Here is a 41,208-nt window from a genome sequence, read left to right as displayed (position 1 = left end):
GATTTGGAATAATAGTTGTATTTATTTTGACAATATTATCTATATTATACTACTTTTATAAATTAAAAATAAACTAATTATGAATAAAAAGAAAACCACCTAATTTATAGGTGGCAATTAATTAATTTTCTATCAAAAGTATTTATGTTATTAATTATTTCAACAAGTTCAGAAGGGGATTGAGGTAAGTCATTTTCCAGCCAAGCTTGAATAATAGAAATACATCCACCTACCGAATATCTTATAAAGTAGTCTATATTAGATTTAATGAATTCACTTGAATTACTACATAGTTTTTCAAAGTCAGCTTTACTAGCAACAGATAGGATTCTTTCTAAGATTCTATTATCTTTTTGTTTACAAAATAATATCTGGCTTTAGGATATAAGGACTTAGAAATATCTTGGAAGTATATAATATATGCTTCAATAGCAAGTATTTCAGGCTGTATTCTAGGAATATTAATTGGAAGCACAGCATTGCCAAGCGTAATTAGTAATGCTTATGGAAGTATATATAATGTACCTAAAATAATATTATACTATTATCCATCATATATTATTCAATCAGTAGTTATATCAATTTTATGTACTGTTGGAGCTGCATTATTTGTTATTAAGGTTGAATTAAAAGATAAGCCGGCCAATTTAATGAGACCTAAAGCACCAAAGATAGGAAAGAAAATATTATTAGAGAGAATTACACCATTATGGAGAAGATTAAGTTTTAATCATAAGGTAACTTTAAGAAATATTTTTAGATATAAACAACGTATGATAATGACTGTATTAGGAATAGCTGGTTGTATGGCATTGCTTGTAACTGGGTTTGGATTAAAGGATTCTAATGCAGGAATGGTAGATAAAGAGTTTAATAAAGTATGGAAATATGAAGCTATGGTAATACTTAATGAAAACTCAAGTGATGAAGATGATAAAAAATATAAGGATACTCTAGAACAGATAAATGGATATGAGAATAGTATAAATCTTCATCAAGAATCAATAACATTTAGCAGAGAGGGAATGAATAAACAAACTGCATCTTTATATGTACCGGAAAATGTTGATAAATTTGATGATTTTATATTATTAGATGATAGACCTTCAGGGGAAAAGTATACAATTAATGATAGTGGAGTTATTATTAGTGAAAAATTAGCAAAACTTTTAGGGGTATCAGTTAATGATACAATAATATTGAAGGATGAAGATAATAATAGTCACCAGGTTAAAGTATATAATATAACTGAAAATTATGTTAGTCATTATGTATATATGTCACCAGCATACTATAAAGAGATATTTGGAAAAGAGCCTATATATAATACTCAACTTATAAACTTCAATACTGATAAAGAAGATGATAATGAAATTTCTTCAAAGCTTTTAGAATGTAATAAAGTAACTAATGTTACTTTAAAGTCGCAAATTCAAAAAACTACTGAAGATTCAAATGATAGCATGAACTTAGTTATGATAGTAATAATAGTAGCAGCTGGATCTCTTGCATTTGTTGTTTTATATAATTTAAACAATATAAATGTATCAGAACGTATAAGAGAACTTTCTACTATTAAGGTACTTGGATTCTTTAATAATGAAGTAACTATGTATATATCACGAGAAAATATAATTTTAACATTAATTGGAGTTATTACAGGATCAGTATTGGGTAAGATACTGCATATATTTATAATTAATACAGCAGAAACAGATACTATGATGATGTATCCTAATATTTCAGTTAGTAGTTATATAATCTCTGCACTATTAACTATATTATTTTCAGTTATTGTTATGATTTTGATGCATATTAAATTAAAGAAAGTTAATATGATTGATGCATTAAAATCCAATGAATAGAGAAAATAAATTAAGTATATAAATAATTTAAGCTAGATAATCAAAACGATTATCTAGCTTTTTGACTATGCAATATATAATATACTTAAGGCTATGAGTATTTGTCCAAGGTAATAAGTAATTAAATTTAGTCTACTAATAAATTTTGGACAGTTTTTATTAAGAAGAAATAATGATAAAAGATAATCAGAAATTACAAATAGTGTTGCACCAATAATAACTAAAGATTTTGCAATTAAATTTAATGAATTTACAGTTATTAAAGAAATAGCTTTACAAAGCATGAAGCTTATAATTAAACAATATATAATACCAGGTAAATGATATTTATTAATAGTTAGTTTTTTATTGCATATTAAAGTTGATAATAAAATAAATGATATAAATATTGCATAAATAAAATCTCTAATATGAATTCCGACTAAGGTTATAAAACATATTGAGTAAAAGATATGAGTAATGGAGAATGCAAAGCCGCCGCTTAAAAATAAATTAGTTTTTATATTATGATTTTTAGTATTAATTCCAAGTAATACATCTCCTATAAATGAAAAAATTAATCCAATAAAAATTAGAAAGAAGTATTTTGGATTAATAGGATTACTTAGATAGGAAAATAAAGATACTAGTAAAAAGCATAAGCTGGTAAATATCTTAGCAATTAGCCTAAATTTATAATCAGATTTAAAAGTTGAGTAAATTAATATACTTAAGCAAATAAGTGACAATAATATACATATATAAATACCCACATATAACTCCAGTAATAAAATTATTTTTATATAATATATTAAGCTTTAAGTGAGTAAATTGCTACAAGTAAACAATGATAATGTAGGTTACTTTGTAAATATGTAATTTATAAAAATAAAGAGCTATTTATATAATAGATTTTAAAATAAATTTATGTAGTTAACTCTTATATATTATTTATAAAAATATTTGAAAATAAGAGTAAAGGTTTAACTTACATAATATAACATAAAAAAATATATATTTCCGAGGAAATATATATAATCAGGAAGCTTATTATCAAATTATGTAACAATATCATGTTTGACATAGAGTGCACTCTAGCATTTATAATGAAGTTACAGGAGGGATAAAATGGAATGTTTAATAAAGGATGCATCTAAAAAACTTAATATTTCAGTATATACTCTTAGATATTATGATAAGGAAGGGTTAACTCCATTTGTTAAAAAGGATGAAAATGGTGTAAGAAGATATACAGAAGAAGATTTAGAATGGATAAAAATGCTTATAAATCTTAGAGATATTGATATGCCTATTTCCAATATAAAAGAATATATTACTTTATATTTAAAAGGTGATGAGACTATTGAGGAAAGAAGAGAGTTAATGTGCAAATATAGAGAGTATATCAAAAAGAAGATTAAGGATACAATAAGTAATTTAGAAATGGCAACAGAAAAATTAAGGCAATATGACTATGCAGTATCAGATATATTAGATGATGAAAATATGTTTCAAATTAATAAAAAATATAAGTAAATTTTGGCCAAAATTTCACTAGTTGAGAGGTGTAAATTGAGTAAAAAATTAATAATTAGTGGAATATTATGTTTTGCAGCAACAGAAGTGACAATAGCATCATATTTGTTAAAAAGAACTTTAGTAAGGAATAAAGCTGATGTAGAAAGAACTAAAAGGATGTCTGGCACAGAGTGGGTTAAATATATTCCTGAAATTAAGAAGAAGAAGGATTGGCTTATAAAGCAAGAACATGAGGATGTTTATATAAAATCTGATGATAATTTAAAACTACATGGTATATTATTTCCTAAGAAAAATTCTAAAAAGATAGTTATTTGTTTACATGGATATTCAAGTACAGCTGGGATAAGTGATTATACTGCAATATCTAGATTTTATTTAGAGAGAAATTTTAATATTCTCATGATAGATGCTAGGGCCCATGGAGCAAGCGAAGGAAAATATATTGGATTTGGATGCTTAGATAGAAATGATCTAGTTAGGTGGATTGAATATGTAATTTCTTTATTAGGTGAAGATTGTGAAATATTACTACATGGAACATCTATGGGAGGTGCTACAGCATTAATGGCATCAGGATTAGAACTTCCTAATAATGTAAAAGGAATAATTTCAGATTCTGCATTTACTTCACCAGCAGAGGTATTTAGTGAAGTATTAAAAAATATGTATCATATACCACCATATCCTATTATAAAAATAGCAAGTATAATGAGTAAAAAGTTAGCTGGATATAGATTAGATCAGTGTAATGCAGCAGAAGAAGTAAAAAAGGCAACGGTTCCAATGTTATTAATACATGGAGATAGTGACTCATTTGTTCCTTGTAGTATGACTGAGGAGATATATAAAAATTGTTCTTCTCCAAAAGCTCTTTTTATAGTAAAAGGAGCAGGACATGCAGAGTCATATTATAAAGAAACAGAAGAATATGAAAGGAAAGTAGACGATTTTATAAAAAGATATTTATCAGATAGGGAAGTGAAAATTAATGCTTAATGAAATTGATTATAAGAGCTTATATCCATTAACGGCAGCTCAAAAACTTCATTTTTATACTTTAAAATATTGTCCTAAAAAGCAAGTATTAAATATAGGAACTAGTTTAACTATAAAGGAAGATATTAGTTTTGACATATTAAAAGAGTCAATATACGAAGCGTATTCTAGATGCGAAGCAATGAGACTTAGATTTGTTACTGACTTAGATGGAAATGTAATGCAATATGTTGCAGATAAAGAAGAGCGTGATATAGAACTATATGATTTTTCAGGATATACAATGAAAGAGGCTGAATTAAAAATGAGGGAATGGACAGAGACCCCATTTGAAAGAGAAAATTCTCCTTTAAATAAAGTAGTAATGATAATAACTCCAGATAATTATAAGGGAATATATTTACTAGTTGATCATATGACTATGGATGCACAAAGCTTAATAGTATTTTTAAGAGATATAATTGAAATATATTGTTATAAAAGATATGAAGGAATAGAATATCCTAAGGAAATGTATTCTTATATAAAACAAATAGAAAAAGATTTAGAGTATGAATCAGGATCAAAGGCTCAATATAAGGATAGGGAATATTTTAAAAAGTTAATTGAAGAATCAGAACCTATATATAATGATATAGATGGAATAGAGAGATTATTAGAAGAAAGACATAGAAGAGGTAATGATAACATAAGAAATGTAACTAATGTTAGCAATAATGTTGATGCTAACATTACAGTATTTAGTTTAGAGGAGTACCCTTCACATTTATTATTAAAGTTTTGTGAAGAAAATAAGATTCCAATGGTATGTTTATTAATGATGGCACTTAGAACATATTTGCAAAAGTTTAATAATCAAGATGATGTTTCTATAATGAGTACAGTTGCAAGAAGAGCAACGTTATCAGAAAAGAAAAGTGGAGGTACAAGAATACATTGTTTTCCTTGTAGAACTATAGTTAGTAAAAGAGAAACATTTATGGATGGAATAAAGAAAATAAGGTATGCTCAAAATTCATTATTTCGTCATGCTAATTTTAATCCTGTTGAGTATCTAAATTATAGAACTAATTTTTATAATAATGAACCAGGGCAGACTTATGAGCCACTTAGTTTAACATATCAGCCGTTAACTATGAAAGAAACTAATAAAAAAAATAGACATGCTGTAAGTTTTGATAATATAGACTATAAAACGAATTGGTATTCTAATGGTGTTTGTGCACATGCATTATATTTAACAGTAATGCATAGATCAAATGATAATGGATTAGATTTTAATTTTGAATATCAAACAGGACGAGTTACACCTGAAAAACTACAATATATGTATTATTATATTTGTAGAATTTTATTTGAAGGTATTAATAATCCATATAAAACAATAGAAGAAATAATAGAAAGTGTTTAAGGGAGAGGTTAATAGTGGTATTTGAGAAGGTAAAGGAAATTTTAAATGAATATATAGATTTAAATATAGATGATATAACTTTACAAACAAGGTTAATAGAAGATTTAGGAATTAATTCTTATGAGTTTATGGGAATAATAGGTGAGATTGAGGATGCATTTGATTTTGAAGTAGATGAAAAGGCTGTACTTAATATAATTACAATTGAAGATTTATTAGATTATATAAGTAATTTTACAACAGAAAATGTATTGGTATAAATACATTAATATAGATATAAATCTTTCAAGGGTAGAGAGAAATAATAAGCTTCACAAGGAAGCATTTAGTTTATTAGAAAAAAATTTAATAGAAAAGTTTCATTTTAAGAAAGAGGACTTAAAGTATAAGTACGGTAGAAAAGGTAAGCCATATTTAGAAAAAAGTCCTCTTAATTTTAGCATAAGTCATTGTAATGAGGTTGTTGTATGTTCAGTAAATAAAATGAAAATAGGAATTGATATAGAGGATATAAAAAATATTAATAAATATGTTATTAGTAAGACATTAACAGAAGTAGAGAGAAAAAATATGGAATTTAGTAATAGAAGAGATGAGTATTTCTTTAGACTTTGGACTTTGAAGGAAGCGTTTATAAAATGTATTGGACAAGGCTTATCTTATGGAATGAGGAATGTTGAGTTTAAAATAAGTGATAATGATACTAATATTTTATGTAATATAAATGGATTTAATTTTAAGCAGGAAAAGGTAGTTATAAAGGATAAGGAGTATATAATATCAATAGCTTGGGGGGCATGTAATGAGTAGTATTAAAAATATGAGAGATATAATAAATTATGCTGCTAATGAGTATGGTGATAACATTGCTTTTAAATATAAGATTAGTAAAAATGAAATAAATAGTAAAACTTATAATGATATAAAATATGATAGTGAAACAGTAAGTAATGTGTTAATGAAATTAGGAGTTTTAGGAAAGCATGTAGCAATAATAGGTTCAACATCTTATCCATGGATTATAAGTTATTTTGGTGTAGTAAATTCAGGAGGAGTAATTGTTCCAATAGATGATAAGCTTTCTGTAAATGATGTATGTGAATTGGTAGAGAGAGCAGATATAGAAGTATTAATATATGATAATGATAGAATTGATGTAGCTAAAGCAGTTAAGGACATGTGTCCTAAGGTAAAGTATATAATTTCAATGACAGAAAAAAATGATAATGATTTTTCTTTATCTTTAAATGAATTAATGGAAAAGAATAAGGGGAATTTTTTTACAGAGCTTAATAATGAAAAATTATGTGCTATATTATTTACATCAGGAACTACAGGAAAAAGTAAGGGGGTAATGCTTAACCATAGGAATCTTGCTGATAATGCTACTGCATGCGATATGGAGCTTAAAGTGGGTACAGTTTCTATGACTGTACTACCTATAAATCATGTTTTTTGTTTTACTATGGATATATTAAAAGGAATATATTCTGGACTTTGTATTTGTATAAATGATTCAATAATAAGATTTTCAAAAAATTTAAAATTATTTAAACCTGAAGTTATGTGTCTTGTACCTATGGTAATAGAGGGATTATACAATAAACTAATAGATGGAAGTGCAATATTACCTAAAAAGCTTGTTGCAAAAGAGGTCTTAGGAGGAAATTTAAGAACTATTTATAGTGGAGGAGCATATTTAAATCCAAAGTATATTGATGGATTTAAGGAATTTGGAATTGAGATAATACAAGGATATGGTATGACAGAATGTTCTCCTGCAATAAGTACCAATCTACCTGGAAAGGTAAAAAAGGAATCAGTAGGAAAGTTACTTCCTAATTGTGAAGCTAAGATTATAGATGAAGAAATATATGTTAGAGGTTCTAGTGTTATGATGGGATATTATAAAATGTCTAAGGAAACAGAAGAAACCTTAGTTGATGGATATCTTAAAACCGGGGATTTAGGATATATAGATGAAGATAATTATATTTATATAACTGGAAGAAGAAAAAACCTTATAATTTTAGCTAATGGAGAGAATGTATCGCCAGAGGAATTAGAAAATGATCTATTAGTTAATAGAATAATTAAAGAAATAGTAGTTAGTGAAGAGAAGGATGTAATTAAGGCTGAAATATATCCAGATTATGATTACTTATCTAAAAACAGAATTAGAAATATTGAATATGAAATAAAAAAGGTTGTTGATGAATATAATTTAAAACTTCCTACTTATAAAAGAGTTAATAAGGTAATCATAAGAGAAACAGAATTTGATAAGACAACATCAAAAAAGATAAAAAGAGAATATGTTAATAAATAAATTATAAAATAAAGATAGCTAGGTAAATAATCACCTAGCTATCTTTATTTTAAATACAATTTGATTAATATTTTAATATATTATATTTATATCATTTACATTGAAATAAGGTGACTATATAATTAGGATATTAATTAATAAAATATATTATAAATATATTTTATTAATTATGTAAATTATAAAAATATAGACTAAAAAGATAGGGGGAAAAGGCATGAAATCATTAAAGATTGCTTGTACTGAAAGAACTAGAAATTACTTTTTCACAGATAGGGAAACTATAGAAGTTGGTACAACAGATTATACTGATGTAGCAGCTGCTGTAGTTAATGAATGTGATATAGAAAGTATAAATGACATATATGATACAAGGTTTGGGATAGAAATATTTGTTTTAGCAGAAACTGATGAAATTAATGATGAAATAAAAAATAAGGTACATAAGATAATACATATTAATGAATTAAATGAAGAGGAATTTAGTAAAGAGTTAAATAAGGCTGCTGATAAATATGAAGAAGAAATGTTACCACCATTCTTTGATGTTTTAAGTGAATATTCAAGAAGAGGTAATTTGCAATTCGCATGTCCAGGGCATCAAGGTGGGCAATATTTTGTTAAGCATCCAGCTGGAAGGGCTATGTATGAATTCTTTGGAGAAAATATATTTAAGTCAGATATATGTAATGCAGATGTTGATTTAGGGGATTTATTAATACATGAAGGTCCAGCAATGTCAGCACAAACTTATGCAGCGAAGGTATATAATGCTGATAAAACATATTTTGTAATGAATGGAACAAGTACATCTAATTCTGTAGTTATAAATGCTATAGTTTCTCCTGGAGATTTAGTTTTATTTGATAGAAATAATCATAAATCAATATATAATTCAGCTTTAGTTTCATCAGCAGGAAAACCTGTATATTTAGAGACTTCACGTAATCCATTTGGATTTATCGGTGGAATAGATGCTCATTGTTTTAACGAAGAGTATTTAAGAAGTGAAGCAGCTAAAGTTGATAGTGAAAAGGCAAAAGAGAAGAGACCATTTAGATTAGCTGTTATTCAACTTGGAACTTATGATGGAACTATATATAATGCAAGACAGGTAGTTGATAAAATAGGACATCTTTGCGATTATATTTTATTTGATTCAGCATGGGTTGGATATGAGCAATTTATACCTATGATGAGAGATTGTTCTCCATTATTATTAGATTTAAAACCAGATGATCCTGGAATATTAGTTACGCAATCTATACATAAGCAACAGGCAGGATTTTCACAAACATCTCAAATTCACAAGAAGGATAGTCACCTTAAAGGGCAAAAGCGTTATGTAGATCATAAGAGATTTAATAATGCTTATATGTTATATGCATCAACAAGTCCATTTTATCCTTTATTTGCAGCTTTAGATGTTAATGCAAGAATGCAAGATGGGGAAGCAGGAAGAAAGCTTTGGGCAGATTGTATAAAAGTTGGAGTTGAAGCTAGAAAAGACGTTTTAGAAAGATGTGAATTATTAAAACCGTTTATTCCTCCTGTAGTTAATGGAAAACTATGGCAAGATTATCCTACAGAAGAAATAGCAAATAATATTGAATTCTTTAAATTCTATCCAGGAGAAAAGTGGCATTCATTTGAAGGCTACGGAGAAAATCAATACTTTGTAGATCCTAATAAATTTATGTTAACAACTCCAGGTATAGATATAGAAACTGGTAAGTATGAGGATTTTGGTATACCAGCCACTATTTTAGCAAACTATTTAAGAGATCATAGAGTTGTACCAGAGAAGAATGATTTAAATTCAATATTATTTTTATTAACACCAGCAGAAAGTACTTCAAAAATGAAAGGTCTTGTAGACCATTTAGTAAGATTTGAAAATCTTATAAAGGAAGATGCACCATTAAGTGAAGTTCTACCTAAGTTATATGCTAAATATGAAGAACGTTATAAGGGATATACAATAAGAAGATTATGCCAAGAAATGCATGATTTTTATAAGAAAAATGATGCAAAGACTTATCAAAAGCTACTATTTAGAAGAGATTCTCTTCCAGAGTATGTTATGAATCCTAATGAAGCTAATGTTGAGCTTAAGAGAAATAATGCTAAGTTAGTTCCACTAAGTGATATAGTTGGAGAAATTGCATTAGAAGGAGCGCTTCCTTATCCACCAGGAGTATTTTGTGTAGTACCGGGTGAGAGATGGAATACTGTAGCTCAAAAGTATTTCTCTATTTTAGAAGAGGGAATTAATAAATTCCCAGGGTTTGCTCCAGAAATTCAAGGTGTTTATCTTGAAAAGGAAGATGGTAAAGTAAGAGCTTATGGATATGTTTTAGATAAATAAATTTATAATAAAGATATATAACTATTTATAGATATACTTCGTCCTATATTTTAGGACGAAGTTTTTTGATTATTGGGAACTATACAAAAATATTAGCATAAAATGATATTAAATGTAATATTTCTAATGAGTAAAAATAAGGAGTAGATATGGCAATACAATTATTTGTTCCTACCTTTAGAATAGATGAATGTTTAGATGAAATTAAAGAATGTCTTGAAAAGGGATGGACAGGAATAGGATATAAAACAGTTGAATTTGAAGAGAAGTGGAAGGCATATACAGGGCTAAACAATGCTCATTTTCTAAATTCTGATACAGCAGCTCTTCATTTGGCAGTTAAGGTTTTTAAAATACAAAATAAATGGAATGATGGAGATGAAATTATTTCTACACCATTAACATTTGTATCAACTAATCATGCTATTATGTATGAAAACTTGAAGGTAGTATTTGCTGATGTAGACGAATATCTATGTTTAGATCCAAGGGATGTTGAGAAAAAAATTACCGAGAAAACAAGAGCTATTATGTTTGTAGGATTAGGCGGAAATGTAGGAAGATATAAAGAAATAGTAAAACTTTGTGAAAAGTACAATTTAAAGCTTATATTAGATGCAGCACATATGGCTGGTACAAGATTAGATGGAGAAATAGTAGGAAAAGAAGCTGATGCAGTATGTTATTCTTTTCAAGCAGTAAAAAATTTACCTACTGCAGATTCAGGAATAATTTGTTTTAAGAAAAAGGAAGATGATGAACTAGTAAGGAAGCTTAGTTGGTTAGGTATTGATAAAGATACTTATACAAGGGATAAGGGAAATTATAAGTGGAAATATGAAGTGAATTATTTAGGATATAAATATAATGGTAATTCTATTATGGCAGCGATTGCTCTTGTTCAATTGAAGTATTTAGATGAAGATAATAGATATCGTAGACAAGTAGCAATGTGGTATGATGAATACTTTGATAAAAGTGAAAAGAAAATAGAAAGAGTACCTATTACAAAGGGATGTGAAAGTAGTAGACATCTTTATATTATAGCAGTTAATAATAGAGATGAATTAATTACTAAATTAAATGAAAATGAAATTTTTCCAGGGGTTCATTATAGGGATAATACAGAGTATAATATATATCCTTGTGAAAATGGATGTTGCCCATATTCAAAATATATGAGTGAAAGAATAATTTCATTGCCACTTCATTTAAGACTAACTAAAGATGATGTTAAATATATTTGTGAAAAAGTAATATTATATAGTAAATAAAACTAAAAAAAATCTCTAAATATAGAGATTTTTTTTATACCAATTTAAAGTTAATTTAATACCATCTTCAAAGGAGTAACTAGGGGAATAACCTAAAAGTTTTTTTGCCTTACTAATATCAGCATTACTATGAGGAATATCTCCAGGCCTAGTAGGTCCATATATAGGTGGTAAATTAAAGTTTAATGAAGAAGCTAATATAGAATAAAGTTTATTTAAAGTTATAGTATCACCACAACCTATATTAAAAACTTCTCCAGATAAGCTTTCATCTGAAATACAAGCTTTAAGATTAGCTTCTATTATATTTTCAACATAGGTAAAATCCCGTGAATAATGTCCATCTCCATTTATTGTTGGTGTAACCCCATTAAGAAATGATTTAATGAATTTAGGGATTACAGCAGAATATTGGGAATCTGGATCTTGATTTTTACCAAATACATTAAAATATCTTAGTCCGATAGTTTGTAAATTATAAATTGAGCTAAAGAGAGAAGAATATAATTCATTAACTCTTTTAGTTAGAGCATATGGTGAAAGAGGCATACCTATAAAATCTTCTTTTTTAGGTAGTGAGTAGTTATCACCATAAACTGAAGATGATGAAGCATATACTACTTTTTTTACATTATTATCACGAGCTGCTACAAAGATATTAAGAGTTCCATTTATATTAACATCTTCGTAAAGTTGTGGAAATTTAATAGACTTTGGAACAGAGCCAAGGGCTGCTTCATGAAGAATATAATCTATATTGTAACAAGCAGTATTGCATACATTAAAATCTCTTATATCACCTTTAATAAATTGAAAGTTTTTGTTTTTTAAAAATGGTTCTATATTTTTTTGCTTACCAGTTGAAAAGTTGTCTAAGACTCGTACAAAACAATTTTTATTTAGAAGTGCTTCTACTAAATTAGAGCCTATGAAACCTGCTCCGCCTGTGACTAAAAATCTTGTGTTAGGTGGGAACTTTATATTTTCATATCCCATTTTATAACCTCCAATATAAATAACCTAAATCTTTAGCTTTATTTTTATTTAAAATACCTTTTACGTCAATTAGTACGTGAGTTGTGTTAGGATTAAAAATATTATTAAAAAAATCAAACGATAGGGTTTTGTAAAAATCGTGAGAAACTGCAATTATTACAGCATCTACGTTTTTAATATTTTTTATATCAATAAGATTTAAGTTGTATTCTTTTAGTACATCATCTTTAGAAGCTATTGGATCTGTAATTAATATATTAATACCATATTCTTTAAGTTCTTTAATAATATCAAAAACTTTTGAATTACGGATATCGGGACAATTTTCTTTAAAGGTAATCCCAAATATAGCTACATTACTATTTTTGATTGAGGCACCAGCTTCTATTAAATATTTTATTGTTTTTTCGGCAATATATTTTCCCATACTGTCATTTATAGTTCTTCCAGCTAAAATTACTTGTGAATTATATTCAAGCAGTTTTGCTTTATAAGTTAGATAATAAGGGTCAACACCAATGCAATGACCACCAACAAGACCGGGAGAAAAATTTAAAAAATTCCACTTAGTTGATGCGGCTTTTAATACATCTAAGGTATCTAAATTCATTTTATCAAAAATTAAAGATAATTCATTTATAAAAGCAATGTTAATATCTCTCTGTGAATTTTCAATAACTTTTGCTGCTTCAGCAATTTTAATACTTTCAGCTTTATAGACACCAGCCTCTATTATTAATTCATATACTTTAGCTATTATATCTAAGGTTTGAGAATCAATTCCAGAAACTATTTTTACTGTTTTTTGTAAGGTATGAACTTTATCGCCAGGATTAATACGTTCAGGAGAATATCCTACCTTAAAATCTTTTCCACAAGTTAATCCGGACATTTTTTCTAAAATTGGAATACATATTTCCTCAGTTAATCCTGGATATACAGTAGATTCATACACTACTATTGAATTAGGTGTTAAAAATCTACCTACTGTTTCAGAAGCTTTTATAATAGGTGTAATATCAGGGGTACAATCCTTATTTATAGGCGTTGGAACAGCTATTATATGGAATTTTGCATCTTTAAGTGAAGATGGATCACTAGAAAATTTGAGAGTTGTTTTTTTTAACTCATCACTTCCAACTTCATTTGTAGGGTCAATTCCATTTAAATATTTATCTATTTTATTTTTATTTATATCAAAGCCAATAGTATCTAATTTTTTAGAAAAGGCAATAGCAAGACCTATTCCAACGTATCCAAGTCCTATGACTGATAACTTTTCTTTTTTCAATTTTAATAATTCATATAAATCCATAAAAAGGTCCTCCTTATATTCATTATTATAATATTCATAATAATTTATCTTTGTTATATAAATTGTAAATTTATCGAAAAAATTGCATAAAAAAATATAACTAGAAATATATTTTCTAGTTATATTTTTTGATTAATATTTTAGAGTTAAGTTATTTAAAATTCTTACTATTTATTATTAAATTTATTAAAATATTTTTTTACGTTATTAATAAATTTATCTATTATAATATCTTCATTATAGTCAGTGTTCATTTTTAAGTTTGCTAATTTAGAAAAGTTAAATCTTAAATTTTTATCTAAAATAAGGGCTTCTATTTTATTATACCATTCAGTTTCAGATGAAGCTAAAAAGCCATCTATTCCATCATTAATAATGCTTTTATTATGATCAGTGCATGAAGCAACTACAGGAATTCCTAAAAGCATAATTCTTTTAAGTGAAAAACCACTTTTACCAATACGGTCAGGAATATTGATATAAGGTAATATAAAAATATCAGACTTACTGATTTTAGGCACAATATTTATCAAATATTTCTCCATTGGTTCATATGGAATTAAATTTGCCCATGGAAAGGTTTCTCTTACTGGTTTGCTTAAATCAGGATAATCAATTCCCATATGCCAACCGTATAAATTTAAAGTATAATTATATTTTTCATGTAATTTAATTAGAGAAGAGGAAATTGATAATAAATCATTTACGTAAGCATCAGCACAACTTTGTTGCCAACTTATTATTGGCACGGGAGTTAAGTTTTCTCTTGGTGAAGTATAAGGATAATTTTTATCATCTAATAAACAAGAAATAGTTTCAATAGGAGTAGAAACATAGCTTTGAAGTGATTTTTTGTGCAATTCTGTTCCAACTAAGATTAAGTCTGAAATTTTTAAGGTATTAATGTGTTCAATGCTTTTCATATCTTGAAAATCATCATCTATATGACATAGAAATACTTTGTTTTTTAATTTAGAAATATATTTTGATGTATGAGCAGGACATTGAATAGTTTTTTGAAAAAATATTATATCTGCATCGCAGTTATTCAAAATAGATAACTTCTCATCTAAATTATAAACTATATCAATATTATATCCTAATTTAATAAGCGATTTAGCAAAGAGCAAATCTGAAAAGGTAGTTGTAGAATTTTTTTTATCAAGTAAAAAAAAATAACCTTTCATAAGTTAAACCTCCTTTTAACTTTGAATACTCAAGTTTATAAGTTTTTCTAAATATAATTTATAAGTTAAGTCATAAGAAAAACTTTTAGATTCATTTAAAACTTTATTTGAATAATAGTCTAAATTATCAAGGGTTTTATCTATTTTACATATTAAATCATTCAAATCTACTTTAGGAAAATGTTCAAGTGTGCTATCACATTTGGCTAATAGAGCACTATCTTTAACAAGTTCTGGTATACTTCCTGAATTAATGCCAACAAGAGGAGTACCAGACAACATTGTTTCTATTACCATATTAGAACACCCTTCATGAGCCTTAAGATGTAGTACCATATCTACAGTACGTAATAAGTTAGGCATTTCACTATGAGATATTGGATTTAATAAATCGAGTTTGGAAACATTTCTAAAGTTAAAATTAGATAATGTTCTTTGATTGTTCTCAAAGGCTCTACCTAGAACCCAAAATTCAATATCATCTCTAGACACATAATGATTAATTACATCACATAGGAGCTTTAATGATTGAGTTGCAGTATGAGGGGTTCCCCAATATGCAGCTGCTAGAATTATTTTTTTGTCTTTTGAACGGGGAAGTTTAGGTCCTATAGGATTAAATAGATTAGAATCAGCAGAGTTATAAATAATGTCACCATCTGGCTCAACTCCATCGTAAATACTTCTAAATAAAGTTTCTTTCGAAAAATGACTTTGATACACTATTGTATTAGAAAAAGAAGTAATGTTTTTAAGTTCTGTATTTTTATTTTTTATTAGTATGGGATTTGGATGATTATAAGGAAGATATATAGCACCCAATCTTTGAAGTATTTTTATATTTTTTTCTTTTAATAACTTAAGCTGTTTAATTGTAGAAAGATTAGCTACAGAGCAAAATACATCTACTGTATCATCAAATCCATAACTTACAGTATGCCCATTATTAATGCAATATTTACTAAAAGACTTAATCCAACTACGGGCACCACCAGGGCCATCATAATTTTGAGAAAACCCGATTTTCATAAAAATTCACCATCCTATTTGTGAAAAATAATAACTACCATAATAGATTATGAAATTATACTTAAAATAATGAATATTCTACAAGTATTAACATGTTTATATATATTGTTTAGGATTGGAACATAAAAGGTATATATGAATATGAATATATTATATAAGTTTAAGGGAAGTGTTTATATGGTTCCAATAGTTAGTTTTGTTACATTTAATCATGCGGGATTAAATGCTAGAAATTTGACTGCTTTACTAAACACTAATGATGATTTTGAGTTATATATAATTGATAACAACTCTGTAGATGATACGTGGAAATTTATACAAGATCTTAATGATGAAAGAATAGTATGTAAAAAAAGATTTAATGTTAATAGAGGACTTGTATATGCATTAAATTATGTTCTTAGTAACAGAAAAAAAGACCAATATTTTATAACTATGGACAGTGATGTATATATTGAAAGTAAAGATTGGATATCAAAGTTTATGAGAAGCTTTCAATTATTTGATGAATTAGGAATAGCTGCAGCAGAAAGGAAAACTTACTTTCAAGAAAAAAAAGTAGCATACAAACCAGAAGTTAGAGAGGGATTTGAAGTTGTAAAAACAAATTTTGCAATAGGGTGCTGTATGTGTATTAGTCCTAAGCTTTTAGATTTGTTAGGATATTTTAATGAAGAAACATACGGAGCGGATTTAGATATATGTGCTAGAACAGTAACATATACACCTTTTAAAATTGCAATTATACCAGAAATAGCTATAAATCAGCAACAAAGGATTACATGTGATGAATGCCTAATAAAGGATAAATGTACAATTACTGATGGCACCTGTTATGGTGTATATAAAAAAAGATATGCTCACAGAGAATTTGCTAAAGGTTATATGAATAAGCATACTAAATATTTACATGAGATACAATCTGGAAAAAGGGGAATTTATTGTGCTTCAATCCATGATAAGGAGTCATTAAAAAATAATTATTATGATATGAAAGCAGCAGAGGAGAATTTTAAATTTTTTGAGGAGAATTCTAATTAATTTTATTTATATATATAGAATGTGAAAATTAATATTTATATATTTAGATAATTATAAAAGATAGTGTTAGAGGTGATTATGAGTAAGGATATAGAAGATCTAAATCCACAAGATATACATGATGATTATATAATTAAAAATGATGTAAATTTAAATCCTATAAAGAAAACTGATATTGAAAGAATTCGATTATGGAGAAATTCAGCAAGTACCCTGGGAGTTTTTATTGATAATAGAATTATCACAAGGGAAGATCAGATAAGATGGTATGATAAATATAAAAGCAATATAAATGATAAAATGTTTATAATAAATTATAAGAATAATCCAGTAGGAACTGTAGCATTATACAATATCGATTATAGTAACAGTACTGCGGAATTTGGTAGACTTTTAATAGGCGATTTAAATAGTAGATGTAAGGGGATTGCTTTTATAGCAACTAAACTTTTATGTGAATATGGATTTAATAAATTAGGGTTAAATAAGATTATACTTGAAGTTTATAAGGATAATATAAAAGCAATGAATTTATATAAAAAGATAGGATTTAAGATAATAAAGGAAAAGAATCTAAATAATAGAGAAATTGTTTTAATGGAACTTTATAATGAAAATAAAGGAGAAGTATAAATTTAAAAAAACAGCTGAAATTAAGATTTAGCTGTTTTTGCTTTATATTATAAAATGTATATTTACAAAATAAATTAATTATAGATAAATATACTTTATGAGTTTTATAGGAGGATTTTTCTGTGAATAAACCTATTGTAAGTTTTATTTGTTGGAACAGAGCAGGTCTAACGGCTAGAAATTTAACGGCGTTATTAAAAACAACAGATGACTTTGAGTTATATATTGTAGATAGTAACTCAGCTGATGACACATGGGAGTTTATAAAAACATTAAAGGATGAAAGAATTAAAGAAAAGAAGAAATTAAATTTAAATAGGGGGTGTGCATATGCAATAAATTATGTTATGTCAAAGAGGAAAAAAGAACAATTCTTTTTTCATTTAGATAGTGATACTTGTATGATGACATCGGATTGGATAACAAAGTTTATGGAGGTTATGAATGAATATCCAGAGATTGGGGCTGCATCTACTGTTAAACCAAGTATACTTAGATATTATTCTATATATTCTAAGAAGTTAAATAAACATGGGGTAGAAGTAGGAGTGATTGATGCCTTAATAGGAAATTGCTTATGTATTAGACCAGAAGTAATAGATATATTGGGATATTTTAATGAGGAAACTGGGAGATGTGATTCAGATTATTCTATTAGAATAAATAAATTTACAAATTACAAAATGGCACTTGTAAAAAGCATAGTAATAGATCAAAAGCAAAAAATAGAGTGTAGTGAATGTATTATGAGTAATATGTGTAAAGTGAAAAATAATAATATAACTTGTTTTAAAATTAGAGATAATAAATATCAAAATGAAATATTTGAAAAAAAATCAAAGGAATTAGTTATAAAATACTATCAAGAAATAGAGGAAGGTAAGAGAACTCCATATTGTGCATCAATTCATGATGAGAAATCTATGAAAGATAATTATTATGATAGAAATAGGGCAGAACAAATATTTAACTATTATATTAAGAATAGTAATTAAAATATATAATATAAAAGAAGTTTCCCCAACATACTTTTGGGGAAACTTCTATTTTATCTAAATAAATTTACACCTCTTGAACGACAGATTGCATTAGGATTTGGGGTTGATATTCCAATTGCAAAACCTTGAATTGGATTAGTTGTAGTAGCTATAAAATGTGATTGAATAAAGCTAGGTGACTCAGTTGATAAAATAGGTGTTCTAGTATCGGCAGTAGGATATGTGATATCAGCTACACTTATGGAATCTTCAACAGCTAATGGAGTTATTCCATTTGTAAGGGTTGATATTGTTATTGGGGTTGAGCTTTCGTTAGTAATATCAATAATTGGTGCAGGACCTCTACCTATTAGTTCTACTAAATTCCATTGTGTACCATTAGTAATATATTGTTGGAAGTCCCCGCTTGGATCCTCAGATGAATTTAAATTATATAAATCTACAACATTTAATGTAAACCTAGAGATAGGAGTACCGGAAGAACTTAAATATGATATATTTGATAATGTAAATAAAGCGGAGTCTTCACCTTCTACACTAGTAGGTAAAGGTGTTTTTATTAGTGCAATATTTCCAGAAATATTTGTATAACCCAATACTCCAAAATTACTATCTGATGTTACTGGAACTGAAGTAGATCTTAAGGCAAATCCAGTATCAGTATTAGAATCATTTTTCAAATCAAATGATAAGATAGACCCATCAAAAAGTCTTACATACAATCCTGTCAAGATTTCACCAGGATTTAAAAAAATATTACCAAAATTAATCCAACCTATAGTACTAGCATTATTGCCAGAGTTGGCATCTGCATATGATAATGACAATTCTCTCATAGTAAACCTCCCTTGAAATAATATATAAAGTTTCATACATTTTAATTTATGAATATGTTTGTTTAAAGGTGAATAATTGATATAAGCTATATTATTATATGACTAATTTAAATAACAAGTTACTTATAGTTAGAGAAATGGGAAGTTAATTTAGCAAAAAATCAATATACTATTTTTTATAGAAATAAATTGAAATTTATATAAAATATAAATATATACAAAATTTACAAGAGGTGAAAATATGAATAGGGAATTTTATAAAAGGGTAAAAGAAGAGTTAGATAATAATAAAAATATCTATATAGCAACTATTGTTAAAGATAAAAAGGACAAGCATCTGGGAAAAAAGATATTAAAAGTTGATAACGAAATAATAATTGAAGAACAAGAAAATATGGAGTTTTACAAAGCAGTTATAGATAAAATTAATTTTAATGAGTTTGGGAAAATAGTAAAAATAAATGATGATATTGAGATTAGTATAGAGCAACTTATATCAAAACCTAGCCTTATAATTTGTGGAGGGGGACATATAGCTTTATCATTAGCAAGTATGGCTAAAATGTTAGATTTTAATACAACTGTTATAGATGATAGGGAAGAGTTTGCAAATAAAGAAAGATTTCCAGCGGTTGATAATATAATATGTGACAGTTTTACTAATGCATTAGAAAATATAGATTTTAATAAGAATTCGTATTTTGTTGTTGTTACACGAGGTCATAGAGCCGATCAAGAATGTGTTGAAAAAATATTAAAAAATGAATTTAGATATTTAGGAATGATAGGGAGTAAAGCAAAAGTGGCCAATTCTATAAGACAATTATTGGAGAAGGGATATAATACAGAGGATATAAATAAGGTTAATGCTCCAATTGGTATTAATATAGGTGCTAAGACTCCTGCTGAAATAGCAGTAAGTATTATGGCACAAATTATTCAAGAAAAGAATAATGATAATGTATTAAGTATTGATGAAGAAATATTAAAAGAGATTGTTTGTGATAAAGATGGCAAGGTTTTAGTTAGTATTTTAGATAAGAGAGGATCGTCACCAAGAGGTATTGATGCAAAAATGCTTGTAATGGAGGATGGAACATTCACTGGAACTATTGGTGGAGGTAGTGTAGAAAATGCAGTATATGAAAAAGCAATAGAATTAATAAAAGAAAAAAGTTCACATATTGAAACTTATGATTTATCTAATACAGTAGCTGCAAAATTAGGAATGGCATGTGGAGGAACAATAAAAGTTCTTTTTGAATATATAGAGTAAATACGAAAATTATATTGTAAATTATAATGATTTATTATAAAAGGAAAGGGTAAGTAGTTTTTAGAAATTTTACCTTTTCTTTTTGTTTTTTTTGTATGGTATGAAGCTTATAATAATAAAAATACGAAAAATATGTAAAAATATAAATAAAAATGTTCACAAAATATGAAATATATGATAAAATCATCATATAAAAACACGTATATTAAATTAAATAAAACAAATATTATTCGTAGGAAGTTTATTATTTTAGGGGGACATGTAATGAAAGTTGGAAGTATTTATGAGTTAGAAGGAAAGGTACCTTTAAAACAAGCTATTCCATTGGGGATTCAACATGTATTAGCAATGTTTTTAGGAAATGTATCACCGTTAATTATAGTATGCGGACTTTTAGATATTCCTTTAGAAACAAAATCAATGTTAATTCAAAATTCAATGTTTGTGGCAGGTGTTGCAACATTAATTCAATTATATCCATTCTTTAAAGTAGGAAGTGGATTGCCTGTGGTTATGGGGACAAGTTCAGGATTTATAGGAACTCAAAATGCTATAGGTGTGACTTATGGATATTCAGCAATAATGGGAGCTTCGTTAGTTGGAGCATTGTTAGAGATGGTTTTAGGATTCTTCATTAAGCCGTTAAGAAAATTATTTCCGCCTATAGTAACAAGTTTAGTTGTTATTTCAATAGGACTTTCATTACTTCCAGTAGGGATTAAATATTTTGCTGGTGGATCTGGTTCAGCTGATTTTGGTTCACCAAAACATTTGATAGTTGGAACAGTAGTAATTTTAGTAATAATAATATTACAAAATTTTACTAAGGGATTTATAAAAACATCAGCTATTTTAATAGGAATAATAATTGGATACATATTATCAATAGTAATGGGAATGGTTGATTTTACAGCTGTAAAAGAAGCTGCATGGATAAGTTTACCTAGACCATTTGCTATGGGATTCGAATTTAGATTAGATGCAATTATTTCAATGGCAATAATGTATATTGCAACTACAGTAGAAACAATTGGAGATATTTCTGCAATAGCAGTGGGGGGACTTGATAGAGAAGCAACTGACAAAGAGCTATCAGGTGGAGTTGTTGCAGATGGTGTTTCAAGCTTTATAGCAGCTATATTTGGAATAGCTCCAAATACTTCATTTAGCCAAAATGTTGGTCTTGTTGCTGTAACTAAAGTTGTAAATAAATTTGTTATTATGACTGGTGCTTTATTCTTAATTTTAGCAGGATTCTTCCCTAAATTAAGTGCAATACTTTCAGTAATGCCACAATCAGTACTTGGAGGAGCGGCGGTTATAATGTTCTCAATGATATTTGTAAGTGGATTACAATCACTATTTAGAGAAAAATTAGATGGTAGAAATGGTTTAATAGTGGCATTAGCTATAGGTATAGGTGTTGGAATAGGAAATGTTCCAGAGGCTTTAGCACAATTACCAACTTGGGTTAGTAATATATTTGCACAAAATGGAATAATAATGACCTTCGTTATAGCAACTATATTAAATTTAGTATTACCAAAGAATAAAGATAAAATTGAAGCAGTAAGTGTATAAAAGTTATATAAAGAAGGCATATATCGGATAAATAGATATAGCCTCTTTATTATGTTTATAGGAGGAGAAAAATTTGTTTAGCATCAGAAATTATGTAGTAGCAGAAAGCTTAGAACAAGCTTATGAATTAAATCAAAAAAGAAATAATGTGGTATTAGGAGGAATAGGCTGGTTAAAGATGGGAGGAAGAAATATTCAAACTGCCATTGATTTATCAGCCTTAGGACTAGATAAAGTTGAAGAAGATGAAGAATGTTTTAAAATAGGGTGTATGTGTACATTAAGACAATTAGAAACTAATGAATCGTTGAATTCCTATTTTGATGGAATAATAGCAAAATCAGTTATACATATAGTAGGTGTTCAATTTAGAAATTGCGCTACTATTGGTGGAAGTGTTTATTCAAGATTTGGATTTTCAGATATATTAACAGCACTTTTATCATTAGAGACATATGTAGAACTATTTAATGGAGGAATTATTCCACTTTCTGAATATAGAGATATGCCTTATGATAATGATATTTTAGTAAGAATTATAATAAAGAAAGATAATAGAAAAACTGCATATTTAACTCATAGAAATAGTGCAACTGATATTCCTACTTTAGCAGTTGCAGTATCAAGGTTAAATAATAGATGGAATATAGTAATTGGAGCTAGACCACAAAAGGCTATGAATGTAAATGCAGCAGAGCTTTTAAGTGAAGTTCCAACTCAAAATGAAGTTGATGAAGTAGTTGAATATGTTATGAAAAATGTTAAATTTGATGGTAACATGAGAGGAAGTAAAGAATATAGACAAATACTTGCTAAAGTATTTATAAATAGAGCAATAAGTGAAATTACAGGAGGAAGCTATGGAAATTAAACTATGGATAAATAATAAACTTTTTCAAGATAATGTAGAAGCAGATACGTTATTAATTGATTATGTAAGAAGTAAAGGCTTTTTAAGTGTAAAAAGAGGTTGTGAAACTGCCAATTGTGGGTTATGTACTGTTCATTTAGATGGAAAGCCTGTTTTATCATGTAGTACTCTTGTGATGAAGGCAAATGGCAAGAAAGTAACTACTCTTGAAGGGTTAAAAGAAGAAGCAGAAGAATTTGGAGCTTTTATGGCAGACCAAGGTGCAGAGCAATGCGGATTCTGTAGCCCGGGGTTTGTGATGAATGTATTAGCTATGAAGAAAGAGTTGGAGAATCCTACTGAAGATGAAATTAAACATTATTTAGCAGGTAATCTTTGTAGATGTACAGGCTATATGAGTCAATTAAGAGCAATTAAAAATTTCTTGGCAGCTAAAAAGGAGGACTAAAGATGAAATACGTTAATAAGGGGATAAGAAAAAAGGACGCTATGTCATTACTTACTGGTAAGCCAGTTTATACAGATGATATAGCACCAAGTAATTGTTTAATAGTTAAAGTGCTTAGAAGTCCTCATGCACATGCTTTAATAGAAGATATAAATACAACTATAGCAAGTAAAGTACCAGGAATAGAATGTATATTAACATATAAGGATGTTCCACAAAAGAGATTTACAACTGCAGGACAATCTTATCCAGAACCAAGTCCATATGATAGATTAATTTTAGATAAAAGACTTAGATGTGTTGGAGATCCAGTTGCTATAGTTGCTGGTGAAAATGAAAAGGCTGTTAATAAAGCATTAAATTTAATTAAAGTTAAATATGAAGTTTTAGAAGCAGTTTTAGATTTTAGAGAATCTTTAGATAATAAAGTTATAGTTCATCCAGAAGAAAATTTTGTTGTTTTAAATGATTGGGTTAATGCAGATAAAAATAGAAATATATGCTCAAAAGGCGATTTTACTTATGGTGATGTGGATGAAGAATTAAGTAAATGTGCTCATATAATAGAACAAACTTATCATACTAAAGCTAATAGCCAAGCTATGATGGAAACTTTCAGAGCATTTACTGAGCTTGATACATATGGAAGGTTAAATATAACAAGTGCAACTCAAGTTCCTTTCCATGTAAGACGTATATTAGCTAATGCTTTAGATATTCCGAAGTCTAAGATAAGGGTAATTAAGCCAAGAATAGGTGGGGGATTTGGGGCAAAGCAAAGTGTTGTTGCAGAAATATTCCCAGCTATAGTTACAATGAAAACTGGAAAGCCTGCTAAAATGGTTTATACTCGTGAAGAAAGTATGACAAATGGTAGTCCAAGACACGAAATGGAGATTAAAGTTAAATTAGGTGCAGATGAAAATGGTATAATTAAGGCTATTTATATGTATACTTTATCTAATGCTGGAGCATATGGAGATCATGGACCAACTACTGTTGGGCTATCTGGACATAAATCAATGCCTCTTTATAATGGAGCAAAAGCATATAAATTTGAATATGATGTTGTTTATTCTAATACTATGGGCGCTGGAGCTTATAGAGGATATGGAGCTACTCAAGGGTTATTTGCATTAGAATCAGCTGTAAATGAATTAGCAGACAAGCTTAATATTGATCCTATTAAGTTAAGAGAAATGAATATGGTTGCTGAAGGACAAATAATGCCTGCATATTATAACGAACAAGCAAATAGCTGTGCTTTAGATAGATGTTTATCGAGAGCTAAGGAAATGATTGATTGGGATAATAAATATCCATGTAGAGATATGGGAAATGGAAAAGTAAGATCTGTTGGTGTAGCTATGGCTATGCAAGGGTCAGGTATATCATCAGTGGATACAGCTGCAGTTGAAATAAAGCTTAATGATGATGGATTCTATACGTTAATGATTGGTGCTGCTGATATGGGTACAGGATGTGATACAATATTAGCACAAATGGCAGCTGACTGTTTAGATTGTGATATAGATAATATTATTGTCCATGGTGTTGATACAGACCAAAGTCCATATGATACAGGTTCATATGCATCTAGTACGACTTATATAACAGGTGGAGCTGTTATTAAAACTTGTGAAAAAATGAGAAAGAGAATTGTTGAAGAGGCTGCAAAATCATTAAATTGTCCAATTGAAAATTTAGAGTTTGATGGGAAAAAGGTATATTCAGTAGTTGATGAAAAAGAAATAACGTTAGTTGATATAGCTAATAATACTTTAGTTGGTGGATTTAGAACTATAAGTGAAAGTGAATCACATTATTCAGAGGTTTCACCACCTCCATTTATGGTTGGTATTGTTGAAACTGAAGTGGATAAGTTAACGGGAAAAGTAGATATAATTGACTATGTTGCAGTTGTAGACTGTGGAACTGTTGTTAATCCTAATTTAGCAAGAATTCAAGCGGAAGGTGGAATAGCACAAGGGATAGGAATGGCACTTTATGAGGATATTACTTATACTGAAAAAGGAAAGATGAGAAATGATTCATTCCTTCAATATAAGATACCTACAAGACTTGATGTTGGTAATATTAGAGTTGAATTTGAATCAAGTTTTGAACAAACAGGACCATTTGGAGCTAAGTCTATAGGGGAAATTGTTATAAATACGCCATCTCCAGCATTAGCTCATGCTGTATATAATGCAACTAAGGTTAATGTAAGAACATTACCAATAACGTCAGAAAAAATAGTTATGGGAATGATTAAAAATAATATATAATAATAAAGGTGAAGTCTTATTTTAGGCTTCACCTTTGTTAAAATAATTTTTATAGGAAGATATAAAATATGAAAATAAATTTAATTTTATTGGCTGCAGGAAATAGTAAAAGGTTTAATGGAAATAAGTTGTTGGCAATATATAAAAATAAGCCAATATATATGTATATAGTTGAAAAAGTAGTTAATTTGAAAATAAATAAAATAATATGCGTGACTCAATATGAAGAGATAAAAGAGGCCTTATTGAATACTAATATTAATGTTGTTATGAATAATAATAGTAATTTAGGGATTTCTAGTTCTATAAAAATAGGTATAAATTTTGATAAAAATGCTGATGGATATATGTTTATGGTTTGTGATCAGCCTTTTATATCCATACAGACATTAAATTCAGTAATAGATAATTTTATTAAAGGAGATAAAGGTATAGTTTGTGTTGGGTGTGGAAATAATAAAGGTAATCCAGTTATATTTTCAAAAAAATATATTAATGAATTATTATCATTAGAAGGGGATAATGGTGGAAAGGTAATAATCAAGGGGAATTTAAATGATTTAAAAATAGTAAATATTAATAATAGAATTGAGTTAGTTGATATAGATACTCAGGAAGAATTTGTAAAAATAGCTCAACATTAAATGTTTACATAAAATTTTTTTAAAATTTCATAAAAAAATTTAAAAATAGTGTTGACTTTTGTCTAAAAACACTGTAATATACAAAAAGTAGTCAGTAAGACATACGCAAGGCCCCTTGGTCAAGCGGTCAAGACACCACCCTTTCACGGTGGTAACAGGGGTTCGATTCCCCTAGGGGTCACCATTTGCGGGTATCGTATATCGGTAATACTCCAGCCTTCCAAGCTGGAAAGGTGGGTTCGATTCCCACTACCCGCTCCATTTTAAAACATTAGGAACGAGCAGTAATGCGAAGTTAATAATGATTTAAATAAGCGTGTTTAGCTCAGCTGGATAGAGCAACGCCCTTCTAAGGCGTGGGCCAGGAGTTCGAATCTCTTAACACGCACCATATTTGGTTTACTAGCTCAGTCGGTAGAGCACTTGACTTTTAATCAAGGTGTCCGGGGTTCGATTCCCCGGTAAGCCACCAAAAAAAGAAACTCAAAAGAGTTTCTTTTTTTATTTTACTTAAAAATAATTAATCTAAAAAAGCTTTTATTTATAATATTGACCAATAAAATTTAAAACTCATACTATATTATGAATTGCTTTTTTAGGAGTTAAAATGAATAGTAAGAGCTATGACGGAAAAGATAATGATGAAAAAGAAAACATAGATAAATATATTACAAGTGTTGAAGTTAGTTTAGGAAATATGGAGAAGGTAGGAGTGGCTTTTTTAGTAGCTGGTTATTCAAATTATATCTATGCTGCTAATTTAGATATATTGGATGCACAAGATAGAAATAACACAGGTGAGACTTCTGAAGAAGCATTCTTATTTAGCCAGAAACTAGTTTTGTTAGGATATATATTGCTATGGATAGTTGCATCAGGAAGAGTAAATATAAAGGATGTAAGTAATATTTATAGAGGGGAAAATAACGATTTGGCTGCATATCAAAATGTTGCTCATTCATACTTAATAAGTGTATTTGCTAATATACTAAGATTTGAAGCCTTTAATAAATTATATGAAGATGTTAAATTACAGCAACAAAATGAAGAAGATGATGAAAAAGATAAAGAATAAAATTTATTAAAATTAATAAAATAAGTACAGATAGCTTAAAGGATAGAAAAGTTATTATATTATTAGTGTTTATATAAAAATAATGCCTGTATCTTATGTGATACAGGCATTATTTTTATTCTTCATCTTGAAGAGCATCATATCCTTCTTCGTTAGTTCTAATTTTTATTACATTTTCTACATCCTCAACAAAGATTTTACCGTCACCAATTTTACCGGTATATAAAGCTTTCTTAATAACCTTAACCAATGTATCTACAGGAATCTTACATACAACAATTTCTACTTTTAGTTGAGGTAACAAAGTAACTTCTAAAGGAACACCTCTATAGAAATCGGTAGAACCTTTTTGCATGCCATATCCTAAAACGTTAGTTACAGTCATACCAGTAATACCTAGTTTATCTAAAGCTACCTTTAATCTTTCAAATCTATCTTGTTTAGTTAGTATAACAACTTTGGTAAACTTAGCATTTGATTTAGAGGTGTTGTAAACAACTGGTATTGTATCTGTAGTATCAGTTTTAATATTATCAGGCTCAATAGATGTAGAGTCTTCAACTAATGCCATGTTAGTAACAGGGTATGTCATAGGCATAAAATCGGCATAACTACTTTCAAGGCCATGTTCTTTTTTATCAAGACCTTCAATTTCTTCTTCAGTAGAAACACGAAGACCAACGGTGTGTTTAATTGCTAAGAATATAATAGTCATAGTAATAGCAACCCAAGCAATAACACATAAAACACCAAATATTTGAGTGCCTAAGAATTTAAATCCACCACCATAAAATAATCCACCATCAATAGCAAAGAATCCAGTTAATATAGTACCAAGGGCGCCACATACACCATGTACAGAGACTGCACCAACAGGATCATCTATTTTAAGTTTCTTTTCTATAAATTCAACAGCAAATACAACAGCAATACCAGCTATAAGGCCTATAAAGAAAGCACCAAAAGGATTAACCATATCACAACCAGCTGTAATAGCGACAAGGCCTGCTAATGAACCATTTAAGGTCATAGAAACATCAGGTTTTTTATATCTAAGCCAAGTTATTATCATAACTGTTACAGTAGATGTTGCTGCAGCTATGTTAGTAGTCATAAAAATAGTACTTGCAGATAATATTGAAGCATCACCTGTCATTGAAACAGTAGAACAACCATTAAATCCAAACCAAGCAAACCAAAGAATAAATACGCCTAAGGCACCTAAAGTTAAGCTATGTCCAGGTATAGCATGAGCACTTCCATCATTGGAATACTTTCCAATACGAGGACCTAGAATTTTAGCACCAATTAAAGCAGCAATACCACCAACCGTATGAACTGCAGTAGAACCAGCAAAATCATGGAATCCCATTTGAGATAAGAAACCACCGCCCCAAATCCAATGACCAGAAATAGGATAAATAAAGGCACTAATTATTAAACTGTACAAGCAATAAGCTGAAAATTTAGTTCTTTCTGCCATAGCTCCAGAAACTATGGTAGCAGCAGTGGCACAGAAAACTGTTTGGAATATTACAAAAGCAAATGTTGGAATTGAACTACTATAATCACCTTGTATAAAAAGGTCTATTCCTCCGATGATAGAGCCATCACCTGCAAACATAAGCCCAAAACCTATAAACCAAAATACTACAGTACCTATGGCAAAATCCATTAAATTTTTCATTATTATATTTCCGGCATTTTTGGCTCTTGTAAATCCTGTTTCTACCATTGCAAATCCTGCTTGCATAAAAAATACTAGTGCGGCTCCAAGTAATGTCCAAATTGTGTCTAATGCTGAATACATAAATATACCCCCTTAAAATAGTTAGAAGTTAAGAGTTAGGAATTAAATTAATAATATATTGTTATTTATAATTCCGAATATACTTTTAAAACTTATAACTTTATTAATTTATATTTTTATAAAACAATAGGCGTATACATTACTAGAGAGTATGAATCTCTAATGTAAAGTACACGCCATTGTGTAGTAACTATTTAATCGACACTGAATAAAAGTTCTCCATAGGTAGGAAGAGGCCAGTGATTCTTACCTATTAATGTTTCAAGTTCGTCAACTACTCCACGTAAGTGTTGCATGTTGATAAATATTGATTCTCTATAGTATTTTGCACTTTCAAGTAAATCGGAATTATTCTTTGCATTTAATACAGATGTTTCTAAAGTATCTAGTTTAGCATAAAGGTAATTTCCCAATCTTGATAGATCTTGAAGTAATTTTTCTTCTAATTCACATGAAAGCGTAGGAATAAGTTGTTTTTTACTATTTGCTATTCCTGCAATTTCACCTTGATAGCTTAAAACAGAAGGAATTATATATTTTTTAACCATATCAATCATAGTTAAAGCTTCTATATGAATAGTTTTACAGTAATTTTCCATTAAAATTTCATATCTTGAATATAATTCACTTTCAGAGAAAACGTGATGTTTAGTAAATAATTCAACATTTTTACTATGAATAAAATAAGGAAGAGCATCTGGAGTAGTTTTTAAGTTTAATAAACCTCTCTTTTCTGCTTCTTGTATCCAATCATCTGAGTAGTTATTTCCATTAAATATAATTCTCTTATGATCTCTTATTGTATTTTTGATAAGAGTATTTAAATCCTCATCAAAGTTAGTACTCTTTTCTAAAGTGTCTGCAAATTGTCTTAATTCCTCAGCAACGATAGTGTTTAAAACAATATTAGGACCTGCAATTGAGAATGTAGAACCAAGCATTCTAAATTCAAATTTGTTGCCAGTAAAAGCGAATGGTGAAGTTCTATTTCTATCAGTAGTATCTTTAAAGAACTTAGGTAATACACGAACACCAATTTCCATTTCACTCTTACCTTTATCTATATAGTTTGTACCATTTTCTATGGCTGTAATTATATCTGTTAATTCATCTCCAAGGAACATAGAAACTATAGCAGGAGGAGCTTCGTTAGCACCAAGTCTATGGTCATTTCCAGCACTTGCAACAGAAACACGTAGTAAATCTTGATAATCATCAACAGCTTTAATAACTGCTGATAAGAATAATAAGAACTGTGCATTTTCAGATGGAGTGTCACCAGGTTCTAAAAGGTTAACCCCTGTATCTGTAGAAATTGACCAGTTGTTGTGCTTACCGCTACCATTTACTCCAGCGAATGGTTTTTCATGAAGTAAGCATGATAATCCATGTTTATTAGCAATAGATTTCATAAGCTCCATTGTAAGTTGGTTATGATCTGTGGCTATATTAGTTGTGGTAAATATAGGTGCAAGTTCATGTTGTGCTGGAGCAACTTCGTTATGCTTAGTTTTAGCTAATACACCAAGTTTCCAAAGCTCTTCTTCAAGGTCTTTCATATAAGCTGAAACCCTAGATTTAATAGTGCCGAAGTAATGATCTTCCATTTCTTGGCCCTTTGGAGGTCTTGCACCAAATAAAGTTCTACCACAAAAAACTAAATCAGGTCTTTTTTCATACATTTCTTTATCAACAAGGAAATATTCTTGCTCAGGACCTACGGTAGTTATAACTTTTTTAACATCATCTTTTCCGAAAAGCTTTAATATACGTAATGCTTGTTTATTTAAGGCTTGCATTGAACGTAAAACTGGAGTTTTCTTATCCAATGCTTCTCCGCTATATGAACAGAAAGCAGTAGGTATACATAAAGTTCCATCCTTTATAAATGCATAAGAAGTTGGGTCCCAAGCTGTATATCCTCTAGCCTCGAATGTAGCTCTAAGGCCACCAGATGGAAAGCTTGAAGCATCAGGTTCACCTTGGACAAGTTCCTTACCTGAGAATTCCATTATTATATTTCCATCTTTATCAGGTGAAATAAAGCTATCATGTTTTTCAGCAGTAACACCAGTCATAGGTTGGAACCAGTGAGTATAGTGAGTTGCACCTTTTTCTATAGCCCAATCTTTCATTGCATTTGCAACAACATTAGCAACTGCTAAATCAAGATGCTTACCAGCTTTAATAGTATTCTTCAATTCTTTATAAGTTTCTTTAGGCAACCTTGCTTTCATAACGCTATCATTAAAAACTAAACTTCCAAATAGATTTGGTATATCTTTCATAATTAATAACCCCCTTTAAAATAGAAAAAGGCACCGTGGACTTTTTATATAGTCCACAGCGCCTTTGCTGTTTATGTAAGTATTATATGCCCAAATTTTAAAAATGTAAATAGTTTTTTTGAAAAAAAGTAAAAAAATGAAATTACAAATGTTGATAAAAAAGTGTTTATATTGTATAATATTAGAAAAGAACAAAGGTGTTCATCAAATGTTTTTTAAAGGTATTGATTAATCATAAGATAAAATTGTCTTATGATAACTATAGATTTAAAAAATTTATTTGATGAGCACCTTTTTAATGTTTTAAGATATTTTTAATAGAGTTGTAGTATAAAGGAAATATTATGTTGTTAATTCAAGAGCAAAAGCTATTATAAAATATTATATATTTATAGTTAACAGGGGGAAGAGATATGACATATGCTGTTAGAGAAGTGTTACAGTTTATTAAAGAAAATGATGTTAAATTTATAAGATTAGCTTTTTGTGATCTTTTTGGGACTCAAAAGAATATTTCGATTATGCCAAATGAATTAGAGCGAGCTTTCAAAGAGGGGGTTTCTTTTGATGCATCAGCAATTAAAGGGTTTGCAGATGTCTCTAAATCAGATTTATTATTATTTCCTGATCCAAGTACTTTGAGTGTATTACCTTGGAGGCCACAGCAGGGAAGAGTTGTTAGGTTTTTTTGTGATATAAGAACACCGGAAAAAGAAAAATTTATTTATGATAGTAGAGATATATTAAGAAATATGATTAAAAAGTGTATGGCAAAGGGATACACACCTTATATAGGAACTGAATGTGAATTTTATTTATTTAAGACCGATGAGGACGGGGAGCCTACTATGGTAACCCATGACAAAGGTGGTTATTTGGATATAGCACCTATAGATAAGGGAGAAAACATAAGAAGAGAAATATGCTTATGTTTAGAAGAAATGGGTATAAGTCCGGAAAGTTCTCATCACGAACAAGGACCAGGACAAAATGAGATAGATTTTAAGTATAGTGATTCTCTTACAGCTGCAGATAATTTTATAACATTTAAATCTGTTGTAAAAGCAATAGCTGCAAGAAATGGACTTTTTGCTTCTTTTATGCCAAAACCAATAGAGGACAATAGTGGAAATGGTCTTCATATAAATTTATCACTATCAAAAAATGGGATTAATATATTTGAAAATAATAAGTGGGATCAAGAAAGTGTTAAAAGCTTTATAGCGGGAATACTAAGCAAAGTCAAGGAAATAACTTTATTTTTAAATCCATTAGTGAATTCTTATGAGAGGTTTGGAAAGTTTGAAGCACCTAAATATATATCATGGTCTCATCAAAATCGCTCTCAATTAATTAGAATACCAGCAGCAACTGGAGAAAAGACAAGAATAGAATTGAGATCTCCAGATTCAGCTATAAATCCATATATTGCTTTTGCTTTAATTATAGGAGCTGGGCTTTATGGAATTGAAAATTCAATTAAATTACCAGAAGCAATAAATGAAAATTTATATACTGCAGGTGACGATATACTAAAAAATATAGATACATTACCAGAAAGTCTTGAAGAGGCGTTAAGTATTGCCAAGAATAGTAAATTTATAAAGGAAATAATAGGACAAGAGGTATTAGATAGATATATTGAATTAAAAGAAAATGAAATTAGAGAATATTTAAATGATGATGATAAAGAACTGATAAAAAGAAAATATTTTGAATATATATAAAATATTTAGAAGAATTATAGTTTAGTTAGGAGATATAGTTTATAAATTAAAAGTTAAATTAGTGGGGTTATATAAATTTTAATAATAACTTCTAGCGATAACTATAGTAATGGGGGCGATTTATTGGAGAACATTTTAATAGTATCAAGCAGTAAAAAAGGAACCAATTTTTTTACTGAAGTGCTCTCTCAAAACTCCTATGGAGATATAATTACAGCTAAAAATGGTGGAGAAGCCAGGAGACTTTTAATTGAAAGAGATTTTGATTTATGTATTATAAATGCACCATTAGTAGATGAATTTGGGGAGGAGTTTGCAAGAAATATAGTATCAACAGGAATAGGGCAAGCCATTCTGATTGTTAAATCTGACATATATGATGAAGTAAGTGAAAAGGTTGAAGGTGATGGTGTAATTACTATCGCAAAGCCTATGAATAGAACTATATTTTGGAGTGCATTGAAATTAGCTAATGCAACTTATAATAAAATGTGCCTATTAAAGAAAGAAAACAATGAGTTGTTACAAAAAATTGAAGATATTAGAATGATAGATAGGGCTAAATGTATTTTAATACAATATTTAAATATGACTGAGTCTGAGGCACATAGATATATAGAAAAACAAGCTATGGATATGAGATCTACTAAAAGAGTTATTGCAGAAGGTATATTGCGAACATATGAAAATTAATTTGAAGGCAATAGATAGTTTTTATTAATCTATCTGTTGTTTTTTTATTATAAAATTTAGGATACTTTTAAGAATAGTTTTTTTGTATAATTATATTGGTCTAGAAGAATATTAGAATTTATTAATATAAAAATAGTTAAAATTCAAATATAGGAGTGATTATATGTTAATTTCAGTTAATGAAAATGACTTTAAGGATAAAGTTAACATTAGATTTAATAATATTACAGAAGGAATTAATAGATTTGAAAAGAAAGTTTTAGAAAATGATAAATCAGATGATTTTGAAAAAAGTATAATTAGTTTTTTACAGGAAGCTGTTAAGTTAAATGGAGTAGAAAATTCCTATGTTGATTTTTACTATAATATATTAGAGGATGATGAGAAAAGACGCTTTAAAGAGCTTTTAGATTTAAGGGACACAGATTTTATAGAAAAATTTGAATGTAAAAATAGTGAAGAGGGAATTTATTATAATCTAACTTTAGAAAGTATTCCTTTTATAGCCAGAATAACAGTTCAAGAAATATTATTTTCTACTATATATTTTACAAAAGAACCTTTTACTATATGGGGAAACTATAATGAAAAGTTTCCGGTATTTTATAAGGAAGAATCTGTATTTAACAAATATAATAGCATAGCTAAAATATTTAACCTTAAAATTATATAAGAAAAAATAGTTGCTATAAATTAAAGTGTAAATACAAGTAATTTTGAAATTATGGAAAAAAAAGGTTGAAGAAAGTAATTTAAAATAGTAAAATGTAAATAATGTAATAATTTTGAAGTGATACTTTATATTTCAATGTGTGGAGTGGAGTTTTTAGGGGGGGAAGTATAAAATGAAATTAGCTATAAGTGGACAAAGGAAAAGTGATTTAGAATATTTTTTTGAAGTTTCATTAGACTTTATGGCTATAGTAGGTAGAGATGGTAATTTTAAAAAGGTGAGTAAATACTGTAGCAAAGCATTAGGGTGGAATGAAGATGAATTCCTTGAACATGAATGGCATAATTTTGTTCATAAAGATGACTTAAAAATTATTTTAGATGTTATATCAAGCAAAAATATAAATTATGGAGTTAAAGGATTAGAATTTAGATTTAGATGTAAAGATAATACTTATATATGGATTGAATGTAGTTGTAGATTTATAGAAGAAGATAATATATATATATTAATAGCTAGAGATATAACAGAGGAAAAGAAGATAAAGGAAGAAAAAATTGCTTATGAAAAGGCAATGGAATTGGAAAGTATGAAAAGTCAATTCTTTTCTAATATATCACATGAGTTTAAAACACCTCTAAATATAATATTGGCAACTATGCAAGTAATAAATAAAAATATAGAAAGTAAAAATATAAAAGCAACTGATGAGGAAAATTTAAATAAATATATGAATTCAATTAGACAAAATTGCTATAGGCTTCTTAGGTTGGTTAATAATATAATTGATATTAGTAAAATGGATTATGGATATTATGATATTGAATTAGGTAATTATAATATTGTAAGTGTTGTTGAAGATATTACTATGTCTATTTTAGAGTATGTAAATGATAAAGGGATAGAACTTACTTTTGATACTGAAATTGAAGAAGAGATAATTGCATGTGATCCAGATAAAATAGAGAGGATAATACTAAACTTGTTATCTAATGCAATTAAGTATACAAAAGATGGTGGAAAAATATATGTTAATATAGCAAAGGATGATAAGAACATTTATATATCAGTAGCGGACAATGGTATAGGTATACCAGAACAAAAGTTAAATACAATATTTGAAAGGTATGCACAAATTGATAATAAATTAACTAGAAGGTTTAATGGAAGTGGAATAGGATTATCTCTTGTAAAATCCCTTGTTGAAATGCATCAAGGACAAATATATGTAGAAAGTAAAGTTAATGAAGGCAGCAGATTTATTATAAGACTACCTATAAGGCAAGTTGAAGATAAGAATAAAAAAAATACTATGTTAACTAAATCAAAGGTTGAAAAGTGTAATATTGAATTTTCAGATATATATAATTAAAAATTGAACCTCTCTCTAATTGTTTTGTAGAAAGAGGTTCAATTTTTAATTATATTTATTATAAAGTTCATTTATAGAATCCTTTGGCATTAGTAAATTAACTAAATAGCTCATTATTAAAACACCGGGAATATCTATTAATAGCCTAACTAAAGTGAATTTATAACCAAGAGCTGAAAATTCAAATAGTAGTGTTGAGATTTTAATTAAACACCAAGAATTCATAAATGTGATTATATTTGAAAATTTTGCACCCTTTTTTATTAAAACTGCAGTAAATGGAAAAGAAGCGTACATAGGACCTGCAGCTATCGATCCAATTAACATAGCTAAAAAGATACCAATTATTCCTGAGTTATTCCCCATATATTTCATTAATTGTTCTCGTGGAACCCACACATCCATTAAACCTAACATAATCATAATAGGAGGAAGAACAGATAACATTTGGAGTATGCTAGAAGTAGTTGTATTAATAGTTTTAGTAAGTATAGTTTTACTAAAAAAGGATAATATAATAAGTACAAATAACGATATTAAAAAGGATTTATACCTTTTAAAAATTTTTATTATACTATTCATATAAGCATCATAATCCTTCCAAGAATAATTCCTACAATAATTGAAAATAGAAATGCAATTAAGTTTCTTAAAAGTGCAGCTCTTTTACCAATATACTTAGATTCAAGTGGAAATGTCATAAGACCGATTAATACTAAAGAAGATACTAGTGTACCTACTTGAGAATAGCCAGCGCCATTTAAAAGTAACGTATTACCAAGTGAAAAGGCAACAAAGGTAGGCATCATTGTAATTGCACCTATAATATCAGCAAGTATGATACCCCAAAAACCTGAACTATTACCTAATATTTTAGAAATTGTATCTGTAGTAAAAAATGAAAGTAATATTCCCACACTTATTATTATGCAAAGGAATTGGGGTAATATATTTTCAAATGATTTTAAGCCTAATATAATTGCTTTTTTTGTTTTGCTTTTATCTTTTATAAGTGAAACAATTAGTAAAATTATTGCTATACTATATAAAATAATTGAGGTCATAAAATACTCCTAAAAATACTTTAATTATATTTTATGATTTAGAGAAAAATAATGTGAATTATATATAAGAATAGCAACGTATTTAAATATTTTTATATACGTTGCTATTTAGAATTGAAATTAGGTGATTTAACCGAATATTCGATAGTAATTATCAATATTTCTATATCTAGAAATATAAGATTTAAAATTCCATTTAGCAAGGAATTTTTTTGCACAATCATAACCAGAATTAAATAATTTTATATATTCCTCTTTAGAAATATTAAAATCTACTGTACCAACATCATATGTTCTAATTTTTATAGTTCTTATTGAATCTTTATTATTTAAGAAAGCTTCATCATCCTTAGTAAGTATAGTATCAATTACATCACAAGAGTAAGTTATTAAGTTGCTTTTACTTGGACTAACTATTTTTAAGTTATTATTACTAATTAGCTTTAGTCCGAAGGTTGGCCAACGAGGATTATTTTCAACGTCAAATAGCCAAATTGGAAAGTTACTTAGCAATCCACCATCAACTATAAAACTTGAATTTTTACCATCATTAAGAATTACAGGATTAAAATAAAAAGGAATGCTAATACTCATTCTTACAGCTTTAGCAATACTAAATTCTAATGGGTCAATATTATATTTTACTAAATCATCAGGAAGAATAAGTAATCTTTTATTTGTAATATCAGAAGCAATTATCTTAAGAGGGCTAACACCGTTGATGGATATATCCTTAAATTTAGTTTTACCTTTAGCTTTATATAAATTATCTAAGTATTCTTCTATGTTATTACCAGAAAATAATCCTTTATTTTTAAATAAACTTATAGTTGGCCCTATAAAAGGTAATAAATTTAATTTATTTTTTACATAAAAATCTTTAAAATCTAGATTTAGGAGCATACTTTTTAAATCCTTACCTGTATATCCTACTGCTAATAAGGAAGTTACTATAGCACCAGCTGATGTACCAGCAAATCTTTCAAAGGTATATCCTTGTTCCTCTAAGTAATAAATTGCACCTAAAAGTGCAATTCCTTTTACTCCACCACCTTCACAAACTATATCCGCTTTCATTTATTCACCACCTAATATATTAAAACTAATATATTATATGATTTAAAAAATAATTGATATTATAATATTAAAAATTATAGTATATTGTTTATTAAAACTTAAATAATATTCCTATGATGGCGGCACTTACTATATAAACTATAGGATGCTTTTTAAATTTTGATATAGCAAACATAAGTATTATTAATAATATAGTAGATTTAATATTAATTAAGTCTAAGAGTTTATGAGTAACTTTGAATTTATCTAAAGCTAGTATTGAAACTTTAAATACTTGATAGCCAGCTGCTGCAATAAGAGCAGCAACAGCAGGTCTTAAGCCATAAAATATTGATTCAACTGATCTACTTTCTTTGAATTTGTTTAAAAAATGAGCAATTATAATAATAACTATAACAGATGGAGTAACTAATCCTAAGGTAGCAATTATTCCGCCTAATATACCAGAAGCACGAAAACCAGCAAAAGTAGCCATATTAACACCAATAGCACCAGGAGTCGATTGCGATACAGCAATCATATCCATTAGCATTTTTTCATCAAACCAAGTATATTTGTCAGCTAATTCATATAAAAATGGAATAGTAGAAAGTCCACCTCCAACAGAAAATAAACCAACTTTAAAAAATTCTAAAAATAAAGTTAAGTATATCATTATTTTTTACCTCCTATAGATTTAGAAATAAATCCTGTTAATCCTGCTGCTATTACTACATATACAGGAGATAAACCTATGAATGCAGATATTATAAAAGCAATAATTGCAATTATGACACCTAAATAATCCTTAATAGATGATTTTAATAATTTAATTACAGTAGTAATTATTAAAGCAACTACAGCAACTCGTATTCCTGCGAAAGCACTTTGAACTATAGATAAATCAGCAAAACTTTGAAGGAAAGAAGCAATAATTAATATTATTATTAATGAGGGAAAAACTACGCCTAAGGTAGCAACTATCCCTCCTATAATACCTTTAAGTTTAAAACCTATAAATGTAGCTGTATTAACAGCAATTACCCCAGGGGTACATTGCCCAACAGCATAATAATCTAAAATTTCCCTTTCTGTAGACCATTTTTTATTTTCAACAATTTCCCGTTGAATTAAAGGAAGCATTGCGTAGCCACCACCGAAGGTAAGGGCTCCAATTTTGCAAAAGGTCCAAAATAAATCAAATAATTCTTTCATGTATGAATAATCTCCTTTATTAAAATAAGTTTCACTTGATATTATATACTTATTTTTTAATAACATATAGATAAAGTTTACTAATAAAAAATACTATATTTAAAAGATGAAAATATTAAGTATATTATTAAAATAAAAAGAAAATGTTAAAAAAACATTTAAATAGGTACATTTTAAACAAAAATAAGTACATTTAAGCTATTTTCAAAATTTTACATATAGTCAAATGGATATATTAGTTGCAATTTCTCAGCATTTTAATCATTACTCAAATAAGTCCAGTAGTATATCATATAAGTATCTAGTTTTGAAAAAATTAAAATTTAAGAATAGAGGTGAGAATAATGAAGCTAGAGAATAAAATATTAAAACTCTCTGTAGTAGGTGCGTTATTCTTTGCACTATTTGGTATTGCATGGGGTTGAGCGCTAGATTCTGATATGATTATATTCGATGGATTATATTCATTTATCAGTGTAATATTATCAATGTTATCACTTTATATTAATAATTATATGGCGAAGAGGGATTTTGAAAAATTTCCTTTTGGTAAACATATTTTAGAGCCAATAGTTATTTCAATAAAATCATTAATAATAGCTATTATGTGTTTATATTCATTAGTTGGAGCTATAAAAACAATATTAACAGGTGGAAATAATTTAGAGTTTGGATTAGCAATAATATATTCAATTATATCAGTTATTGGGTGTGGAGCAATTTCACTATATATGAAGGTAAAATCAAAATCATTATCTTCAGAACTTATTAAGGCAGAATTTACTCAATGGCTTATGGATACATCATTAAGTACAGCGGTATTAGTAGCATTTATAATAGGAATTATTATATCAAATACAAAATTAAATTTTTTAAATTCATATATTGATCCAGGTATGACAGCTGTAGTATCGCTAGTATGTATTAGAATACCTATAAAAGGATTTATAGAAAGTTTTAAGGAAGTAATATGTGTAAAAGCTAATGACGAAATTAATGATGATATATATGTATTAGTTAAAGAAATTGAAGAAGAGTATAAGTTTGAAGAGTCTATAACAAGAGTATCTAAGGTTGGACGTGAACTTAGAATTGAAATTGATTTTATTTATAATAAAGATAGTAAGTTAAAAACATTAGATCAAATGGATAATGTAAGAGAAGAAATAAATGATGCAATTAAGCATATTGATTATAAAAAGTGGTTGAATGTATCTTTTACAGGAAACAAAAAATGGGCAATATAAAGGTCAGCGAAAGCTGGCTTTTTTGTTGTTAAATATTATATAGTGAAAAATTATAAATTAAATGATAAATAATTAAAAGGAGCT

The 41,208-nt window shown here is 28.0% G+C and carries 38 protein-coding genes and 4 tRNA genes; 28 read left to right on the top strand and 14 right to left on the bottom strand.

Going from position 1 to position 41,208, the window contains the following annotated elements:
- Positions 1 to 104 precede the first annotated feature (104 nt).
- The gene (locus Q0G30_RS14405) at positions 105 to 371 is read right to left on the bottom strand and encodes a TetR-like C-terminal domain-containing protein (protein WP_366013768.1); all 267 of its coding nucleotides are present in this window, start codon (positions 369 to 371) and stop codon (positions 105 to 107) included.
- On the opposite strand from Q0G30_RS14405, the gene Q0G30_RS08870 reads away from it, so the two are divergent.
- Positions 372 to 1,865, top strand: a complete 1,494-nt coding sequence (locus Q0G30_RS08870) for an ABC transporter permease (protein WP_294388996.1) — start codon at positions 372 to 374, stop codon at positions 1,863 to 1,865.
- 65 nt (positions 1,866 to 1,930) lie between these two features.
- On the opposite strand, the gene Q0G30_RS14400 is transcribed toward Q0G30_RS08870, so the two are convergent.
- Entirely contained in the window at positions 1,931 to 2,617 is a 687-nt protein-coding gene (locus tag Q0G30_RS14400; RefSeq protein WP_366013766.1) for a lysoplasmalogenase, read from the bottom strand.
- 355 nt (positions 2,618 to 2,972) lie between these two features.
- Between Q0G30_RS14400 and Q0G30_RS08865 the strand changes: the two genes are divergently transcribed.
- The 8 genes from Q0G30_RS08865 (at position 2,973) to Q0G30_RS08830 (ending at position 11,761) form a co-directional block, all read left to right on the top strand.
- The gene (locus Q0G30_RS08865) at positions 2,973 to 3,380 is read left to right on the top strand and encodes a MerR family transcriptional regulator (RefSeq protein ID WP_294388994.1); all 408 of its coding nucleotides are present in this window, start codon (positions 2,973 to 2,975) and stop codon (positions 3,378 to 3,380) included.
- Positions 3,381 to 3,416: 36 nt separating this feature from the next.
- The gene (locus Q0G30_RS08860) at positions 3,417 to 4,382 is read left to right on the top strand and encodes an alpha/beta hydrolase (protein WP_294388991.1); all 966 of its coding nucleotides are present in this window, start codon (positions 3,417 to 3,419) and stop codon (positions 4,380 to 4,382) included.
- Positions 4,375 to 5,793, top strand: a complete 1,419-nt coding sequence (locus Q0G30_RS08855; RefSeq protein WP_294388989.1) for a condensation domain-containing protein — start codon at positions 4,375 to 4,377, stop codon at positions 5,791 to 5,793. The genes Q0G30_RS08860 and Q0G30_RS08855 overlap by 8 nt, the downstream gene beginning before the upstream one ends.
- A gap of 14 nt (positions 5,794 to 5,807) precedes the next feature.
- Positions 5,808 to 6,053: an acyl carrier protein gene (locus Q0G30_RS08850; protein ID WP_294388987.1), complete on the top strand. Its 246-nt coding sequence runs from the start codon at positions 5,808 to 5,810 to the stop codon at positions 6,051 to 6,053.
- Positions 6,040 to 6,603 carry a 4'-phosphopantetheinyl transferase superfamily protein gene (locus tag Q0G30_RS08845; RefSeq protein WP_294388986.1) on the top strand — a complete coding sequence of 188 codons (564 nt, stop codon included), beginning with the start codon at positions 6,040 to 6,042 and terminating at the stop codon, positions 6,601 to 6,603. Before Q0G30_RS08850 ends, Q0G30_RS08845 begins: the two co-directional genes overlap by 14 nt.
- Positions 6,596 to 8,122, top strand: coding sequence for an AMP-binding protein (locus Q0G30_RS08840; protein WP_294388983.1), 1,527 nt, complete (start codon positions 6,596 to 6,598; stop codon positions 8,120 to 8,122). Before Q0G30_RS08845 ends, Q0G30_RS08840 begins: the two co-directional genes overlap by 8 nt.
- Before the next feature lie 214 nt (positions 8,123 to 8,336).
- Complete coding sequence (gene speC, locus Q0G30_RS08835; RefSeq protein WP_294388980.1) at positions 8,337 to 10,487, top strand: ornithine decarboxylase; 2,151 nt, start codon at positions 8,337 to 8,339, stop codon at positions 10,485 to 10,487.
- A gap of 149 nt (positions 10,488 to 10,636) precedes the next feature.
- Positions 10,637 to 11,761, top strand: coding sequence for a DegT/DnrJ/EryC1/StrS family aminotransferase (locus tag Q0G30_RS08830; protein ID WP_294388979.1), 1,125 nt, complete (start codon positions 10,637 to 10,639; stop codon positions 11,759 to 11,761).
- A 15-nt stretch (positions 11,762 to 11,776) separates the two neighbouring features.
- Here Q0G30_RS08830 and Q0G30_RS08825 read toward each other — a convergent pair whose 3' ends face one another.
- The 4 genes from Q0G30_RS08825 to Q0G30_RS08810 form a co-directional block, all read right to left on the bottom strand.
- Positions 11,777 to 12,757, bottom strand: coding sequence for an SDR family oxidoreductase (locus tag Q0G30_RS08825; RefSeq protein WP_291656982.1), 981 nt, complete (start codon positions 12,755 to 12,757; stop codon positions 11,777 to 11,779).
- A 1-nt stretch (position 12,758) separates the two neighbouring features.
- A complete protein-coding gene (locus Q0G30_RS08820) occupies positions 12,759 to 14,072 on the bottom strand; it encodes a nucleotide sugar dehydrogenase (RefSeq protein WP_294388978.1) in 1,314 nt (437 codons plus the stop codon).
- A gap of 167 nt (positions 14,073 to 14,239) precedes the next feature.
- Positions 14,240 to 15,259 carry a hypothetical protein gene (locus Q0G30_RS08815; protein WP_195467273.1) on the bottom strand — a complete coding sequence of 340 codons (1,020 nt, stop codon included), beginning with the start codon at positions 15,257 to 15,259 and terminating at the stop codon, positions 14,240 to 14,242.
- A gap of 15 nt (positions 15,260 to 15,274) precedes the next feature.
- On the bottom strand, positions 15,275 to 16,288 hold the full coding sequence (locus Q0G30_RS08810; RefSeq protein ID WP_195467272.1) for a glycosyltransferase: 1,014 nt from the start codon (positions 16,286 to 16,288) through the stop codon (positions 15,275 to 15,277).
- 177 nt (positions 16,289 to 16,465) lie between these two features.
- Between Q0G30_RS08810 and Q0G30_RS08805 the strand changes: the two genes are divergently transcribed.
- The 3 genes from Q0G30_RS08805 to Q0G30_RS08795 all read left to right on the top strand — a co-directional run bounded on the left by Q0G30_RS08805 (position 16,466) and on the right by Q0G30_RS08795 (position 18,957).
- Entirely contained in the window at positions 16,466 to 17,329 is an 864-nt protein-coding gene (locus Q0G30_RS08805) for a glycosyltransferase (RefSeq protein WP_195467271.1), read from the top strand.
- Positions 17,330 to 17,407: 78 nt separating this feature from the next.
- Positions 17,408 to 17,962: a GNAT family N-acetyltransferase gene (locus tag Q0G30_RS08800; protein ID WP_195467270.1), complete on the top strand. Its 555-nt coding sequence runs from the start codon at positions 17,408 to 17,410 to the stop codon at positions 17,960 to 17,962.
- A gap of 122 nt (positions 17,963 to 18,084) precedes the next feature.
- Positions 18,085 to 18,957, top strand: a complete 873-nt coding sequence (locus tag Q0G30_RS08795) for a glycosyltransferase family A protein (RefSeq protein WP_195467269.1) — start codon at positions 18,085 to 18,087, stop codon at positions 18,955 to 18,957.
- A 53-nt stretch (positions 18,958 to 19,010) separates the two neighbouring features.
- Here Q0G30_RS08795 and Q0G30_RS08790 read toward each other — a convergent pair whose 3' ends face one another.
- Complete coding sequence (locus Q0G30_RS08790) at positions 19,011 to 19,796, bottom strand: hypothetical protein (protein WP_294388975.1); 786 nt, start codon at positions 19,794 to 19,796, stop codon at positions 19,011 to 19,013.
- Between the two features lie 241 nt (positions 19,797 to 20,037).
- Here Q0G30_RS08790 and Q0G30_RS08785 point away from each other — a divergent pair, with 241 nt between their 5' ends.
- The 11 genes from Q0G30_RS08785 (at position 20,038) to Q0G30_RS08735 (ending at position 27,979) form a co-directional block, all read left to right on the top strand.
- The gene (locus tag Q0G30_RS08785; protein ID WP_294388973.1) at positions 20,038 to 21,072 is read left to right on the top strand and encodes an XdhC/CoxI family protein; all 1,035 of its coding nucleotides are present in this window, start codon (positions 20,038 to 20,040) and stop codon (positions 21,070 to 21,072) included.
- Positions 21,073 to 21,336: 264 nt separating this feature from the next.
- A complete protein-coding gene (locus Q0G30_RS08780) occupies positions 21,337 to 22,653 on the top strand; it encodes a nucleobase:cation symporter-2 family protein (RefSeq protein ID WP_294388971.1) in 1,317 nt (438 codons plus the stop codon).
- A gap of 73 nt (positions 22,654 to 22,726) precedes the next feature.
- Positions 22,727 to 23,524 (top strand): FAD binding domain-containing protein, encoded by a 798-nt coding sequence (locus Q0G30_RS08775; RefSeq protein ID WP_294388969.1) that lies wholly within the window; start codon positions 22,727 to 22,729, stop codon positions 23,522 to 23,524.
- A complete protein-coding gene (locus Q0G30_RS08770; protein ID WP_195467264.1) occupies positions 23,514 to 23,972 on the top strand; it encodes a (2Fe-2S)-binding protein in 459 nt (152 codons plus the stop codon). Before Q0G30_RS08775 ends, Q0G30_RS08770 begins: the two co-directional genes overlap by 11 nt.
- 2 nt (positions 23,973 to 23,974) lie before the next feature.
- Positions 23,975 to 26,260, top strand: a complete 2,286-nt coding sequence (locus tag Q0G30_RS08765; RefSeq protein WP_294388967.1) for a molybdopterin cofactor-binding domain-containing protein — start codon at positions 23,975 to 23,977, stop codon at positions 26,258 to 26,260.
- 68 nt (positions 26,261 to 26,328) lie between these two features.
- A complete protein-coding gene (locus Q0G30_RS08760) occupies positions 26,329 to 26,904 on the top strand; it encodes a nucleotidyltransferase family protein (protein ID WP_294388965.1) in 576 nt (191 codons plus the stop codon).
- Between the two features lie 109 nt (positions 26,905 to 27,013).
- Positions 27,014 to 27,088: transfer RNA gene (locus tag Q0G30_RS08755), tRNA-Glu, on the top strand.
- A 3-nt stretch (positions 27,089 to 27,091) separates the two neighbouring features.
- A tRNA-Gly gene (locus tag Q0G30_RS08750) sits at positions 27,092 to 27,165 on the top strand.
- A gap of 53 nt (positions 27,166 to 27,218) precedes the next feature.
- Positions 27,219 to 27,295, top strand: a tRNA-Arg gene (locus Q0G30_RS08745).
- Between the two features lie 5 nt (positions 27,296 to 27,300).
- A tRNA-Lys gene (locus Q0G30_RS08740) sits at positions 27,301 to 27,376 on the top strand.
- 135 nt (positions 27,377 to 27,511) lie between these two features.
- Positions 27,512 to 27,979 carry a hypothetical protein gene (locus Q0G30_RS08735; RefSeq protein WP_195467261.1) on the top strand — a complete coding sequence of 156 codons (468 nt, stop codon included), beginning with the start codon at positions 27,512 to 27,514 and terminating at the stop codon, positions 27,977 to 27,979.
- A 115-nt stretch (positions 27,980 to 28,094) separates the two neighbouring features.
- On the opposite strand, the gene Q0G30_RS08730 is transcribed toward Q0G30_RS08735, so the two are convergent.
- Together Q0G30_RS08730 and Q0G30_RS08725 are read right to left on the bottom strand one after the other, a co-directional pair.
- Positions 28,095 to 29,789 (bottom strand): ammonium transporter, encoded by a 1,695-nt coding sequence (locus Q0G30_RS08730; RefSeq protein WP_294388963.1) that lies wholly within the window; start codon positions 29,787 to 29,789, stop codon positions 28,095 to 28,097.
- Between the two features lie 194 nt (positions 29,790 to 29,983).
- Positions 29,984 to 32,077: a glutamine synthetase III gene (locus tag Q0G30_RS08725; RefSeq protein WP_294388961.1), complete on the bottom strand. Its 2,094-nt coding sequence runs from the start codon at positions 32,075 to 32,077 to the stop codon at positions 29,984 to 29,986.
- A 413-nt stretch (positions 32,078 to 32,490) separates the two neighbouring features.
- Between Q0G30_RS08725 and Q0G30_RS08720 the strand changes: the two genes are divergently transcribed.
- The 4 genes from Q0G30_RS08720 (at position 32,491) to Q0G30_RS08705 (ending at position 36,542) form a co-directional block, all read left to right on the top strand.
- On the top strand, positions 32,491 to 33,804 hold the full coding sequence (locus tag Q0G30_RS08720) for a glutamine synthetase family protein (RefSeq protein ID WP_294388959.1): 1,314 nt from the start codon (positions 32,491 to 32,493) through the stop codon (positions 33,802 to 33,804).
- Positions 33,805 to 33,927: 123 nt separating this feature from the next.
- Complete coding sequence (locus Q0G30_RS08715; protein ID WP_148321546.1) at positions 33,928 to 34,497, top strand: ANTAR domain-containing protein; 570 nt, start codon at positions 33,928 to 33,930, stop codon at positions 34,495 to 34,497.
- Positions 34,498 to 34,660: 163 nt separating this feature from the next.
- Positions 34,661 to 35,170: a hypothetical protein gene (locus tag Q0G30_RS08710; protein WP_148321547.1), complete on the top strand. Its 510-nt coding sequence runs from the start codon at positions 34,661 to 34,663 to the stop codon at positions 35,168 to 35,170.
- A 172-nt stretch (positions 35,171 to 35,342) separates the two neighbouring features.
- The gene (locus Q0G30_RS08705; protein ID WP_294388952.1) at positions 35,343 to 36,542 is read left to right on the top strand and encodes a PAS domain-containing sensor histidine kinase; all 1,200 of its coding nucleotides are present in this window, start codon (positions 35,343 to 35,345) and stop codon (positions 36,540 to 36,542) included.
- 45 nt (positions 36,543 to 36,587) lie between these two features.
- On the opposite strand, the gene Q0G30_RS08700 is transcribed toward Q0G30_RS08705, so the two are convergent.
- From Q0G30_RS08700 to Q0G30_RS08680, 5 genes are all read right to left on the bottom strand, one after another.
- A complete protein-coding gene (locus Q0G30_RS08700) occupies positions 36,588 to 37,124 on the bottom strand; it encodes a permease (RefSeq protein ID WP_294388950.1) in 537 nt (178 codons plus the stop codon).
- Positions 37,121 to 37,606 carry a permease gene (locus Q0G30_RS08695; protein ID WP_294388948.1) on the bottom strand — a complete coding sequence of 162 codons (486 nt, stop codon included), beginning with the start codon at positions 37,604 to 37,606 and terminating at the stop codon, positions 37,121 to 37,123. The genes Q0G30_RS08700 and Q0G30_RS08695 overlap by 4 nt, the downstream gene beginning before the upstream one ends.
- 129 nt (positions 37,607 to 37,735) lie before the next feature.
- Entirely contained in the window at positions 37,736 to 38,683 is a 948-nt protein-coding gene (locus Q0G30_RS08690) for a patatin-like phospholipase family protein (RefSeq protein ID WP_294388947.1), read from the bottom strand.
- Positions 38,684 to 38,774: 91 nt separating this feature from the next.
- Positions 38,775 to 39,338, bottom strand: coding sequence for a chromate transporter (locus Q0G30_RS08685; RefSeq protein ID WP_148321552.1), 564 nt, complete (start codon positions 39,336 to 39,338; stop codon positions 38,775 to 38,777).
- Positions 39,338 to 39,877 carry a chromate transporter gene (locus tag Q0G30_RS08680; RefSeq protein WP_195963986.1) on the bottom strand — a complete coding sequence of 180 codons (540 nt, stop codon included), beginning with the start codon at positions 39,875 to 39,877 and terminating at the stop codon, positions 39,338 to 39,340. Before Q0G30_RS08680 ends, Q0G30_RS08685 begins: the two co-directional genes overlap by 1 nt.
- Before the next feature lie 440 nt (positions 39,878 to 40,317).
- Between Q0G30_RS08680 and Q0G30_RS08675 the strand changes: the two genes are divergently transcribed.
- Positions 40,318 to 41,124, top strand: coding sequence for a cation transporter (locus Q0G30_RS08675; RefSeq protein WP_195963987.1), 807 nt, complete (start codon positions 40,318 to 40,320; stop codon positions 41,122 to 41,124).
- Positions 41,125 to 41,208 lie beyond the last annotated feature (84 nt).

Source organism: uncultured Clostridium sp. (genome assembly GCF_934754925.1).
In the GTDB taxonomy this organism is placed as follows: Bacteria; Bacillota; Clostridia; order Clostridiales; family Clostridiaceae; genus Clostridium.
Note: the sequence above shows the minus strand (reverse complement) of the source record. Positions and strands in the feature narration are given on the sequence as shown.

Coding starts and splice junctions, on each gene's coding strand:
- Q0G30_RS08865 (WP_294388994.1), top strand. CDS start 2,973: ATGGAATGTTTAATAAAGGATGCATCTAAAAAACTTAATATTTCAGTA.
- Q0G30_RS08855 (WP_294388989.1), top strand. CDS start 4,375: ATGCTTAATGAAATTGATTATAAGAGCTTATATCCATTAACGGCAGCT.
- Q0G30_RS08845 (WP_294388986.1), top strand. CDS start 6,040: ATGTATTGGTATAAATACATTAATATAGATATAAATCTTTCAAGGGTA.
- Q0G30_RS08840 (WP_294388983.1), top strand. CDS start 6,596: ATGAGTAGTATTAAAAATATGAGAGATATAATAAATTATGCTGCTAAT.
- speC (WP_294388980.1), top strand. CDS start 8,337: ATGAAATCATTAAAGATTGCTTGTACTGAAAGAACTAGAAATTACTTT.
- Q0G30_RS08830 (WP_294388979.1), top strand. CDS start 10,637: ATGGCAATACAATTATTTGTTCCTACCTTTAGAATAGATGAATGTTTA.
- Q0G30_RS08825 (WP_291656982.1), bottom strand. CDS start 12,757: ATGGGATATGAAAATATAAAGTTCCCACCTAACACAAGATTTTTAGTC.
- Q0G30_RS08820 (WP_294388978.1), bottom strand. CDS start 14,072: ATGGATTTATATGAATTATTAAAATTGAAAAAAGAAAAGTTATCAGTC.
- Q0G30_RS08815 (WP_195467273.1), bottom strand. CDS start 15,259: ATGAAAGGTTATTTTTTTTTACTTGATAAAAAAAATTCTACAACTACC.
- Q0G30_RS08810 (WP_195467272.1), bottom strand. CDS start 16,288: ATGAAAATCGGGTTTTCTCAAAATTATGATGGCCCTGGTGGTGCCCGT.
- Q0G30_RS08805 (WP_195467271.1), top strand. CDS start 16,466: ATGGTTCCAATAGTTAGTTTTGTTACATTTAATCATGCGGGATTAAAT.
- Q0G30_RS08800 (WP_195467270.1), top strand. CDS start 17,408: ATGAGTAAGGATATAGAAGATCTAAATCCACAAGATATACATGATGAT.
- Q0G30_RS08790 (WP_294388975.1), bottom strand. CDS start 19,796: ATGAGAGAATTGTCATTATCATATGCAGATGCCAACTCTGGCAATAAT.
- Q0G30_RS08785 (WP_294388973.1), top strand. CDS start 20,038: ATGAATAGGGAATTTTATAAAAGGGTAAAAGAAGAGTTAGATAATAAT.
- Q0G30_RS08780 (WP_294388971.1), top strand. CDS start 21,337: ATGAAAGTTGGAAGTATTTATGAGTTAGAAGGAAAGGTACCTTTAAAA.
- Q0G30_RS08770 (WP_195467264.1), top strand. CDS start 23,514: ATGGAAATTAAACTATGGATAAATAATAAACTTTTTCAAGATAATGTA.
- Q0G30_RS08765 (WP_294388967.1), top strand. CDS start 23,975: ATGAAATACGTTAATAAGGGGATAAGAAAAAAGGACGCTATGTCATTA.
- Q0G30_RS08760 (WP_294388965.1), top strand. CDS start 26,329: ATGAAAATAAATTTAATTTTATTGGCTGCAGGAAATAGTAAAAGGTTT.
- Q0G30_RS08735 (WP_195467261.1), top strand. CDS start 27,512: ATGAATAGTAAGAGCTATGACGGAAAAGATAATGATGAAAAAGAAAAC.
- Q0G30_RS08730 (WP_294388963.1), bottom strand. CDS start 29,789: ATGTATTCAGCATTAGACACAATTTGGACATTACTTGGAGCCGCACTA.
- Q0G30_RS08725 (WP_294388961.1), bottom strand. CDS start 32,077: ATGAAAGATATACCAAATCTATTTGGAAGTTTAGTTTTTAATGATAGC.
- Q0G30_RS08720 (WP_294388959.1), top strand. CDS start 32,491: ATGACATATGCTGTTAGAGAAGTGTTACAGTTTATTAAAGAAAATGAT.
- Q0G30_RS08710 (WP_148321547.1), top strand. CDS start 34,661: ATGTTAATTTCAGTTAATGAAAATGACTTTAAGGATAAAGTTAACATT.
- Q0G30_RS08705 (WP_294388952.1), top strand. CDS start 35,343: ATGAAATTAGCTATAAGTGGACAAAGGAAAAGTGATTTAGAATATTTT.
- Q0G30_RS08700 (WP_294388950.1), bottom strand. CDS start 37,124: ATGAATAGTATAATAAAAATTTTTAAAAGGTATAAATCCTTTTTAATA.
- Q0G30_RS08695 (WP_294388948.1), bottom strand. CDS start 37,606: ATGACCTCAATTATTTTATATAGTATAGCAATAATTTTACTAATTGTT.
- Q0G30_RS08690 (WP_294388947.1), bottom strand. CDS start 38,683: ATGAAAGCGGATATAGTTTGTGAAGGTGGTGGAGTAAAAGGAATTGCA.
- Q0G30_RS08685 (WP_148321552.1), bottom strand. CDS start 39,338: ATGATATACTTAACTTTATTTTTAGAATTTTTTAAAGTTGGTTTATTT.
- Q0G30_RS08680 (WP_195963986.1), bottom strand. CDS start 39,877: ATGAAAGAATTATTTGATTTATTTTGGACCTTTTGCAAAATTGGAGCC.
- Q0G30_RS08675 (WP_195963987.1), top strand. CDS start 40,318: ATGATTATATTCGATGGATTATATTCATTTATCAGTGTAATATTATCA.